Origin of the sequence: Mesorhizobium sp. B2-3-4, from assembly GCF_006442315.1 — a bacterium.
In the GTDB taxonomy this organism is placed as follows: domain Bacteria; phylum Pseudomonadota; class Alphaproteobacteria; order Rhizobiales; family Rhizobiaceae; genus Mesorhizobium.
The window spans coordinates 55378-112450 of record NZ_VFVY01000010.1; the positions used below are offsets into that span (position 1 = coordinate 55378).

Annotated in this window: 53 protein-coding genes (2 of these 53 running past the window's edge); 28 read left to right on the forward strand and 25 right to left on the reverse strand. The window is 63.5% G+C overall.

What is annotated here, in order from left to right; translation table 11 throughout:
* Positions 1–2211: the 5' portion of a DNA gyrase subunit A gene (gyrA, locus tag FJ967_RS16700; RefSeq protein WP_140732922.1), read on the reverse strand. The gene continues 591 nt to the left of window position 1, outside the view; the window shows 2211 of its 2802 coding nt (coding positions 1–2211); it begins with the start codon at positions 2209–2211; its stop codon lies beyond the left edge, outside the window.
* Positions 2212–2385: 174 nt separating this feature from the next.
* Here gyrA and FJ967_RS16705 point away from each other — a divergent pair, with 174 nt between their 5' ends.
* Together FJ967_RS16705 and FJ967_RS16710 are read left to right on the forward strand one after the other, a co-directional pair.
* On the forward strand, positions 2386–4116 hold the full coding sequence (locus FJ967_RS16705; RefSeq protein WP_246675291.1) for a SulP family inorganic anion transporter: 1731 nt from the start codon (positions 2386–2388) through the stop codon (positions 4114–4116).
* Positions 4113–4733, forward strand: coding sequence for a ParB-like protein (locus FJ967_RS16710; RefSeq protein ID WP_140732924.1), 621 nt, complete (start codon positions 4113–4115; stop codon positions 4731–4733). The genes FJ967_RS16705 and FJ967_RS16710 overlap by 4 nt, the downstream gene beginning before the upstream one ends.
* A gap of 28 nt (positions 4734–4761) precedes the next feature.
* On the opposite strand, the gene FJ967_RS16715 is transcribed toward FJ967_RS16710, so the two are convergent.
* Positions 4762–5592 carry an AraC family transcriptional regulator gene (locus tag FJ967_RS16715; protein WP_140732925.1) on the reverse strand — a complete coding sequence of 277 codons (831 nt, stop codon included), beginning with the start codon at positions 5590–5592 and terminating at the stop codon, positions 4762–4764.
* An 86-nt stretch (positions 5593–5678) separates the two neighbouring features.
* Here FJ967_RS16715 and FJ967_RS16720 point away from each other — a divergent pair, with 86 nt between their 5' ends.
* From FJ967_RS16720 to FJ967_RS16735, 4 genes are all read left to right on the forward strand, one after another.
* Complete coding sequence (locus FJ967_RS16720; protein WP_140732926.1) at positions 5679–6206, forward strand: hypothetical protein; 528 nt, start codon at positions 5679–5681, stop codon at positions 6204–6206.
* A 33-nt stretch (positions 6207–6239) separates the two neighbouring features.
* Positions 6240–6617 carry a VOC family protein gene (locus tag FJ967_RS16725; RefSeq protein ID WP_140732927.1) on the forward strand — a complete coding sequence of 126 codons (378 nt, stop codon included), beginning with the start codon at positions 6240–6242 and terminating at the stop codon, positions 6615–6617.
* Positions 6618–6718: 101 nt separating this feature from the next.
* Complete coding sequence (locus FJ967_RS16730) at positions 6719–7348, forward strand: MarC family protein (RefSeq protein WP_140732928.1); 630 nt, start codon at positions 6719–6721, stop codon at positions 7346–7348.
* A gap of 8 nt (positions 7349–7356) precedes the next feature.
* Positions 7357–7734: a DUF4440 domain-containing protein gene (locus tag FJ967_RS16735; protein ID WP_140732929.1), complete on the forward strand. Its 378-nt coding sequence runs from the start codon at positions 7357–7359 to the stop codon at positions 7732–7734.
* Positions 7735–7760: 26 nt separating this feature from the next.
* On the opposite strand, the gene FJ967_RS16740 is transcribed toward FJ967_RS16735, so the two are convergent.
* Both FJ967_RS16740 and FJ967_RS16745 read right to left on the reverse strand, forming a co-directional pair.
* Positions 7761–8186 carry an OsmC family protein gene (locus FJ967_RS16740; RefSeq protein ID WP_140732930.1) on the reverse strand — a complete coding sequence of 142 codons (426 nt, stop codon included), beginning with the start codon at positions 8184–8186 and terminating at the stop codon, positions 7761–7763.
* 133 nt (positions 8187–8319) lie between these two features.
* Positions 8320–8847, reverse strand: a complete 528-nt coding sequence (locus tag FJ967_RS16745; RefSeq protein ID WP_140732931.1) for a single-stranded DNA-binding protein — start codon at positions 8845–8847, stop codon at positions 8320–8322.
* Positions 8848–9074: 227 nt separating this feature from the next.
* Here FJ967_RS16745 and FJ967_RS16750 point away from each other — a divergent pair, with 227 nt between their 5' ends.
* The 9 genes from FJ967_RS16750 to FJ967_RS16790 all read left to right on the forward strand — a co-directional run bounded on the left by FJ967_RS16750 (position 9075) and on the right by FJ967_RS16790 (position 17664).
* The gene (locus FJ967_RS16750; protein WP_140732932.1) at positions 9075–9389 is read left to right on the forward strand and encodes a metalloregulator ArsR/SmtB family transcription factor; all 315 of its coding nucleotides are present in this window, start codon (positions 9075–9077) and stop codon (positions 9387–9389) included.
* The gene (locus FJ967_RS16755; RefSeq protein ID WP_140732933.1) at positions 9386–9871 is read left to right on the forward strand and encodes an SRPBCC domain-containing protein; all 486 of its coding nucleotides are present in this window, start codon (positions 9386–9388) and stop codon (positions 9869–9871) included. Before FJ967_RS16750 ends, FJ967_RS16755 begins: the two co-directional genes overlap by 4 nt.
* Before the next feature lie 24 nt (positions 9872–9895).
* Entirely contained in the window at positions 9896–10501 is a 606-nt protein-coding gene (locus FJ967_RS16760; RefSeq protein ID WP_140732934.1) for an ATP-dependent Clp protease proteolytic subunit, read from the forward strand.
* Positions 10502–10578: 77 nt separating this feature from the next.
* Entirely contained in the window at positions 10579–10881 is a 303-nt protein-coding gene (locus FJ967_RS16765; protein ID WP_140732935.1) for a hypothetical protein, read from the forward strand.
* 834 nt (positions 10882–11715) lie between these two features.
* A complete protein-coding gene (gene uvrA / locus FJ967_RS16770) occupies positions 11716–14637 on the forward strand; it encodes an excinuclease ABC subunit UvrA (protein ID WP_140732936.1) in 2922 nt (973 codons plus the stop codon).
* Complete coding sequence (locus FJ967_RS16775) at positions 14634–15047, forward strand: DUF302 domain-containing protein (RefSeq protein WP_140732937.1); 414 nt, start codon at positions 14634–14636, stop codon at positions 15045–15047. Before uvrA ends, FJ967_RS16775 begins: the two co-directional genes overlap by 4 nt.
* On the forward strand, positions 15044–15508 hold the full coding sequence (locus FJ967_RS16780; protein WP_140732938.1) for a GNAT family N-acetyltransferase: 465 nt from the start codon (positions 15044–15046) through the stop codon (positions 15506–15508). The genes FJ967_RS16775 and FJ967_RS16780 overlap by 4 nt, the downstream gene beginning before the upstream one ends.
* A gap of 23 nt (positions 15509–15531) precedes the next feature.
* On the forward strand, positions 15532–16338 hold the full coding sequence (locus FJ967_RS16785) for a DUF72 domain-containing protein (protein ID WP_140732939.1): 807 nt from the start codon (positions 15532–15534) through the stop codon (positions 16336–16338).
* A gap of 177 nt (positions 16339–16515) precedes the next feature.
* Positions 16516–17664: a GGDEF domain-containing protein gene (locus tag FJ967_RS16790; protein ID WP_140732940.1), complete on the forward strand. Its 1149-nt coding sequence runs from the start codon at positions 16516–16518 to the stop codon at positions 17662–17664.
* A gap of 44 nt (positions 17665–17708) precedes the next feature.
* Here the strand turns inward: FJ967_RS16790 and FJ967_RS16795 are convergent, their stop codons facing one another.
* The 6 genes from FJ967_RS16795 to urtA all read right to left on the reverse strand — a co-directional run bounded on the left by FJ967_RS16795 (position 17709) and on the right by urtA (position 23894).
* Complete coding sequence (locus tag FJ967_RS16795; RefSeq protein WP_081293955.1) at positions 17709–17885, reverse strand: hypothetical protein; 177 nt, start codon at positions 17883–17885, stop codon at positions 17709–17711.
* A gap of 263 nt (positions 17886–18148) precedes the next feature.
* Positions 18149–18844: an urea ABC transporter ATP-binding subunit UrtE gene (gene urtE, locus FJ967_RS16800; protein WP_140732941.1), complete on the reverse strand. Its 696-nt coding sequence runs from the start codon at positions 18842–18844 to the stop codon at positions 18149–18151.
* Between the two features lie 69 nt (positions 18845–18913).
* Positions 18914–19660 carry an urea ABC transporter ATP-binding protein UrtD gene (urtD, locus tag FJ967_RS16805; RefSeq protein ID WP_140732942.1) on the reverse strand — a complete coding sequence of 249 codons (747 nt, stop codon included), beginning with the start codon at positions 19658–19660 and terminating at the stop codon, positions 18914–18916.
* A gap of 5 nt (positions 19661–19665) precedes the next feature.
* Positions 19666–20901, reverse strand: a complete 1236-nt coding sequence (urtC, locus tag FJ967_RS16810; RefSeq protein ID WP_140732943.1) for an urea ABC transporter permease subunit UrtC — start codon at positions 20899–20901, stop codon at positions 19666–19668.
* Complete coding sequence (gene urtB / locus FJ967_RS16815) at positions 20898–22514, reverse strand: urea ABC transporter permease subunit UrtB (RefSeq protein ID WP_140732944.1); 1617 nt, start codon at positions 22512–22514, stop codon at positions 20898–20900. Before urtB ends, urtC begins: the two co-directional genes overlap by 4 nt.
* Positions 22515–22616: 102 nt before the next feature.
* Positions 22617–23894: an urea ABC transporter substrate-binding protein gene (urtA, locus tag FJ967_RS16820; RefSeq protein ID WP_246675294.1), complete on the reverse strand. Its 1278-nt coding sequence runs from the start codon at positions 23892–23894 to the stop codon at positions 22617–22619.
* A gap of 344 nt (positions 23895–24238) precedes the next feature.
* Between urtA and FJ967_RS16825 the strand changes: the two genes are divergently transcribed.
* Positions 24239–24646: a hypothetical protein gene (locus tag FJ967_RS16825; protein WP_140732946.1), complete on the forward strand. Its 408-nt coding sequence runs from the start codon at positions 24239–24241 to the stop codon at positions 24644–24646.
* Positions 24647–24770: 124 nt separating this feature from the next.
* Positions 24771–26684 carry a PhoX family phosphatase gene (locus tag FJ967_RS16830; RefSeq protein WP_140732947.1) on the forward strand — a complete coding sequence of 638 codons (1914 nt, stop codon included), beginning with the start codon at positions 24771–24773 and terminating at the stop codon, positions 26682–26684.
* A 163-nt stretch (positions 26685–26847) separates the two neighbouring features.
* Here FJ967_RS16830 and FJ967_RS16835 read toward each other — a convergent pair whose 3' ends face one another.
* The 3 genes from FJ967_RS16835 to FJ967_RS16845 form a co-directional block, all read right to left on the reverse strand.
* Positions 26848–28419 (reverse strand): GMC family oxidoreductase, encoded by a 1572-nt coding sequence (locus FJ967_RS16835; RefSeq protein ID WP_140732948.1) that lies wholly within the window; start codon positions 28417–28419, stop codon positions 26848–26850.
* A 48-nt stretch (positions 28420–28467) separates the two neighbouring features.
* The gene (locus FJ967_RS16840) at positions 28468–28998 is read right to left on the reverse strand and encodes a gluconate 2-dehydrogenase subunit 3 family protein (protein WP_140732949.1); all 531 of its coding nucleotides are present in this window, start codon (positions 28996–28998) and stop codon (positions 28468–28470) included.
* Positions 28999–29075: 77 nt separating this feature from the next.
* On the reverse strand, positions 29076–29471 hold the full coding sequence (locus FJ967_RS16845; protein ID WP_140732950.1) for a VOC family protein: 396 nt from the start codon (positions 29469–29471) through the stop codon (positions 29076–29078).
* Between the two features lie 230 nt (positions 29472–29701).
* Between FJ967_RS16845 and FJ967_RS16850 the strand changes: the two genes are divergently transcribed.
* Positions 29702–30007, forward strand: coding sequence for a ribbon-helix-helix domain-containing protein (locus FJ967_RS16850; protein ID WP_140732951.1), 306 nt, complete (start codon positions 29702–29704; stop codon positions 30005–30007).
* A gap of 104 nt (positions 30008–30111) precedes the next feature.
* On the opposite strand, the gene FJ967_RS16855 is transcribed toward FJ967_RS16850, so the two are convergent.
* A complete protein-coding gene (locus tag FJ967_RS16855; protein WP_140733065.1) occupies positions 30112–30822 on the reverse strand; it encodes a DeoD-type purine-nucleoside phosphorylase in 711 nt (236 codons plus the stop codon).
* Between the two features lie 86 nt (positions 30823–30908).
* On the reverse strand, positions 30909–33485 hold the full coding sequence (locus FJ967_RS16860) for a PAS domain-containing sensor histidine kinase (protein WP_140732952.1): 2577 nt from the start codon (positions 33483–33485) through the stop codon (positions 30909–30911).
* A gap of 326 nt (positions 33486–33811) precedes the next feature.
* Here FJ967_RS16860 and FJ967_RS16865 point away from each other — a divergent pair, with 326 nt between their 5' ends.
* Entirely contained in the window at positions 33812–34564 is a 753-nt protein-coding gene (locus FJ967_RS16865; protein ID WP_140732953.1) for a flagellar biosynthetic protein FliO, read from the forward strand.
* A gap of 138 nt (positions 34565–34702) precedes the next feature.
* On the opposite strand, the gene dksA is transcribed toward FJ967_RS16865, so the two are convergent.
* A complete protein-coding gene (gene dksA / locus FJ967_RS16870; RefSeq protein WP_006202025.1) occupies positions 34703–35119 on the reverse strand; it encodes an RNA polymerase-binding protein DksA in 417 nt (138 codons plus the stop codon).
* Between the two features lie 274 nt (positions 35120–35393).
* On the opposite strand from dksA, the gene FJ967_RS16875 reads away from it, so the two are divergent.
* The 4 genes from FJ967_RS16875 (at position 35394) to FJ967_RS16890 (ending at position 39198) form a co-directional block, all read left to right on the forward strand.
* On the forward strand, positions 35394–35897 hold the full coding sequence (locus FJ967_RS16875; RefSeq protein WP_140732954.1) for a histidine phosphatase family protein: 504 nt from the start codon (positions 35394–35396) through the stop codon (positions 35895–35897).
* Between the two features lie 76 nt (positions 35898–35973).
* Entirely contained in the window at positions 35974–37452 is a 1479-nt protein-coding gene (locus tag FJ967_RS16880; protein WP_140732955.1) for a YcjX family protein, read from the forward strand.
* Complete coding sequence (locus FJ967_RS16885; RefSeq protein ID WP_140732956.1) at positions 37449–38534, forward strand: TIGR01620 family protein; 1086 nt, start codon at positions 37449–37451, stop codon at positions 38532–38534. The genes FJ967_RS16880 and FJ967_RS16885 overlap by 4 nt, the downstream gene beginning before the upstream one ends.
* 112 nt (positions 38535–38646) lie before the next feature.
* A complete protein-coding gene (locus FJ967_RS16890) occupies positions 38647–39198 on the forward strand; it encodes a hypothetical protein (protein WP_140732957.1) in 552 nt (183 codons plus the stop codon).
* 91 nt (positions 39199–39289) lie between these two features.
* On the opposite strand, the gene FJ967_RS16895 is transcribed toward FJ967_RS16890, so the two are convergent.
* The 3 genes from FJ967_RS16895 to FJ967_RS16905 form a co-directional block, all read right to left on the reverse strand.
* Positions 39290–39556, reverse strand: a complete 267-nt coding sequence (locus FJ967_RS16895) for a hypothetical protein (RefSeq protein WP_027029131.1) — start codon at positions 39554–39556, stop codon at positions 39290–39292.
* 182 nt (positions 39557–39738) lie between these two features.
* Positions 39739–40947 (reverse strand): MFS transporter, encoded by a 1209-nt coding sequence (locus FJ967_RS16900; protein ID WP_140732958.1) that lies wholly within the window; start codon positions 40945–40947, stop codon positions 39739–39741.
* 60 nt (positions 40948–41007) lie between these two features.
* Entirely contained in the window at positions 41008–41997 is a 990-nt protein-coding gene (locus FJ967_RS16905; protein WP_181175931.1) for an AraC family transcriptional regulator, read from the reverse strand.
* Between the two features lie 160 nt (positions 41998–42157).
* On the opposite strand from FJ967_RS16905, the gene FJ967_RS16910 reads away from it, so the two are divergent.
* Both FJ967_RS16910 and FJ967_RS16915 read left to right on the forward strand, forming a co-directional pair.
* Entirely contained in the window at positions 42158–43990 is a 1833-nt protein-coding gene (locus tag FJ967_RS16910; RefSeq protein WP_140732960.1) for a monovalent cation:proton antiporter-2 (CPA2) family protein, read from the forward strand.
* A gap of 14 nt (positions 43991–44004) precedes the next feature.
* Positions 44005–44550 (forward strand): DUF924 family protein, encoded by a 546-nt coding sequence (locus FJ967_RS16915; protein ID WP_140732961.1) that lies wholly within the window; start codon positions 44005–44007, stop codon positions 44548–44550.
* A gap of 10 nt (positions 44551–44560) precedes the next feature.
* On the opposite strand, the gene folK is transcribed toward FJ967_RS16915, so the two are convergent.
* Genes folK through folP form a run of 3 tightly spaced genes read right to left on the reverse strand, consistent with a single transcriptional unit; the run spans position 44561 to position 46271 of the window.
* On the reverse strand, positions 44561–45073 hold the full coding sequence (gene folK, locus FJ967_RS16920) for a 2-amino-4-hydroxy-6-hydroxymethyldihydropteridine diphosphokinase (RefSeq protein ID WP_140732962.1): 513 nt from the start codon (positions 45071–45073) through the stop codon (positions 44561–44563).
* Entirely contained in the window at positions 45057–45416 is a 360-nt protein-coding gene (gene folB, locus FJ967_RS16925; protein WP_140732963.1) for a dihydroneopterin aldolase, read from the reverse strand. Before folB ends, folK begins: the two co-directional genes overlap by 17 nt.
* A gap of 3 nt (positions 45417–45419) precedes the next feature.
* A complete protein-coding gene (gene folP / locus FJ967_RS16930) occupies positions 45420–46271 on the reverse strand; it encodes a dihydropteroate synthase (protein ID WP_140732964.1) in 852 nt (283 codons plus the stop codon).
* A 99-nt stretch (positions 46272–46370) separates the two neighbouring features.
* On the opposite strand from folP, the gene FJ967_RS16935 reads away from it, so the two are divergent.
* The gene (locus tag FJ967_RS16935) at positions 46371–46994 is read left to right on the forward strand and encodes a DUF922 domain-containing protein (RefSeq protein ID WP_140732965.1); all 624 of its coding nucleotides are present in this window, start codon (positions 46371–46373) and stop codon (positions 46992–46994) included.
* A 228-nt stretch (positions 46995–47222) separates the two neighbouring features.
* Complete coding sequence (locus tag FJ967_RS16940) at positions 47223–48704, forward strand: MDR family MFS transporter (RefSeq protein WP_140732966.1); 1482 nt, start codon at positions 47223–47225, stop codon at positions 48702–48704.
* Positions 48705–48708: 4 nt separating this feature from the next.
* Here the strand turns inward: FJ967_RS16940 and FJ967_RS16945 are convergent, their stop codons facing one another.
* The 3 genes from FJ967_RS16945 to FJ967_RS16955 form a co-directional block, all read right to left on the reverse strand.
* Positions 48709–49740, reverse strand: coding sequence for an NAD(P)/FAD-dependent oxidoreductase (locus FJ967_RS16945; RefSeq protein ID WP_140732967.1), 1032 nt, complete (start codon positions 49738–49740; stop codon positions 48709–48711).
* Positions 49741–49827: 87 nt separating this feature from the next.
* Positions 49828–50148 carry a 2Fe-2S iron-sulfur cluster-binding protein gene (locus FJ967_RS16950; protein WP_137931040.1) on the reverse strand — a complete coding sequence of 107 codons (321 nt, stop codon included), beginning with the start codon at positions 50146–50148 and terminating at the stop codon, positions 49828–49830.
* A 143-nt stretch (positions 50149–50291) separates the two neighbouring features.
* Positions 50292–50660 carry an Hpt domain-containing protein gene (locus tag FJ967_RS16955; protein ID WP_140732968.1) on the reverse strand — a complete coding sequence of 123 codons (369 nt, stop codon included), beginning with the start codon at positions 50658–50660 and terminating at the stop codon, positions 50292–50294.
* 270 nt (positions 50661–50930) lie between these two features.
* On the opposite strand from FJ967_RS16955, the gene FJ967_RS16960 reads away from it, so the two are divergent.
* A protein-coding gene (locus tag FJ967_RS16960) for a kinesin (RefSeq protein ID WP_140732969.1) crosses the window boundary here: on the forward strand, positions 50931–57073 show its 5' portion. It continues 418 nt past the right edge of the window; the window shows 6143 of its 6561 coding nt (coding positions 1–6143); it begins with the start codon at positions 50931–50933; the stop codon falls past the right edge of the window.

Here is a 57073-nt window from a genome sequence, read left to right on the forward strand (position 1 = left end):
GATGCGATCGGTTTCGGCCATGGTTATGCCGCGCACGCCGACGGAATTGCGGCTCTGGAAGACGCGCACGTCGCCGACGGAGAAACGGATGCACTGGCCCGAACTCGCGGTCAAAAGCACGTCGTCATTGTCGGTGCAGGTCTCGACGCCGAGGATCTCGTCGCCTTCCTCCTCCAGCTTCATGGCGATCTTGCCGTTGCGGTTGACCTGGACGAAGTCGGACAGCTTGTTGCGACGCACAGTGCCGCGCGTGGTGGCGAACATCACATCGAGTTCGCCCCAGCTGGTCTCGTCCTCGGGCAGCGGCATGATCGTGGTGATGCGCTCGCCCTGCTCCAGCGGCAGCATGTTGATCAGCGCCTTGCCGCGTGACTGCGGATTGCCGATCGGCAGCCGCCAGACTTTTTCCTTGTAGACGATGCCGCGCGAGGAGAAGAACAACACCGGCGTGTGTGTGTTGGCGACGAACAGCCGGGTGACGAAATCCTCGTCCTTGGTCGACATGCCGGAGCGGCCCTTGCCGCCGCGACGCTGCGCCCGGTAGAGCGAAAGCGGCACGCGCTTGATGTAGCCCGAATGGCTCACCGTCACGACCATGTCCTCGCGCTGGATCAGGTCCTCGTCTTCCATGTCGGCGCCGCCGTCGGTCAATTCGGTGCGGCGCGGCGTACCGAACTCGTCGCGCACGGCGGCGAGCTCGTCCTTGACGATCTGCTGGACGCGCGCACGCGACGACAGGATGTCGAGATAGTCGACGATCTCGGCACCGATCGTGTTCAATTCGTCGGCGATCTCGTCGCGGCCGAGGGCCGTCAGGCGCTGCAGGCGCAGTTCGAGAATGGCCCGCGCCTGTTCCTCGGAGAGGTTGTAGGTGCCGTCCTCGTTGATGCGGTGGCGCGGATCGTCGATCAGCAGGATCAGCGATTCGACGTCGCCGGCCGGCCAGCGCCGTTCCATCAACTGCTCGCGCGCCGTCTGCGGGTCCGGCGCGGTACGGATCAGCTTGATGACTTCGTCGATGTTGGCGACGGCGATGGCGAGGCCAACCAACACATGCGCGCGGTCGCGCGCCTTGCGCAGCAGGAACTTCGTGCGCCTTGTGATCACCTCCTCGCGGAAGGTGACGAACGCCTTCAGCATGTCGGTGAGCGTCAGCAGCTCCGGCTTGCCGCCGTTCAGCGCCACCATATTGGCGCCGAAGGACGTTTGCAGCGGCGTGAAGCGGTAAAGCTGGTTGAGGATGACGTCGGCGACGGCGTCGCGCTTCAGCTCGACGACGACCCGGTAGCCCTGGCGGTCGCTCTCGTCGCGGATGTCGGAAATGCCCTCGATGCGCTTGTCGCGCACCAGCTCGGCCATCTTCTCGATCATCGAGGCCTTGTTCACCTGGTAGGGAACCTCGGTGATGATGATCGATTCACGGTCGTTGCCGCGCTGTTCGATGTTGACCTTGCCGCGCATGACGATGGAGCCGCGGCCAGTCGAGTAGGCGCTGTAGATGCCGGAACGGCCGAGCACGATACCGCCGGTCGGGAAATCCGGCCCCGGAATGATCTCCATCAGCGCCGGCAGATCGATCGCCGGATTGTCGATGACGGCGATGGCGCCGTTGCAGACTTCACCGAGATTGTGGGGCGGAATGTTGGTGGCCATGCCGACGGCGATGCCGCCGGAGCCATTGACCAGCAGATTGGGAAAACGCGCCGGCAGAACCTTTGGCTCGGTGTCAGACGCATCATAAGTGTCCTGGAAATCGACGGTGTCCTTGTCGATATCTTCCAGCAGTTCATGCGCGACCTTGGTGAGGCGCGATTCGGTGTAACGCATGGCCGCCGGTGGATCACCGTCGATCGAGCCGAAATTGCCCTGCCCGTCGATCAGCGGCACGCGCAGCGACCAGTCCTGCGCCATGCGCACCAAGGCGTCGTAGATCGAGGCATCGCCATGCGGATGGTATTTACCCATCACGTCGGCGACGGGGCGCGCCGATTTCACATATTTGCGGTTCCAGTGGTAGCCGCTCTCATGGGCGGCATAGAGGATACGCCGATGCACCGGCTTCAGGCCGTCGCGCACGTCGGGCAGCGCACGGCTGACGATCACGCTCATCGCGTAGGAAAGATAGGAGCTCTGCATCTCCTCGATAATGGAGATCGGCTCGATGCCGGTGGGGCCGCCGTCGGGCCCGCGCGGTGTCTTCTGGTCGGTCAAATCGGATCACAATCTAATCAGGAATCACTTGCTGCTTATATAGGAAGCCAGACCGAAACTCCAATGTCCGCGCCACTTTTCCAGTGTCATTTTTAGTGGTAATTTCAAAAGGATACCACTGATTGCGACGATATGGCCACAGCGCTTTCGCCGCCAGCAAGGCAAAAGCCGGCAATGGACCGTTTTCCTCAAGCGAAAGCCGTGGGCGCGATGGATTGGAGCTCGTGGCTGCCCCTGCGGGCGCTGCGTGGCTGGAGGCCACGCGATCTCAACGGCGATCTGATCGCGGGTATAACGCTGGCCGCCATCGCCATTCCCGAGCAGATGGCCACGGCCAGGCTCGGCGGCTTTGCTCCCGAGGTCGGCTTCTTCGCTTTTGTCGCCGGTTCGGTGGCATTTGCCCTGTTCGGCGCCAATCGCCACCTTTCGGCCGGCGCGGATTCGACCATCACACCGTTGTTCGCCGGCAGCCTGGCCCTGCTCGCCGCGTCGGGTTCACCGCATTATCTGGCGCTGGCTGCCACGCTGGCGCTGATGGTCGGTTTGATCGTGATGCTGAGCGGCGTCTTTCGCCTCGGCTGGATCGCCGACCTGCTCTCGGTGCCCGTCACGACAGGTTTTCTGGCCGGCATCGCCGTCCACATCATCGTTTCGCAACTGCCCGGACTGCTTGGCCTGCCGGCCGAAAGCGGCGAGACCGTGCGGCGCATCGGCGAGATCGCCGGCGGCCTCCATCTCACCAACCCCTGGAGCCTTGCGCTCGGCCTTGGGGTATTCGCGATCGTGTTCGTCTCCGAGCGCATCAGTGCCCGCATTCCCGGCGCGCTGATCGGCATGGTGCTTGCCACGGCGGCGGTCGCCGCCTTCGGCCTCAAGGAGCAAGGCGTCGAGGTGCTTGGCGCCTTGCCCAACGGCCTGCCGCGGGCAACGTCGCCGCTGGCCGGCCTCGACGACGTCCAGGCGCTCGTTCCGCTGGCCTTGCTGATCGCCATCGTCGTCATGGTGCAGACAGCCGCCACCTCCCGTTCCTTCGCCCCGCAGGGCGACGCGCCCGACGTCAACCGCGATTTCGTTGGTGTCGGCGCCGGCAGCATCGCATCCAGCCTGTTCGGTGCCTTCGCCGTCAACGCCAGCCCGCCACGCACGGCAATCGTCTCCCAGTCAGGTGGCCGCTCGCAACTCTCAAGCCTCATTGCTGCGGCGATCGTGCTGGCGCTGGGGGCTTTTGGCGGCGGTCTGCTTGCAGACGTGCCGCAGGCCGCCCTTGCCGGAGTTCTGATGTTCGTCGCCCAGCACATTCTGCGCTGGAAAGTGTTCGCCAGCGTCTACCGGCAAGCCCCAGTCGAATTCGTGTTGATCCTGATCACCATGGCGGCCATCGTGGCGCTGCCCATCGAAACCGGCGTCGCGGTCGGCATCGGCCTGTCGCTGCTGCATGGGATCTGGAGCGCGACCCGGACGCTGCCGATCGAACTGGAACAAGTGCCGGGGACCTCGGTCTGGTGGCCGCCAGCCAAGCCGGGCGCCGGCAACCAGCTCCCCGGCGTTCTGGTCACGGCCTTCCAGGCGCCACTCTCCTTCGTCAATGCCGACCGTTTCAAACGCGGCTTCTGCGACCTGGTCGACGCCGGCCAGGGCAATGTGAAGCTCGTCGTGCTGGAGGCCAGTAACATTGTCGAGATCGACTACACCGCGGCCCAGGCTTTGATCGAAACCATCAGCCATTGCCGCAATGCGGGCGCAATATTTGCCATTGCTCGGATGGAATCGGTACGTGCACAGGCCGCCCTCGAGCGGTTCGGCATCATCGACCTCGTCGGCCCGCAGCGGATCTTCCACAGTGTCGATGCCGCCATCAGGGCTCTGCACTCCGGCCCGCCGGAAAACCAGGAGAGCGCGACATGATCGTCCTGAGAGAGCCGCTGGTGACACCCGTCCCGGTCAAGGAGTTGCGGCCCACGCAGATTACCGTCGGCATGCGCGAGGTGGACCTCAAGCGCCAGATGATCCGCTCGCAGAGCGCCGCCAAGACCGGCGCCTTTCTGGGCAAGCACATGATCCCAGTCGTCCTGGGGCCCAAGGAGCGCAATTACGTCACCGACCACCATCATCTTGCCCGCGCCCTGCTCGAGGAAGGCGTCAAGGATGTGCTCGTGACGGTGATCAGCGACCTGTCGGCACTCGACAAGGATGCGTTCCTTTTCATGCTCGACAATCGCGGCTGGATGCACCCGTTCGATGAAAACGGCGAGCGCCGCGACTATGCCGCCCTGCCGAAGACCATCGGCGACCTGGTCGATGACCCTTACCGGAGCATGGCCGGCGAATTGCGCCGGCTGGGCGGCTACGCCAAGGACACCACCCCGTTCAGCGAATTCCTTTGGGCGGATTTCCTGCGCCGGCGCATAGACAAGGGTGCGGTGGCGAAAAACTTCGACAAGGCTATGAAGGACGCGCTGGCGCTCGCCAAGGGCAAGGACGCGGACTACCTGCCCGGCTGGTGCGGCCCGACCATGGACTGATGCCGCGGCTGGTGGCGCAAACCACCGTTCAGTTCCTGCCTTGCCGCACGCCACGATAGCGGCCCGGCGTCTCACCCATGACCCGCCGAAACCGGCGATTGAAGGTCGACAGATCGTTGAAGCCAGCCTCGAACGCAATTGCCGAAATGGCATCGTTGGATGTGCGCAGGCGCACCGCGGCGCGGTGCAACCGGATCCTGAGCAGATACTGATAGGGCGTCATGCCGGCGACCTGTCGGAAGGTGCGCAGGAAATGATAGGGGCTGGTCGCGCTCCCGTCCGCCAAGGCTGGAAGCGAGATCGGTCCTTCGGCATCCAGTTCGATCCGCCGCACCGCCTCGGCAACCCTTTTTTGATCGCGCCGGCTTGGGTCGCTTCGGACATGCGTGACGCCGCAGACCGTGGCAACGGCCGCACCGGCGATGCGCAGCGCGAGTTCCTCGAAGGCGTCCGCGTCGGCCATGTCGCGCGCCGCTTCAGCCTCGGCCAGCAGCGGCGCCAGGGCCGGCAATGGCGGCAGGCGCGGCGCCGCGAAGGCGAGCGTCCTGGCGCCCGGCACATCGGCCACGATCCGCTCCATATAGGCCGGCTCGAAATGGAACGACAGGCAACGGTCGCCGCTGCCATGCTCGTGCCCGCATTCGTAGCATGTGCCGGAATTGCCAAGCAGCAGGCTGCCAGGCGCCAGCATTGCCGTGCCTTGCCGCGCGCGGTAACGGAAAGTCCCGCTGGTGACCGCCGCAACGCAGAAATCCCGATGCGCTTCCTCGAACGGCCGGTCGCCGGCACCAGCCGTGCAGATCACATCCGCCACGTGCCAGCCGGGTCCCGATGCAAGCGTATTCGCGTTTGCCGTCATGGCTGGAAAGATAGCAATTTTTCCCAAGCGCGGAACCCCGACCCGACCGTATTGCTTGCCCTCCCCTGACAAACGAGGCAGCAAACATGACCGATTCCTTTGCCAAGGCCCTGCTCAGCGAGGGTCCCGATCCGACCCTGACCGAGAAGCTGGCGCTCTATGGACGTTTCGTCGGCGCCTGGACGTTCGACGCCACACGCATACTCGAGGACGGCACCAGGCTCACGGGGAGAGGCGAAGTGCATTTCGGCTGGGTGCTGGAAGGCAAGGCGATCCAGGATGTCTGGATCCTGCCCGCACGCGACGCCGGCCCCTCGCCGTCGCTCGGCAAATGGACCTTCTACGGCACGACGCTCAGGGTTTATGACCCCGGCGCCGATGCCTGGCACATCTTCTGGAGCGATCCGCGCAACCAGTATTTCAGCCGCCAGTTCGGCCGTGCCGAAGGTGACACCATCGTGCAGGTCGGCGCCGACGGCGGCGGCTCGTCCGTGCGCTGGAGCTTTTCACGCATCACCGAGAATTCCTTCCGATGGCTTGGCGAACGCTCGCAGGACGGCGCGAACTGGCACCTCGAAGTCGAGTTCCTGGCGCGCCGGGAAACAGCAAGCTGACATCGGGAAACTATGGTAACAACGGAGAAAGCCATGTTCGATCATATCTCGATCGGCGTCCGTGACGCCGCAGTCTCCAGGCGTTTCTACGATGCCGCGCTGAAGCCGCTCGGCTTCACTTGCCTCAGCCAGTCCCCGGGCTCGCTCGGCTATGGCGCGCGGGCCGTGGCGTTGTGGGTGAACGAGGCGGCGCGACCGGTGCAGGCGGACAAGCAATCCGGCCTGCATTTCTGTTTCGCGGCGCCGGCACGCGATAGCGTCGACGCCTTCCATGCCGCGGCCTTGCGCCAAGGCGGCAGCGACAATGGCGCGCCGGGCTTGCGCCCAGACTATGGCGAGAACTACTACGCGGCCTTCGTCATCGACCCGGACGGCTACCGCCTCGAAGCCTATTGCGGCGTCGCGGGCTGACCGTCGAGAGGCCGTAGTTTCACAGTCCCGGCAGTTCACACCGGCCGGCCTTTGCTCTACCAATATCTTGGTGCGGGCAAAGCCCGGCGGGAGGGTCAGCGATGCCGAGTTTCGACAGCCTGTTCAATGCCTTCGTCACCATTCTCGTGACCATCGATCCGCCCGGCCTGGCGCCGCTGTTCCTGGCCGTGACGCGCGGCATGAACCGGGAAGAGCGCCAGCAGGTCTCTGTGCGCGCCTCGGTCATCGGTTTCCTGGTGATGGCGCTGTTCGCGATCGCCGGCGCCTCGATCCTGTCGGTGTTCGGCATCACGCTGCCGGCCTTCCGCGTCGCCGGCGGCTTCCTCCTGTTCTTCATCGCCTTCGAAATGGTGTTCGAGCGCCGCCAGGACCGCAAGGAGAAGATCGGCGACGTCGCCATAACCAAGGACATGATCCACAACATCGCCGCCTTCCCGCTGGCGATCCCGCTGATCGCCGGCCCCGGCGCGATTTCGGCGACCGTGCTGCTGTCGGGACATTTCGAAGGCTTTGCCGCCCAGGCTGCCCTGGTCGGCATCATCTTCGTCTGCCTCGTCATTACCTATCTGGTGTTCGTGCTTTCGGAACGCATCGACCGCATCCTCGGCCAGACCGGCCGCTCGATCCTGACCCGCCTGCTCGGCGTTATCCTGGCGGCGCTGGCCGTGCAGTTCGTGGCGGACGGCATCAAGGCATTGATGGTGGGATAAGGCTGGAAATGGCTGTCGACCCCAGGATCGTCGAGCTGGAGCTAGCCTTGCTGGAGGCGCCAACCCGCTCGGACCCGGATTTCCTCGACGCCGTCCTCGACGACGGCATGATCGAGTTCGGCAAGTCAGGCTACGTATACGACAAGCGATCAATCCTGACGGCGCTGACTGCCTCGAAAGATCAGCCGGCGCCGGATGACAGCCTGGAGATGACGGACATTCGCACCGTTTTGCTGGCTGCCGAAGTCGTGCTTCTCACCTACCGCCTGCGCCCCAGGATGGAGAGCGCCATCGCGTCCCTGCGCAGCTCCATCTGGCAACGCAGCGACGGCGATTGGCGGCTGGTTTTCCACCAGGGAACCCCTGCAGCCCCAGCAGGGACATAACCCGGACGGCGCGGCAATCACCTGCCCTACTTCGCCGTCGTATCCACGACCTCGAAATCATGCGTAAGCGTGGCCGTCTTGGCCATCATGGCCGAGGCCGAGCAATATTTGTCGATGGAAAGGTCGATCGCGCGCTTGACCTTGTCGCGCGACAGCGCCCGGCCCTTGACGATGAAATGCATGTGGATGCGCGTGAACACCTTCGGGTCGGTCTCGGCCCGGTCGGCATCGAGTTCGACGACGCAATCCTCGACCGCCTCGCGGCCCTTTTCCAGGATATGGACGACATCATAGGCCGAGCAGCCGCCGGTGCCGATCAGCACCAGTTCCATCGGGCTCGGGCCCGGCGTCTTGCCTTCGGGGCTGGACGCCGTGCCCAGCACGAGCTTGTGACCGCTGCCGGACTCGCCCACAAAGGTGCGTTCCTCGACCCATTTTACCCGTGCTTTCATCGCCATACCCTCTCAGTCCTTCAATCCCAGATCGACCCTTTCGATCCGAAATCAACAACGCAAAACCCCGAAAGTCCATGAGGGACCCTCGGGGTATGTCAAGCGCAGGCATTGGCCGTTGTACGGCTCGCGATCAGAACGGGATTTCGTCGTCGAGTTCGCGCGACGAGCCGCCGCCACCGCCGCCCCTGGACCCACCGCCACCGCCGCCGCGGCTGAAACCTTCATTGGGGCCGGACTGGCCGAAATCGGAGCCACGGCTGTTGCCGCCACCAGCATAGTTGCCGACCTGGCCGCCACCGCCCTCGCCGCGCGCGTCGAGCATCTGCAGTTCGCCGCGGAATCTCTGCAGCACGACTTCCGTCGTGTACTTGTCGGCACCGGTCTGGTCCTGCCATTTGCGGGTCTGCAGCTGGCCCTCGACATAGACCTTCATGCCCTTCTTCAGATACTGCTCCGCCACCTTGGCGATGCCTTCATTGAAGATGACGACATTGTGCCACTCGGTCTTTTCCTTGCGCTCGCCGGAATTCTTGTCGCGCCAGCTTTCCGACGTCGCAATACGGATGTTGACGACCGGCTCGCCCGAGTTCAGGCGGCGGATTTCAGGGTCGGCGCCGAGATTGCCGACCAGAATGACCTTATTGACGCTACCCGCCATGATATTTCTCCGCGCTTATCCGAAACAAATTTTTGTCGCAGCACCTTACAGGCTGACGACGTCAACCGCCTGCCAAGGCTGGCTTTTCCCACAAGGTTTTTGTTCCCTTTTCGTTCCTATATGCACTGCCACTGATTGTCAAGGAATGGCAGCAATGCCCCTGACGACGCATATGGGGTTCAAAACGGGGCTTGCCAAATCAATAAGTATCGACTTATGTTTTTGCCATGATCGAAGCCGAGATTTTCCGCGCCCTGGCCGACCCGACACGCCGTGCCGTGTTCGAGCGTCTGGCGGCCACCGAGATGAGCGTGTCGGAACTGCGCAGCGGCCTGACGGTGTCGCAACCGGCCGTGTCCCAGCATCTGGCCGTCCTGCGGGGCGCCGGCCTCGTGGTCGAACGTCGGGCCGGCCGCAACGCCTACTATCGCGCCGATCCCCAGGGGCTTGCGCCGCTGCTCTCCTGGATCGAGCGCTATCGCACGTTCTGGCCGGAGCGCATCGAAAGGCTGAAGACCGTTTTGAAGGACATGGATCAATGAACGACCGGAACGAAGTCACACCGGATGCGCTCGAATTCGAATATGACCTTGCCGAGCCGCCGGAGAAGGTGTGGCGGGCGCTGACCGTGCCGGAACTGCTCGCCGCCTGGATGATGCCCAACGATATCAGGCCGCGGACTGGCAACCGCTTCGCCTTCGCCGGGCCTGACGCCGCGATCGAATGCGAGATCCTGGACGCCGAGCCCGAGCGCCTGCTGCGCTATTCCTGGCGTGAGCAGTCGAGGGATACCGCGCGGCAGGATCCGCTCGACAGCACCGTCACCTTCACGCTCGCCCGCACGGCTTCGGGCGGCACGCATCTGCGCATTGTCCATGACGGCTTTGCCAAGAAGGCTATGCCCGTGGTTGCGATGGCCGGTGCCGGCTGTCGGCTTTCGCTGGGGGTGCGGCCACTTGGAATGCGACCACTTGGAAAGCCCTGCGTCGCGAACACGCCATACCGTCTGGCGCGCGCGGCCTGAACACGGAAAAACCGGAGAACAAAAATGAGCGGTGTTGCCAGTCTGGTGCCAATGGTGATCGAGCAATCGAGCCGCGGCGAACGCGCCTTCGACATTTTCTCGCGGCTGCTGCGCGAGCGTATCGTCTTCATCAATGGCGAAATAAACGACGACGTGTCGGCGCTGGTCTGCGCTCAGCTCCTGTCGCTGGAGTCGGATAATCCCGACAAGGAGATCTCGCTCTACATCAACTCGCCGGGCGGCATGGTGACCAGCGGCTTCGCCATCTACGACACGATGCAATATATCAGCTGCCCGGTCTCGACCGTGTGCATGGGATTTGCGGCATCGATGGGATCGTTCCTGCTGATGGCGGGCACGCCGGGGCGCCGCATCGCGCTGCCCAACGCAACCATCCTGCTGCATCAGCCGCTGGGCGGTTTTCAGGGCCAGGCTTCCGACATCCAGCGGCATGCCGAACGCATCGGCCAAACCAAGCGCCACATGACCGAACTCTACGCCCAGCATTGCGGACGCAGCTACGAGGAAGCCGAACGCACGCTGGACCGCGACCATTTCATGACCGCGCGCGAGGCCCAGGCATGGGGTATCGTCGACCATGTCTTCGACACCCGCAAAAAGGCGGCGTAGGCCCGCGGCAAGGTCAAACTCGAAGATTTGACGATGGCGGACTGGTTCCGGTGCCGCCACGTCCCTATAACAGGAGAATGACCGACACGCTTCGATCCAGACCGTCGCACCGTGCCATGGCCGCCATGGCGCTCGCCATCGCCGGCCTTGTGTCCAGCTCGGCGCTTGCCGACGACGCCTCGTCAGCGACGCAGAAAGGCGCCCTGCCCGGCGTAAACAGCGATTATCGCATCGCCAAGCCGGCACCGCAGCCAGAACCCGACGACGCCTTCCCCAGCAGCGGTAACGGCCAGTTCAAGATTGGCGATACCGATGTCAGGATTGGCGGCAGCATAACCATCGATATGGGAACGGGCGGAACCAGGATTCCGAACCACTGATCTCTCTGCTTCGCGGTTGCCGGGATCGCAAAATACCTATGGCGCTATGTTGAAGACCCGCGGCGATCGGCCGGGACGTTCTTGAGCGTCATTCCATGGTCCGCGCCACGTCGCTGCGCCCAGGGAAGGCGGGACGCTTGGCCAATTCCTCAAAATGTAAGCCCCGCCACTGCTTGGCAGAATGACGGGGCTTTCATGGATATCAAATCCAATTTGCCGGGAGTGTACTGCCGGCGTTAGATTTCGGATGCTTCGCGGCATTCAGCCGACGATCCGACCAACAGTCTCTGATTTTGGGGGATACGGCAGGTCACGGTTTGTCGGGTGGCGCAAACGCTGAACCCTGGCACTTATGCCTGCCGCGGCTCCAACGAGACGTGGAGCCCTGGGGGACTGTCCGGTGGCGTCATGCTCCGCTCCTTTTGTCCGTTGCGACATTGTCGTCGCGAAGCGCAAATCGCAAATGCCTGCGGCGTCTCGCAGGCCGCCTTGGGGCGGCGAGGCCATCGAAAGACGGCCGGCTTCGCTGACGTGGAAAGACTGCTCCCATGAGCCGCCGGCGTCAACCTTCAATAGCCGGTTACCGAAAAATGTGATCGCCGGGAGCTTACGTCAGGGTCAGTTTCCCAACCTTGCCTGTCAGTTTCTGCACAGCTTTGTCAGGAGCGTGTTCGGCCTTTGTTCTTTCCGCTTGCCCCTTCGCGCGAAAGGCGGTTAAACGACTTGGTCGAGAAGTGTGGTGTCTCTCGACGTGGCGGCGAAAATACCTACATAGGGGATGGTCGGGGAAACCCGCCAATCTCACAAATTCCAGATCTGAGGCGGCGACCTGACATGGCCGACCATAAATACCTTTCCATTCGCGGGGCGCGCGAACACAATCTGAAGAACGTCGATCTCGATCTGCCGCGTGACAGCCTGATCGTGATGACAGGCCTGTCCGGCTCCGGCAAGTCGTCGCTCGCCTTCGACACGATCTATGCTGAAGGACAGCGTCGCTATGTCGAGAGCCTTTCGGCCTATGCCCGGCAGTTCCTCGAAATGATGCAGAAGCCGGACGTCGACCAGATCGACGGCCTGTCGCCGGCCATCTCCATCGAGCAGAAGACCACGTCGAAGAACCCGCGCTCGACGGTCGGCACCGTCACCGAGATCTACGACTACATGCGCCTGCTGTTCGCACGCGTTGGCGTCCCCTATTCTCCGGCCACCGGCCTGCCGATCGAAAGCCAGACGGTCAGTCAGATGGTCGATCGGGTTCTGGCGGTCGAGGAAGGCACCCGCCTGTTCCTGCTGGCGCCGATCGTGCGCGGCCGCAAGGGCGAGTACCGCAAGGAACTGCTGGAGTTGCAGAAAAAGGGCTTTCAGCGCGTCAAGGTCGACGGCGTCTTCTACGAGATCGCTGATGTGCCGGCGCTCGACAAGAAGTACAAGCATGACATCGACGTGGTCGTCGACCGCATCGTCGTGCGCGGCGATCTTGCAACGCGTCTCGCCGACTCCATCGAGACGGCGCTAAAGCTGGCCGAAGGGCTGGCGGTGGCCGAGTTCGCCGACAAGCCGCTCGACGCCAGCCAGACAGGCGAGGATTCGGTCAACAAATCCAAGAACGAGACGCATGAGCGCCTCCTGTTCTCGGAAAAATTCGCCTGCCCGGTTTCCGGCTTCACCATTCCGGAGATCGAGCCCCGGCTGTTCTCCTTCAACAACCCGTTCGGCGCCTGCCCGACCTGCGATGGTCTGGGCAGCCAGCGCGCCATCGATCCCAACCTCGTCGTGCCCGACGAGAACGTGTCGCTGCGCGACGGCGCCGTCAGCCCGTGGGCGAAATCGACCTCGCCCTATTACTCGCAGACGCTCGAAGCATTGGGCAAGGCGTACGACTTCAAGCTCGGCGACAAGTTCAAGGATCTTTCAGCGGCCGCCCAGGAAGCGATCCTGCGCGGCACCGGCGAGCGCGAGATCACCTTCCAGTACGATGACGGCCTGCGCTCCTACAAGACGACCAAGACCTTCGAGGGCGTCATTCCCAATCTCGAGCGCCGTTGGAAGGAAACCGAATCCGCCTGGATGCGCGAGGAAATCGAGCGCTTCATGTCGGCAACGCCCTGCCCCGTCTGCAAGGGCTATCGCCTGAAGCCGGAAGCACTGGCGGTGAAGATCGGCGGCAAGCATATCGGCGAAGTCACGGAACAGTCGATCCGCAAGGCCGACCAGTGGTTCACCGACCTGCCGGCCCAGCTCAACGAGAAGCAGAACGAGATCGCCGTCCGGGTGCTGAAGGAAATCCGCGAGCGGCTGCGCTTCCTCAACGATGTCGGGCTCGACTACCTCACCTTGTCGCGCAACTCCGGCACGCTGTCGGGCGGCGAGAGCCAGCGCATCCGTCTGGCCTCGCAGATCGGCTCGGGCCTCACCGGCGTGCTCTACGTTCTGGACGAGCCGTCGATCGGCCTGCACCAGCGCGACAACACGCGCCTGCTCGATACGCTCAAGCATCTGCGCGACATCGGCAACACCGTGATCGTCGTCGAGCATGACGAGGACGCCATCCTGCATGCCGACTATGTCGTCGACATGGGGCCGGCCGCCGGCATCCATGGCGGCGAGATCATCGCCCAGGGCACGCCGCAGCAGGTGATGGCCAATCCCAATTCGATCACCGGCAAATATCTGTCGGGTGCATTGGAGGTGGCGACGCCAGCCATTCGCCGCGAAGCCAAAAAGAACCGGCGCCTGAAGATCGTCGGCGCGCGCGGCAACAATCTGAAGAACGTCACCGCCGAAATCCCTCTCGGCACCTTCACCGCCGTCACCGGCGTGTCGGGCGGCGGCAAATCGACCTTCCTGATCGAGACGCTGTTCAAGGCGGCCTCGCGCCGTATCATGGGCTCGCGCGAGCATCCGGCCGAGCACGACCGCATCGAGGGGCTGGAATTCCTCGACAAGGTCATCGACATCGACCAGTCGCCGATCGGGCGCACGCCGCGCTCGAACCCGGCGACCTATACCGGCGCCTTCACCCCGATCCGCGACTGGTTCGCCGGCCTGCCGGAAGCGAAGGCGCGCGGCTACCAGCCGGGCCGCTTCTCGTTCAACGTCAAGGGCGGCCGCTGCGAGGCCTGCCAGGGCGATGGCGTGATCAAGATCGAGATGCACTTTTTGCCCGACGTCTACGTCACCTGCGATGTCTGCCACGGCAAGCGCTATAACAGAGAGACGCTTGACGTGCTGTTCAAGGGCAAGTCGATCGCCGACGTGCTCGATATGACGGTTGAGGAAGGCGTCGACTTCTTCGCCGCCGTGCCCGGCGTGCGCGACAAGCTCGACACGCTGAAACAGGTCGGCCTCGGCTATATCCATATCGGCCAGCAGGCGACGACCTTGTCTGGCGGTGAAGCGCAGCGCATCAAGCTCGCCAAGGAACTGTCGCGCAAGGCGACCGGCAAGACGCTCTACATCCTCGACGAGCCAACCACCGGCCTGCATTTCCACGATGTCGCCAAACTGTTGGAAGTGCTGCACGAACTGGTCGACCAGAGCAACACGGTGGTGGTCATCGAGCATAATCTCGAAGTGATCAAGACCGCCGACTGGGTGCTCGACCTCGGCCCCGAGGGTGGCGATGGCGGTGGCGAGCTCGTGGCCTCGGGCACCCCGGAAGCGATCGTGCGGGAAAAGCGCAGCTATACCGGCCAGTTCCTGAAAGAGCTTCTGGAGCGACGCCCCGGAGGCAAGCGTGAAGCGGCGGAATGATGGCGACCAACGGTATCATTTCACATCAAAGCCGCTTCGGCGTGGCCGAAACCATCGATCGGCTGGCTGAAATTGTGGCTCGCGCCGGACTGCGTGTGTTCGCCCGCATCGATCACGCGGCCGGCGCAAGTGAAATCGGCGCGGCGCTGCGGCCGACCGAACTGCTGATCTTCGGCAACCCGAAGGGCGGCACGCCGCTGATGCAGGACCAGCAGATTGCCGGCATCGATCTGCCTGTGAAAGCGCTGGCCTGGGAAGATGAACAGGGCCAAGTCTGGCTGTCCTACAATGATACGCATTGGCTGGCTGAACGCCACGGGCTCGGCGATGCCAGCCGCGATGCCGTCGCTGCGATTGCCGCCGGCATGGAGAAGGTGATAGCGGCCGCCGCCGGGATGAATCGATCATGAGGCTCGCCCGGCACGAAGATCTCGCCGCGATCGTCGCGCTGACGCAGGCGGCCTACGCACCCTACAACGCCATACTCGACGCGCCACCGATCCCGGTTACCGAGGACTACGCCCCACGCATCGCCCAGGGCGAGGTCTGGCTTCTGGAGAGCGGCGGCGACCTTGCCGGGCTGATCACGCTGGAACGCCATCCCGATCACGCGATGATCTTCTCGGTCGCCGTCGCTCCCGGCTTCCAGGGCAAGGGATTCGGCATCGCGCTGCTCAATCATGCGGATAAACAAGCGCGTCTGTGGGGGTTGCCCGAGGTGCGGCTCTACACCAACGCGAAAATGGAGCGGAACATCGCGCTCTATCTCGCTTATGGCTATCGGGAAACGGGCCGTCGGCCCAATCCATATCGGCCGGGATGGGTACTCGTCGACATGGCCAGACCGGTCGACGGGATCGGGACGGCCTGAATTCCGAACTTGGGAGGACGACAATGAGCAAATCGGGAACAATCCGCTCGGGCATGGGCGGCTGGACCTTCGAGCCCTGGGACACGTCCTTCTACCCCGACAAGCTGTCGAAAGCCAAACAGCTGCAATATGCTAGCCGGCAAGTGCCGAGCATCGAGGTCAACGGCACCTATTATTCCTCCTTCAAGGAGCCGACGTTCGTTAAATGGGCCAATGAGGCGCCGGACGGTTTCGTCTATTCGCTGAAAGGCAACCGCTTCGTCACCAACCGGCGCGTGCTGGGCGAAGCCGGCGAATCGATGATGCGTTTTCTCGGTTCCGGCGTGGCGGCACTCGGCGAAAAACTCGGCCCGATCCTGTGGCAGTTCGCGCCGACCAAGAAATTCGATCCGGATGATTTCGAAGCGTTTCTGAAACTGCTGCCGGAAAAACAGGACGGCGTCGCTTTGCGCCACGCGCTCGAAGTGCGCAACGACAGCTTCATCGTACCCGAATTCGCCGCTCTCGCGCGCAAATACAGGGCGGCGATCGTCTATGCCGACCATGCCAAATATCCCGACATCGCCGATATCACGGGCGATTTCATCTATGCGCGGCTGCAGACCGGCTCGGACGACAATCCCGATTGCTACACGCCGAAGGGCCTCGACGAATGGGCAGCGCGCGTGAAAACCTGGGCGCAGGGCAAGCAGCCGGCCGATTTGCGCCGTGCCGATCCGGCGACGGACGCACCGGTCAAGCCCAGGGACGTCTTCGTCTACTTCATCACCGAGGGCAAGGTGCGCGCGCCTTTCGGGGCGATGGCGTTGATGAAGCGGGTAGCCGACTGAGAAAGCATCAGCGGGTTTCCAGGCTCACACTGTTGGTGCATCGCCTTTGCGTTTTGCACGTGGCGGAGCCGCTATTGGCGGCATCTTCGCCATGATCGTAACCTTATTGACACTTCCTTGCTGCATGAATGCATCGACGCCAAGCCGCAGAGCTGGAACCGGCAGGGAAAGAGGGGCATGTCGCTCGACTACACTTCGCTTCTGCTGGCTGTCGGGTTCTCGGCCGCCTGCCTGAGCCTGACATTGTTTGGCATGTGGCTGACCGCCCGCTCCGAGCGGTTTCTACTGACCTGGGCGATCAGCCTGGTATTCGTGGTCGGCGATATTTTTATCTATGACGCCTATATCGACATGCCCGGGCGCCTGCTCGGCGTCGCCACCTCGGCGTTCCTGCTGATCGGCTTTTCGGCCATGCTGGGTGCCGCCTATCAGTTTCGGACCGGGGGTTCGCCGCTGCCGCGGTCGCTGTGGGGTTGCGCTTCCCTGGTGGTAGCGTTGCCTCCCATGGCTTTGGGCTATGACGGCCTCGGCTTCATGTTCGAGAACATGTTCGCCGCCTTGCTCCTGTTCGCCACGGCGTTCGAATACTGGAGAGGCCGCGATGAGGCGCCCGCCCTGACGATTGGCATCACCGCGCTCTATTCGGCCACGGCCATGTCCTTCGCGCTCTGCGCCATGGTTCTCGCCTGGGATGGCAAACTGATCCTGGGACACGCACCAAGCAACTGGGCCGAGGAGCTCAGCCTCATCGTGGTTATCGCCAGCATGACGGGTATTGGCGCGCTCTCGCTAGCCCTCAACCAGGGGCGCCTGGCGAGGCACCATCATCGCAATGCCCTCACCGATCCCCTGACCGGCCTGCTCAACCGGCGCGCTCTGTTCGACATGCACGGCCATGTCCCTGTCGGCGCCTTCACCGCGGTGGTCGTCTTCGACCTCGATAACTTCAAAGCCATCAACGACGAATTCGGCCACGCCACCGGCGACGAGGTGCTGAAGGTGTTCGCCGGGGAGCTCGCCGGCAATCTTCGCCAGACCGATGTTGCCGCACGCATGGGCGGCGAGGAATTCGCACTTGTGCTGAAACGCACTCTGCCGGAGACGGTCGAGGAAGCGGCCGAGCGCATTCGTACGGCTTTCGCAATGCGCCTGATAGAAACCGAAACCGGTTCCCTGAGCTGCACCGTCAGCGCCGGCTTTGCGTTTGGCAGCAAGGAAGGACTCAGCTTCGACAAGGTGCTCAGCGCTGCCGACAAGGCGCTCTACGACGCCAAGCGTGGCGGCCGCAACCGCGTCACCGCCTCTCCATTCCGGCGCGCGAGCTGAGTGCGCGATCCCTGTGATTGTCTGTGCAGGCGAAAGCTGCCGCCCTATGCCGCCATGACGATTTCATTGAAGGTGTCGAGGTCGACATAGAAGACCTTGGTGATCTCCTCGATCAGATCATCATATTCGCAGCCCTGCGACCTCAAAATATTGATTGCCGTGATGATGTCGACGCGCTCGGTAAGCCGCCGCTTCTGGTGGTCCTCGACATAACGTTCCATGGCTGTCCCTTAGCCTGTGTGCCCAAACGCGTTTGAACGACAATCAGATCGGGAAGCTAGGAAGCGTTGCTTGCGTGGAACTTGCAGGGCATTCGCCGCGCCTCGATCTGCGTTAACCAGACTGATACGGAAGCGGCCGACTCACAAAGCCTAGGAAAAGACTAGCATGCGATATTGCCTGTGCCAGAGACGCGGATGATGGATTGAAGAAATATTGAACTTGCCAAGCACTTCGGATCTTCAGGCGAAGTTCAGTGCCGATTCTAGACCGTGAGGAATTTACGAATATCAGCTCTATCTAAATCTTCTGCCGGACCTGTGTGGACGATCTGGCCACGGTCCATAATGTTGACCTCGTCGGCAAGCTCGCGACAAAAGTCGAGATATTGCTCGACCAGCAGCACCGCGATGCCAGCCTGGTCGCGCAGATAGCGGATGGCGCGGCCAATGTCCTTGATGACGGAGGGCTGGATGCCTTCGGTCGGCTCGTCGAGCACCAGCAGCTTAGGCCGCATCACCAGCGCCCTGCCGATGGCCAGTTGCTGTTGCTGACCGCCGGAAAGATCGCCGCCACGGCGGCCAAGCATCTGCTTCAGCACCGGAAACAGTTCGAAGACGTGCGCCGGCACGTTACGGTCCGCGCGCCTCAAGGGCGCGAAGCCCGACTCCAGGTTTTCGCGCACCGTCAGCAGTGGAAAAATCTCCCTGCCCTGCGGCACGAATGCGATGCCCGACCGGGCGCGGTCATACGCCGCGCTCCGGTCGAGCGCCTTCCCCTCGAAGGCAACGCTTCCGCTCGTCAGCCTGTTATGGCCGACGATCGATCTCATCAAACTGGTCTTGCCGACGCCGTTGCGGCCGAGCACGCAGGTGATCTTGCCGGCGCCGGCCGTCAGCGAAACGCCCCGCAACGCCTGCGCGGCGCCGTAATGCAGCGTGGCATTGGCAACTTCGAGCATCTCAGCGCCTTTTCCAGATGCGGAGAAACGACAGATCGAAGCGATGAAATTGGACCCGCCAGTGCATGCTCATCTCCCCAGATAGACTTCCACCACGCGCTCGTCGGCCGAGACGAAATCGAGCGTGCCTTCGGAAAGCACCGAGCCTTCATGCAGGCAGGTGACCTTGACGCCGAGTTCGCGCACGAAACGCATGTCGTGCTCGACGACGATGACCGAATGGTCGCGTGCGATCTCCTTGAGCAGCCGCGCGGTTTCCTCGGTCTCGGCGTCGGTCATGCCGGCGACCGGCTCATCGACTAGGAGCAGCTTCGGATCCTGTGCGAGCAGCATGCCGATCTCGAGCCATTGCTTCTGGCCGTGGCTGAGGTTGGCGGCGACTTCCCGGCGTTTGTCGCCCAGCCGGATGACGCCGATAATATCGTCGATCCGCCGTGCTTCGGCGGCCGATTTGCGATGGAAGAGCGCGGGGAAGATCGAGCGCGGCCCTTTCAACGCCAGCATCAGGTTTTCTTCGATCGAGTGGCTTTCGAAAACGGTCGGCTTCTGGAATTTGCGGCCGATGCCCATCATGGCGATCTCGGCTTCGTCATGGCTGGTCAGGTCCACCTCGCCGTCGAAGAACACTTCGCCGTCATCCGGCCTCGTCTTGCCGGTGACGATGTCCATCATCGTCGTCTTTCCCGCGCCGTTGGGGCCGATTATGGCGCGCATCTCGCCCCTGTCGAGCACCAGCGACAGATTGTTGATGGCGCGAAAGCCGTCGAAGGACACCGAGACGCCGTCGAGATAGAGGATGGTGTTGGATTTGCTCATGGTCGCTACTCCGCCGCCTGCGGTTCGGGGTCGGACCAGGACCATTCCCCTGGATTTCTCGCCGGCGAACGGGCGGGCTTCGAGGTTGCCGACGCCACGCCGACCGCCGTGCGGGCCTCTTCAGCCAGGGAAGCCGCGCGCAACGCCCTGGCATTGCCGCGCCAATCGTCCCACATGCCGATGATGCCCTTCGGCAAGAGCAACGTGACGGCGACGAACAGGCCGCCGAGCGCAAACAGCCATAGTTCCGGCAGCGCGCCGGTGAACCAGGATTTGCCCGCATTGACCAGCAGCGCGCCGATGATCGGCCCGATGATGGTGCCGCGCCCGCCAACGGCAGCCCAGATCACGACCTCGATCGAATTGGACGGCTCGAACTCGCCGGGATTGATGATGCCGACCTGCGGCACGTAGAGCGCCCCGGCAATGCCGCCCATGACGGCAGAGACGGTGAAGGCGAACAGCTTCACGTTCTCCGCCCGCCAGCCGAGGAAGCGCGTGCGGCTTTCGGCGTCGCGCACGGCCATCAGCAGCTTGCCGTATTTGGAGCCGACGATCGCCCAGGTCACGAAAACGGCGAGCGCGAGCATGACGGCACTGGCCGCGAACAGCGCCGAACGCGTTGCGTCGGCCTGGACGCTGAAGCCCAGAATGTCCTTGAAGTCGGTCAAGCCGTTGTTGCCGCCGAAACCCATATCGTTGCGGAAGAAGGCGAGCAGCAGCGCATAGGTCATCGCCTGGGTGATGATCGAGAGGTAGACGCCGGTGACGCGGCTGCGGAAGGCGAACCAGCCGAAGATGAAGGCGAGCAGGCCCGGCACCGCCAGCACCATCAGCCCGGCGAACCAGAAATGGTCGAAACCGTACCAGAACCAGGGCAATTCCTTGTAATTCAGGAACACCATGAAATCCGGCAGGATCGGATTGCCGTAGACGCCGCGCGAGCCGATCTGGCGCATCAGATACATGCCCATCGCATAGCCGCCCAGCGCGAAGAAGGCGCCATGGCCGAGCGAGAGGATGCCGCAATAGCCCCAGACCAGGTCAAGCGAGAGCGCCAGCAGCGCATAGCAGAGATATTTGCCGGTCAGCGCCACCATGTAGGAAGGGATATGGAAGGCGCTCGCCGGCGATATCGCCAAATTGAGCAGCGGCACGATGACGGCCACCGCCAGCAGGATGAAGATGGTGATGGCGATGCGGCGGTCGGCGCCTGCGGCGAAGAAGCGTCCCGTGATCATGCTTCCACTGCCCTGCCCTTGAGCGCGAACAGGCCGCGCGGGCGTTTCTGGATGAACAGGACGATCAGAACCAGCACGACGATCTTGCCAAGCACGGCGCCGGCATAGGGCTCGAGCACCTTGTTGACGACGCCAAGCGAAAAGGCGCCGACCAGCGTGCCCCAGAGATTGCCGACACCGCCGAAGACGACGACCATGAAACTGTCGATGATGTAGCCCCGGCCGAGATTGGGCGAGACATTATCGATCTGGCTGAGCGCGACACCGGCAATGCCGGCAATTCCCGATCCCAGCGCGAAGGTGAGCGCATCGACCCACGGCGTCCGGATGCCCATGGAGGCAGCCATGCGCCGGTTGGCTGTGACGGCGCGCATCTGCAGCCCCCAGGGCGTGCGTTTCATCACATAGAGCAGCACACCGAACACAGTGAGCGCGAAGACCAGGATCCACAGGCGGTTCCAGGTGATGGCGAGTTGTCCGACATCGAAGGAGCCGGACATCCATGTCGGATTGCCGACCTCTTGGTTGGTGGGTCCGAAGATCGAACGCACTGCCTGTTGCAGGATCAGCGAGACGCCCCAGGTCGCCAGCAGCGTTTCCAGCGGCCGGCCATAGAGGAAGCGGATGATGCCGCGCTCGATGACGAAACCGACAAAGCCCGCGACGAGGAAAGCCATCGGCAAGGCGATGACAAGCGACCAGTCGAACAGGCCCGGAAACGATGTGCGGATCACCTGCTGGACGACGAAGGTCGTGTAGGCGCCGAGCATGACCATCTCGCCATGCGCCATGTTGATGACGCCCATGACGCCGAAGGTTATGGCGAGACCTATGGCGGCCAGCAGCAGCACCGAGCCCAGCGAAATGCCGTACCAGATGTTCTGGCCGGCATCCCAGAATGCCAGGGTCGAATTGATGTTGGCGATCGCGGCTGCCGCGGCCTGCTTGACCGCATCCGAGGCGTTCGCGTCGACCGAGGTCAGCAATGACACCGCGTCGCGGTCACCGCGCGCGCCGATGACCTGGATTGCCGCCAGCTTGTCGGCTTCGGGCCGGTCCGAGACGAGAACCGACGCGGCGCGGGCCTGTTCCAGCAGAGCCTTGACGCTCGCCACGGTCTCATTGGCGATTGCCGTGTCGAGGGGTTCGATATTGGCGGCGTCGGGCGTCTTGAACATGGTGCCGGCGGCGGCGAGGCGAACGGCGGGATCCTTGGCGCCGAGCGTCAGCGTGCCAAGCGCATCGCGGATGGCGCGGCGCAGCGTGTTGTTGACCTTGATCTTGGTGATGTCGTCCTTGGCCGCCTCGCCCGAGGCCGCGCCGCTCAGCGGATCGGAAAGCTGGACGCCGTCACCGGCTTCCTTGCCGATCAGCACCAGGGAATCGGCCTTGCGGATATAGAGATTGCCATCGGCAAGCGCGGCCAGCGGCCGCTCGACCTTCGGATCGCCGGTGGCCGCCAGTTCATGGACGACGGCTCCCGTTTCCGAAAAGCCCTTGGCGGTCGCGAACTTGGCTATGATGGCGCGCAGATCGGCTTCCGCCGCGCCCAACGACGACAGCGTCGCCGACAGGAACAGCAGTGCCAGGCCAATCATGCGGAGCAGACTCATCGGCGTCAGGCGACCCTTGAAGGTTGAATTGGGCGTCCGGACAGCGGAGGAAACCGTCCGGACGCACGCGGTCTGGTCATGAACCTTCGGTTCAGACCGGGATCAGTTCGTGCCCTTGCCGCCGCACTTGCCGGTGGCAACATTGAAGTTGCCGCAGGACAGAGGCTTGCGCCAATCGGAGATCAAATCCTTGGAGTCGGGCAGATAGTCGGACCATTCGTCGCCCATCACCAGGCCTGGCGTGCGCGACACCGTCTCGAACTGGCCGTCGGCCTGGATCTCGCCGATCAGCACCGGCTTGGTGATGTGGTGGTTCGGCATCATCGTCGAATAGCCGCCGGTCAGGTTCGGCACGGAGACGCCGATCATGGCGTCGATGACCTTGTCCGGATCGGTGGTGCCGGCCTTTTCGACCGCCTTCACCCACATGTTGAAGCCGATGTAATGCGCTTCCATCGGGTCGTTGGTGGTGCGCTTGTCGTTCTTGATGAATTTGTGCCAATCGGCGATGAACTTCTTGTTCTCCGGCGTGTCGACGCTTTCGAAATAGTTCCAGGCGGCGAGATGGCCGACCAGCGGCGCGGTGTCGAGACCGGCCAGTTCCTCTTCACCGACCGAGAAGGCCATGACCGGTATGTCCTCGGCCTTGATGCCCTGATTGCCGAGTTCCTTGTAGAAGGGCACGTTGGCGTCGCCGTTGACGGTGGAGACGACGGCGGTCTTCTTGCCTGCCGAGCCGAACTTCTTGATCGCCGACACTTCCGTCTGCCAGTCGGAGAAGCCGAACGGCGTGTAGTTGACCATGATGTCTTCCGCCGCCACGCCCTTCGACTTCAGATAGGCTTCGAGGATTTTGTTGGTGGTGCGCGGATAGACGTAGTCGGTGCCTTCCAGCACCCACCGCTTCACCGAACCGCCATCCTCGCTCATCAGATAATCGACAGCCGGTATGGCCTGCTGGTTCGGAGCCGCGCCCGTGTAGAACACGTTGCGCTCGCTCTCCTCGCCCTCATACTGGACGGGGTAGAACAGGATGTTGTCGAGTTCCGAGAACACCGGCAGCACCGATTTGCGCGACACGGAGGTCCAGCAGCCGAACACCGCCGCGACCTTGTCCTTCGAGATCAGCTCACGCGCCTTTTCGGCGAACAGGGGCCAGTTGGAAGCCGGATCGACGACCACGGCTTCGAGCTTCTTGCCAAGCAGCCCGCCCTTGGCGTTCTGCTCGTCGATGAGCATCAGCATGGCATCCTTCAGCGTCGTCTCTGAAATCGCCATGGTGCCCGACAGCGAATGAAGAATGCCGACCTTGATCGTGTCGTCGGCGGCCTTTGCCGGAGCCGACATCAAACCGGCGGCAATAACGCCTGCCGAGACCATTCTTGTTATTGACGAGAAATTACCCCTCATGCCGAGACTCCCAAGCTGGTTGTTTGCACCGCAACAATACAATGCAACCCCCATGCCAACCGCTGTCGGAGTGCAGAAAACAGATAAATAGCGCAACATTATCAATATCTTGATACACAATGTCGAACGAGGTAAAGAGGATCTGGTTAAAAATTGATTGAGAGAAATTTGCGCAGCGCACAAGCAAATATGCCTAATTTTAGACCAATTTCATCAAATGCCTATATTTTGATCTTGGCGCTCGTGTCGCGGATGACGCAGGTTGCGGCACGGCGCAAAAATAGGGCAAGCTTGTCGTTCAGACGGGCGCCATCATGACATCAGCCATCTCACGCATCCGCATCGGCATATTGTTTCTGGCAGCGGCAACCGGCGCCGCGCGGGCCGACTTCAGCGACGGCAAGATGCCCGACGGCACCTATCACTGCGAAGTCTACCTGCTCGGCCTGTTCCTCGACCTCGGCGACATCACCATCAAGGGAAATGTCTATACCGGCCCGGTCACCTTCGGCACGGCTCGGCAGGGCTATAACTACCAGATGGATGCAAACGGCGTGATCTCCTGGCTAGGCCCGCTGGGCGGCTATACCTCCGGCGGCAATTCGCTGTCACTGACCCAGGCAACGCTGGACGGCCAGAGCCCGCCCTCCTTCGACATCATCATGAAGCAGCCCGACGGCGCTTTCACCGCCTCCACCTGCACCAGGGGCGACAGCCAATAGCACCCTGCCCGGCAGGCGCGGCTTATCTAACCCGCGCATCCCGTCAGCTCTCATGTCATCTGGATGTTGCCGAAGCTGGATAGGCAGCGGTGCGCCGTCACACCCACCTTGAGAGGCAGACACCATGGCCAGTTCCCCGTCTTCATCCTCCCCCGTCATTCGCGAAATCATCGCCGAGCGCGTTTCGCGCCGCACGCTCCTGAAGGGCAGCCTTGCATCTGGCGCCCTGATTGCCGGCGGCAGCTTTGTCGGCTCCTTGTTTGCCGGCGAAACACATGCGGCCACCGCTCTTTCCACACTCGGCTTTCCCGAACTGAAGCGCGTCTACGACAAGACCCACGCCGCTGCCGATGGCTATGAGACGACGATCGTTGCGCGCTGGGGCGATCCGCTCGCCGCCGGCCTGCCGGAGTTCGATGGCAATGCAATCGCGGCCGCCGAGCAGGAAAAGCGCTTCGGCTATAATTGCGACTACATTGCTTTCATGCCGCTGCCCAAAGGCTCGGTGAACTCCGACCACGGTCTGCTTTGCGTCAACAACGAATACATTTCGCCGAACGTGATGTTTCCCGGCATGACCGAGGACGGCGCCGGCAAAACGATGAGCAAGGAACAGGTCGATCTCGGCCTCGCCGCGATGGGCCACTCGATCGTCGAGGTCATGCTCAAGGACGGCAAATGGCAGATGGTCGAGGACAGCCCGCTCAACCGCCGCATCACCGCCAACACCGAAATGACCGTCTCCGGGCCGGTGGCCGGCCATGAGCTGATGAAGACCTCCGCCGACGCAACCGGCGCGAAAGTGCTTGGCACGAGCTATAATTGCAGCGGCGGCTTCACGCCCTGGGGCACTGTGCTCACCTGCGAGGAAGGCGTTTCCGATCTGTTTGGCGGCGACCCGAAGAAGGCGCCGACATCGGACATTCTCGACCGCTACGGCTTTGACGGGTCCGACATTTACGGCCGTGGCCGCTTCCACGACCGCTTCAATATCGACAAGGAGCCGAACGAGCCCAATCGATTCGACTGGGTGGTCGAGATCGACCCCTATGATCCCCAGTCCAGGCCGGTAAAGCGCACCGCGCTTGGCCGCATGTCGCACGAGGCCTCCACCGTCGTCGTCAACAAGGACGGCCGCATCGTCGTCTACATGGGCGACGACGACTATTTCGAATATATGTACCGCTACGTCTCGACCAAGGCTTATGACAGGGCGAACCCGGCTTCGGCCAAGGACCTGCTGGACGACGGCGTCTTGTCGGTCGCCCGTTACGACGCCGACGGTTCGATGACGTGGCTGCCGCTGGTTCATGGCCAGGGCAAACTCACCGCCGAGAACGGCTTTGCCGATCAGGCCGAGGTGCTGCTGAAGACGCGCCTTGCGGCGGATGCGCTCGGTGCGACCCCGATGGACAGACCCGAGGACATCGAGACCAATCCGGTCACCGGACGCGTCTATGCCGTCATGACCAAGAACAAGAAGCGCGACGAATCCAAGGTCAATCCGGCCAACACGCGGCCGGAAAACCTCTGGGGTCACATCGTCGAACTGATCCCGCCGGGCGGCCGCGGCGCCGATGCCGACCACACCGCCGACAAATATGCCTGGGATCTGTTTGTGCTCTGCGGCAATCCCAGGGATGCCAAGGTCGGCGCCACCTTCCATCCCGGCACCTCGGACGATGGCTGGTTCGTCTGCCCCGACAACATCACTTTCGACCCGGCCGGGCGGCTCTGGGTGGCAACGGACGGCGCCAACGACTTCGACCTGCCGGACGGCGTCTATGGCGTCGACACGGAAGGTGCCGCGCGCGGTCTGCCGAAACTGCTCTTCACCTGCCCGCACGGCGCCGAAGCAACCGGACCATGCTTCACGCCGGACGGCACGACGTTGTTCCTTTCGGTCCAGCACCCCTCCGAGGATGCCGAGACGCTCGACAAGGCACAGTCCCTGTGGCCCGATTTCAAGGACGGCCAGCCGCCGCGGCCGTCGGTCGTCGCTATCCGCCGCAAGGATGGGCAACCGGTCGGCGCATAGAACCGTAAGGCCACAAAAAAGGCGCGGAACCCTCTCGGGTCCCGCGCCAGCAGGCAGTCGGGAGGACAAACGCAATTCCAGGAAAAGTGCTCAGCGGTTTTCCATCCGGAATTGCGTCAAACAAAAAGTAGCTGAAGCGGATCGGCGGTAAGGTCGAACCGCTTCAGATGGTCTTGGCCGACATCTGCGCGGCAATGTAGTCGGCCTGGCGGATCGCCAGCGACACGATGGTGAGCGTCGGGTTCTCGGCGGCACCTGTCGTGAACTGGCTGCCGTCCGACACGAACAGGTTCTTGATGTCGTGCGCCTGGCCGTGCTTGTTGACGACGCCGTCGGCGGCCTTCTCGCTCATCCGGTTGGTGCCGAGATTGTGGGTCGAGGGATAGGGCGGCGTCGGGAAGCTGCGTGTGGCGCCGACCGCATCGTAGAGCGCCGTGGCCTGCTTGTAGGCGTGATCACGCATCGCCGTATCGTTGGGATGGTCGTCGAAATGGACGTCGGCGATCGGCATGCCGTGCTCGTCCTTCTCGTCCTTGTGCAGCGTGATGCGGTTTTCCTCGCGCGGCATGTCCTCGCCGACGATCCAAAGGCCGGCCATATGGTCATAGTGGTCGAGCGCGGTGGTGAAGGAGCGTCCCCAGCCGCCGGGGTTCAGGAATGCCGCCATGAACGGCAGGCCGAGCGACAGCGTCTCGAATTCGTAGCCGCCGACGAAGCCGCGCGACGGGTCATGCCGCGCCTCGTCGCGGATGATGCCGGCCATGGTGGTGCCGCGATACATATGCACCGGCTTGTCGAAGATGGCGTAGACCGAGCCGGTGGTGTGGCGCATGTAGTTCTTGCCCACCTGTCCTGACGAATTGGCAAGCCCGTGCGGGAATTTGGCCGATTCGGAATTGAGCAGCAGGCGCGGGCTCTCGATTGAATTGCCGGCGACGGCGACAATGCGGGCCTTCTGCTCCTGCAGCTTGCCGTCCTTGTCGGCATAGACGACACCGGTAACCTTTCCGGAGGCGTCGTGGTTGATCTTGATCACCATGGAATTGGGCCGGACTTCCAGATGTCCGGTCGCCTCACCCTTGGGGATTTCGGTATAGAGCGTCGACCATTTGGCGCCCCATTTGCAGCCCTGGAAGCAGAAGCCGGTCTGCTGGCAGGAATTGCGGTCGTCGCGCTCGACCGAGTTGATGGCCATGTTGCCGGTGTGGCATTCCTTGTAGCCGAGCTTGTCGGCGCCGGCCTTGAGCACCTTGAAATTGTTGTTGCCCGGCAGCCGGGGCCAGTCGTTGGTACCGGTGACGCCCATCTTGGCCTCGGCCTTGGCGTAGTACGGCTCCATTTCGGCCAGTGTCACCGGCCAATCCAGAAGATTGGCGCCTTCCAGCTTGCCATAGGTCGACAGCGTCTTGAACTCATGCTCCTGGAAGCGCAGCGACGCGCCCGCCCAATGCGTGGTCGAGCCGCCGACCGATTTGACGATCCACGCCGGCAGGTTGGGAAAATCCTTCGCCACACGCCAGTCGCCGGAGGTGGTGCGCTTGTCCTTCCAGGCGAGTTGGGCAAAGGAATCCCATTCGTCGTTGATGAAGTCCTCATATTCGTGACGCGCGCCGGCTTCGAGGATGACGACATCGATGCCCTTTTGCGCCAGTTCGTTTCCGAGTGTGCCTCCGCCGGCGCCGGAGCCGATGATGACGACCACGCCGTCGTTCTTGAGATCAAATTGTGCTGCCATGGTTTCCTCCCACGAGATCGGTCAAAAAGCGGTTTGGGACAGAGTGCGTCAGAGCCACTCGATGTCGTTGAAACCGCGCGCGATGTAGCCGCCCTTCGAGTAGGACTCGCCCTCGTAACCGAAGATCGGCCACACCTCTTTCTGGTTGTAGAGGCTGACGACGAGGCCGCCGCGCACCGCCTGGAAGAAAGGCGTCTTCTCCATCTCGGTGAGCAGCGCCACACGCTGCTCTTCCCAGCCGAGCCCGCGATAACCGCCCTTGCCGGCCTTCTTGTCGAGTCCGGCGATGCCCTTCTCGATCAGTTCCTTGTGTGCCGGATCCTTGGCCGCCATTTCGTCATGACCCTTGACGGCGACGGCGTAATATTTGTCCGGCACCTGGTCGTGCGGGTAGATGTCGCGCGCCACCTGGATCAGCGTCGCCATCGTCTCGGGCTTCAGCGCCGAGGTCTCCAGGCCCCAGGCATGCTCCGGACTGATGATGGCGCTGCCTGTAATGACGAGCAGCGCACCGGCGCCGCCGCGTTTGAGAAGCTCGCGCCGCGACAGGCCGGGCTTCCTCTCATAGATCGTGACCATTATTTCCTCCCTGCTTGCTGTTCGCACTCGAAGAGTGCCGTTGCTGGCGCCGCGCCGGTCCGCGCGGCCGGTTGTCCTTATTGGAAGCGCCCTCCGCGCTGCAGAACCTCGATCTTGTAGCCGTCGGGATCGTCGATGAAGAAGAAACGGGCGATCAGCGACCCGTCGCGGTTGAATTCGACGATCTTCTTCGGATTGAGACCGAGCGCGCCGAGCCGGTCGTGCTCGCCGTCGAGATCGGCGACCGAAACCGCCAGATGGCCGTAGCCGTCGCCCAGCGCATAGGGCTCGGTGCGGCCCTTGTTGACGGTGAGTTCGACCTCGAAAGGTGTATCGGCATTGCTGAGGTAAACCAGCGTGAAGGTTTCGAAATCCAGCCGTTGGGCGACCTCCAGGCCGAACGCCCTGGTGTAGAAATCGACGGACCGGGCTTCGTCGAGAACCCGGATCATGGTGTGGATTGCCTTCGCCAAATCAGTCTCCGCGGCTTCATGCTTCGAAGGTGATTATGCGCGCTGGTCAAGAAAGGTGGTGGCAGCCGATTACCACGCATGAGACAGGAAAAACGGCTATGTCCGGCTCCTAAGGACGAAAGTCTGATTGCCGTTCTCGACCGTCCGGTCGAAGATGAAATGGCAGGCAGTGTTCAAAAGGCGCCGGCCGCCCCGTCGGCGCCCAAGACCAACAAAAACGGGAGGTAACGATGTGCAGAGTGTTTGCCGCACAGGATCCGGAAGGCTATCGCCAGATCAACCGGTCGATACGCATCGACGGTCATTCCACCAGCATCCAGCTCGAGGCGACGTTCTGGGCCTTGCTTGACGAAATCGCGGAAAGCCAGAACCTGACGACGCCGAAATTCATCTCGAAACTCTACGACGAAGCGATCGAGATCAACGGCGAGATCCCGAACTTCGCGTCGATGCTGCGCACCACCTGCGCCCTTTATCTGCGCGGCCACCGGCCCTCCGTGGAGGAGCAGATGGTGCTGAAGCGCGAGGCCGCTTAGGGCAGTCCAAGAACGGCACGAAGCGGTATTTTCGGTCCTGAACTGCTTGAGAACTCCGAGGCGGAGCCGTTCGACGGGTCCATGAATCGCTGAATGACTCTGGTTCAGCTATTCGCGGCAACCTCGAGCGCCACTCTGGTCATGTCGGTGAAGAGCGTCTGACGCTCGCGATAATCGGTCTGCTCGCCGGTCTTGATATTATCGACCACCGTGCAGAGGGAGAGTGCGCGCGCCCCGAAATGGCCGGCAATGCGATAAAGCGCGCTTGTTTCCATATCCACGGCCAGGGCTCCGGCCGCCTGTGCCTCGGCAAACCGAATGCGGCCCTGCGGGTGGTAGAAGATGTCGCTGCAGACCGTCGGCCCGACATGGTGCTCGACGCCGAGTTCGCCGGCCTTGGTTAAAGCCAGGGCGAGCAGCGAGCGATCCGGGCCGGCGGCGGCCTCGTAAAGACCGAACACCTGGCCGCTTTGGGCGCTTTCCGGCCTGGCGGTTTGCGAGATGACAAGACTGCGCAGCTTGGCCTCGTCCGTCAGGCTGCCGCAGGTGCCGGTTCGGATCAGTGTGCGAATGCCGTGAAAGTCCAGGAGCTCATGCGCATAGATCAGGAATGACGCCACGCCGATGCCCGTCGTCTGGATGCTGACGGGCCTGCCGCGAAACCAGCCGGTAAAGCCAAGCGCGCCGCGGCGGCGGTTGACGCAACGCGGCCGTTCCAGAAACGTAGTGGCCATCCATTCCGCGCGCTGCGGGTCGCCCGGCAACAAAACCGTGTCGGCGTAGTCGCCCTTGCCTGCTTCGATGTGTGGCGTCAACAGCTGCTCCCCCAAGCCCGCCTGCCGTATTATCGATAATCATGGCGCTGTTACAGCGTCCTGCAAGTGCGCAGCCTTGGAAATAGCTAGGATTCGAGCACATCCTTGACGATTGTGGCCAGTTGCTTGAGCGAGAACGGCTTTGGCAAAAAGCCGAAATGCGCTTCCGCCGGCAGGTTCCTCGCAAATGCGTCCTCGGCATAGCCGGACACGAAGACGAACTTGATGTCCGGCTGACGTTTGCGCAACTCACCGAGCAGTGTTGGCCCATCCATTTCCGGCATCACCACGTCGGAAACGACGATATCGACCTTGCCGCCGAGCGCTTCAAACACCTCCAGCGCCTCGACGCCCGAGGACGCCTCGTGGACGGTATAGCCGCGCGAGGTCAGCGCCCGCACGCCGCCCATGCGCACGGCATCCTCATCTTCGACCAGCAGCACCGTGGCCGATCCGGACAGGTCCTTGGTATTGTCGGCCGGCTTGACCGGCGCCGCGACCGGCGCTTCGCCGGGTTCGGCGGCCTTTTTCGCTTCCGCGAGGTGACGCGGCAGAAAGATGCGGAAGGTTGTTCCCTTGCCGAGTTCGGAATCACAGAAAATGAAGCCGCCGGTCTGCTTGATGATGCCGTAGACCATGGACAGGCCAAGGCCGGTTCCCTTGCCGACCTCCTTGGTGGTGAAGAACGGCTCGAAGATCTTCTTCAGCACTTCGGGCGCGATGCCCGAGCCGGTATCCTCGACTTCGACAACCACGTAATCGGCCGCGGTCAGTTCGCGGTAAGGAAAGGTCTTGCATTCCTCGGCCGTTACGTTGCGGGTGCGCACGGTGAGATCGCCGCCAGCCGGCATCGCGTCGCGCGCGTTCACCGCCAGGTTGACCACCACTTGCTCGAACTGGCCGATATCGACCTTGACCGGCCACAGGTCGCGGCCGTGGTCGATCTTGAGCTTGATGTCGTTGCCGACCAGCCGGGCAAGCAGCATCCTGAGATCGGCGAGCACGTCGGTGAGGTTGAGCACTTCCGGCCGCAGCGTCTGCTTGCGCGAGAAGGCCAGCAGCTGCCTGACCAGCGAGGCCGCGCGATTGGCGTTCTGCTTGATGTTCATGATGTCCGGGAAGGACGGATCCGACGGCCTGTGATTGGTCAAAAGCAGGTCGGAGGCCATGATGATGGCGGTCAGCACATTGTTGAAGTCGTGCGCGATGCCACCAGCGAGCTGGCCGACGGCCTGCATCTTCTGGCTTTGCGCCATCTGCCCTTCGAGTGCCTTCTGCTCGGTCGTTTCGACGGCGTAGACAATGGCCGATTCCTCAGCCCCCTCGCCGCCTGTGCCGTCGGCGACGGCGTTGACGTAGAAACGGATATGCCGCTCTTCATTGCCGGGCAGCACGGTGTCGATCGGATCGATATCGGCCTGGCGCTGCCGGGCTTTCTCGAACGCGGCGGCAAAGGCCGGCCGGTCGCGGTCATGGATCACCGTATCGAGCCGCACGCGGCGATCGACGGCATCGCGGTCGACAACCGAGGAAAACAGCGACAGGAACGGTGCGTTGGTACGAAGGATGCGCCCGCTGGCATCGACGCCGGCGATAGCCATCGGCGTCGAATTGAAGAAGCGGGTGAAGCGCACTTCGGAGGCACGCAGATCCGCCGAGGCATCCTCGCCTTGCGTGCGGTTGAGCACGATGGTGCGCGTTGGCCCGCCGACGCCCTCGCGGCTGGCCGAAACACGATGCATGAAGCGCACCGGCAGCGCCTCGCCGGTCATCGTCGTCAGGTCGAGGTCGATGACCGCATTGCGCGTCGTGCCGGGATCCGCCTTGACCGAGCGCACCAGCGCCATGCCGTCGCCGGCGACGATATCGGGCAAGGCGACAGCGCCGGGCGTGAAGGAGGCGAGGTCGATGCCCAGCCATCCGGCGAGCGTAGCGTTGATGTAGGTGACGCGGCCATCCTGGTCGGCCGAAAAGAAGCCGGCCGGTGCGTGGTCGAGATGATCGATGGCCTTCTGCAGATCGAGGAAGAAACGCTCCTGCTCGGCCCGCTCCTGCGAAATATCGGCCAGTTGCCAGGCCAGCATCGGCAATCGCTGGCCCGGAACGCTGAAGGTGCGGGCGCGCGCCCTGTACCAGCGGGCTCCCGGCTCGGCACCAGGCCGGATCGATTGCGCCAGGCGAAACTCGCCGTCGCCCGGCTGCCCGTCACGCAGACCCGAGGCCAGCCGGTAAATGGTCACCGAGGCTTCGGGAATATCCGAGAGCAATCCTTCGACCGTCTTCAGGTCGGCGCCCGACGAGGCACCGGTCATGTCGGCATAGGCCCGGTTGGCGTAGACGACGCGGCCCTTGGTGTCCGTGACCAGCAGGCCCTGGCCCATCGAATCGACGAAAGCCTTCGAAAGTTCGTCACCCGTCGAGCGCGGCGTGATCTGCACGAAGCCGATCGCCGTCGCGAACAGGAAGCCGACGCCGATCATTGCCAACACGCCGAGCATGCCGAGCAGGAAGGGATCGCCGAGGCGCTCGCGGAAAAGGCCGAAGACGATGGCCGCGCCCGTCAGGACGACGATGAAGATGACGAGCCGGGTGACCGCGCCCGGCCGCGTATTCTGGTCGACGATCGGTACCGGATAGAAATCGCCGCGCGCTTCCTTGGCCATATGCCCCCTGCTCGTGAAGTCCGATGCTCCGACACCCGCCCCTAATGCATGTCGCCCAAAAGTGACTTCGGTTCTGGGAAACGACATGCATGAAAGCAAGGACCTAAAGCGCGTCGCATGAATCGGCTTCAGCGCGACGCGCTTTAGCCGGTTGAATCACATTCTCCTAGTCCCGAAAAGGCCCGGGCGGCAAATGTCGGATAAAAATCATGCCAGCCGCCCTTGCCTGTGTTTCAAGCTGTTCACGATGCGTGAAAGGCAACTTGCGGTGGCCAGTCGCAACGGTCTAGTGTCGCGTCTCTTTCCAAACCGATCAGGGGAAACCAATGCAGTGGCTGGATAGCGTGGCGGGCCCCGGTTATGCGGCGGCACTCCTATGGACCTTCGCGGCGCTGATCCTGCTGGTCATCGTTCTCGTCATCGTCAGGCTCGTGCGCAATCTGACCTTCGGCACGTTTGTCGCCGGTGGCCGCAACCGCAAGACCCGGCTCGCCGTCATGGATGCCACCGCCGTCGACAGCCACCGCCGCCTGGTGCTGGTGCGGCGCGACGACATCGAACATCTGCTTCTGATCGGCGGTCCGACCGACGTCGTCGTCGAGCGCGACATCCGCCTCGCCGCCCCGCGCCGTCCGGCGTTGACCGGAGATGCCGGCCTGCAGCCTGTCCCGGCCGCCGCGGCTCCGGCCGCGAAACCACGCTCGCCGCAACCGGGTCCCGTGGCTCCCAGACAGGCGCCGGCTCCGCAGCCGGCAGCGATGGCGCCGGCCGCCCGCCCGCGTCCGGCAGCGCCCCCGCCGGCCCCGGCGCCCGCACCGAAACCGCCGGTCCAAACCTATCAATCGACCAATGTCACCCCGCTGCCTGCTTATGGCTCCGCCAATGCCAATGTCGTCAAGCACACGCCCGCGCCCCCGAGGCAGGACAGCATCGACGACACGCTGATGAAGGAACTCGAGGTTTCGCTCGACCAGCCCCGGTCCGGCGGCCCGGTGGGCAAACCGGCAGCCAAGGCACCACCGTCGCTCGACGATGAAATGACCAGGCTGCTGGGCGAGCTTTCAAGCCAGAAAAGATGATTTTAGGCCCGGCCCGCCTGCCGGCGAAATGAGTCGGTCGACGTTAAAGCTGTTTTGGCTTGCTGAAGCGCGCGGCGTGCCTAGAAACAAAAATGGCCGGAGAACCGGCCATTTTGAAATCAATGCGCAGACGATCCGTCAGTCGTCGCGATAGACTTTTTCGCGGCGCTCATGCCGCTCCTGCGCTTCGATCGACAAGGTGGCGATCGGGCGCGCGTCGAGCCGCTTCAACGCGATCGGCTCGCCTGTCTCCTCGCAATAGCCGTAAGTGCCCTCATCGATACGCTGCAACGCCGAATCGATCTTCGAGATGAGCTTGCGCTGACGGTCGCGGGCCCTGAGTTCGATGGCGCGGTCGGTTTCCGAAGAGGCGCGGTCGGCGAGGTCGGGGTGGTTGGCGTTCTCTTGCTGCAGGATTTCGAGAGTTTCGCGCGCTTCGCGCAAGATGTCATTTTTCCAAGTGACGAGCTTCAGGCGGAAGTATGATTTCTGCCGTTCATTCATGAACGGCTCGTCTTCGGAGGGTACGTAATCGGCGGTAACGATGTCGTTCATTCGACTCACCCAAACTGCCCCAAATTTGGCGCCTATATATTCGTCGCCCGACGCCTGTACAAGCGCAATCGGCCACCGACTCACGCAATTGTTAAAGTGCGTCCGCAGGCTTCGCTGGAGCGCAATAGATCTGTTTCGATGGCGAAAGTACGACGCCCTCGCCGATCCCCCATGACTGATTCGCAGCACCGCAGCAGCCGAACCATTGTGCACGAAGCCTTTCTCATGGCTAATCACGGCGGAACATCAGCTTTCGGGCATGATCGGAGGTCGAGTGAGCAGGCTGTTTCTGTTACGACACGCCAAGGCCGGCTGGGCCTTGCCGGGCATGCGTGATTTCGATCGTCCACTCGACGCATCCGGCCGTGCCGATGCCGAAAAGATGGGGACCGCGATGCGATCCCGCTCCTATGTGCCTGACCTGACGCTGTGCTCGAACGCCAGGCGCGCCAGGGAAACGCTAGAGGGGGTGGCCGGCCAGAGCGACACAGGCAAGGTGCTCTTTTTCGACTCGCTCTACAGCGAAGACGCTGCTGGATATCTGCGGCTGATCAGGGATCACGGCCGATCCGGTTCGTTGCTGGTCATAGGCCACAATCCGATGACCGAGGACCTCGCCATGGCGGTTTCGGGCGACGGTGGTGAAACGGCGCGGGCCATGCTCAATCATGGCTTCCCGACCTCGGGCCTGGCGGTGGTCCGGTTCCCCGGCGATCTGGTGAAAGCCACGCAGGGCGCCGGCTATCTCGAAGCCTTCCTGACGCCGGCCGATCCCTGATGCCGATTTCCAGCACCATTTCAAAGCCGGGTTCCAGCGCCTATATCGGACGCAAGCAAGTCCGAGAGATCATATTTTGGCATCATCGCTGACCACCTTCACCGACGAGGCAAGAATTGCCTTCGACACATTGTCGGGACGCGCCACCGGGCTTTTTTCTCCATCGCTGCGTTTGGGTGTCACGGGTCTCTCCCGCGCCGGCAAGACAGTCTTCATCTCTGCCTTCGTCCACAATCTGATCCACGGCGGACGCCTGCCGCTGTTCGAAGCGCAGAAATCGGGGCGCATCGCGCGCGCCTTCCTTGAACAGCAGCCCGACGACGCCGTGCCGCGCTTTCAGTACGAGGACCACATCGCCGCCTTGGTCAACGATCGCGTCTGGCCGGACTCGACGCGCGCCATTTCGGAACTGCGGCTGACCATCGAATATGAATCGGCCTCCGGCTGGAACCGCATGTTCTCGTCGGGAAAACTGTCGGTCGACATCGTCGACTATCCCGGTGAATGGCTGCTCGACCTGCCTCTGCTCGGCAAGTCCTTTACCGATTTTTCGCGTGAAGCCCTCGAAATGGCTGTTTTGCCGGTGCGCGAGGACCTGTCGCGGGCCTGGCGAGCGATCTCGGCCGAGATCGATCCGAATGCCGAGGCCGACGAGATGACGGCGCGCCGGCTGGCTGAAAGCTTCGCCGCCTATCTCAAGGCATGCAAGCTCGACGAGCGGGCGCTTTCGACCTTGCCGCCCGGCCGTTTCCTGATGCCCGGCGATCTCGAAGGTTCGCCCGCGCTGACCTTTGCGCCGCTGGCCGGCCTCGGTGACAGGCGCGCGCGCGGCGGTTCGTTGCATGCCATGATGGAGCGGCGTTACGAGGCCTACAAGACGCATGTCGTCAAACCGTTCTTCCGCGAACATATCACGCGCCTCGACCGCCAGATCGTGCTCATCGATGCCATGCAGGCACTGAACGCCGGACCCGGCGCCATGGCAGACCTGGAACGCGCCGTCACCGAAATCCTCGGCTGTTTCCGCCCCGGCCGGAGCAGTTTCCTCACCGACCTTTTCTCCCGGCGCATCGACCGCATCCTGGTCGCCGCGACCAAGGCCGATCATCTGCACCACGAAAGCCATGACCGGCTGCAGGCGATCGTGCGGCGCCTGGCCGACCGCGCCGTGGCGCGGGCGAATTTCACCGGTGCCGATGTCGATGTGGTCGCCATGGCGGCGGTGCGCGCGACGCGCGAAGGCACCGTCAAACAGGGCCGTGAAACATTGCCCGTTATCATCGGCACACCGATCGCCGGCGAGAAGATCAATGGCGAGACCTTCGACGGAGCGACGGAAACAGCTATATTTCCCGGCGACTTACCGGAAAGAATTGATGCAGTGTTCGACCTTTCGGGGACCGATCACAGGCAGGATGCCGTGGACCCGGCGATCCGATTCGTCCGCTTCCGTCCGCCCAAACTCGAACGCACGGCCGAAGGTGTCACGCTGTCGCTGCCCCATATCAGGCTCGACCGCGCCTTGCAGTTCCTGATCGGAGACCATCTGGCATGACCGCGCCCCGCAAACCGGCGGCATTCCGTATCGAGCCGGAAGCCTTGCCGAAACAAGAGGCGCCGCAAGCGCGCCAGGCCGAACCACCGCGCAGACCGCGTTCGATGAAGGCCGATGTGGCGCTGGTGATCCCGGCCGAGGTCGACGTCTTCGACAAACCCGATATCATTGCCGCCGAGCCGCCGCCGTCGATCGCTCCCAGAAAGCGCTCGGCTCTCTCCAGCATCTTCTTCGGCGCGTTTGGCGTGCTTGTTTCGCTGGCTGTCGGCCTGTGGACCGACCAGCTGATACGCGATCTGTTTGCCCGGGCCGAATGGCTGGGCTGGCTCGCCGCCGGCATGGCCGCGGTCGCGCTGCTGGCGCTTCTGGTGATCCTCGTTCGCGAATTCCTGGCAATCGCCCGGCTCGCCGAGGTCGAAAAGCTGCAGAAACGCGCTCTCGATGCCATCGCGCGCGACGATCCGAAGGCTGCACGCTCCGTGGTCGATGAACTATCGGCCTTTGTCGCGGCCAAACCCGAGACGGCTGCCGGCCGGCGCGCGCTGGCCGATCTGCGCGGCGAGATCATCGACGGCGCCAATCTGGTGCGCCTGGCGGAAGCGGAAATTCTCGGGCCACTCGATGCCAGGGCCAAGGTGATGATTCTCGAGGCAGCCAAGCGCGTCTCGTTGGTGACGGCGGTGAGTCCACGCGCGCTTGTCGATGTCGCCTATGTGGTCTTCGAGGCCGGGCGTCTCATCCGCCGCCTGTCGGAACTCTATGGTGGACGGCCCGGAACGCTGGGCTTCTTTCGCCTGGCGCGCAGCGTGCTGGCCCATCTGGCGGTCACCGGCTCGATCGCCGTCGGCGACAGCTTTGTGCAGCAGATCGTCGGCCACGGCCTGGCAGCGCGCCTTTCGGCCAAACTCGGCGAGGGCGTCGTCAACGGCATGATGACGGCCCGTATCGGCATCGCGGCGATGGAGACCGCGCGCCCCCTGCCCTTCAGCGCCGCCAGGCGCCCGGGACTGGGTGATTTCCTCGCCGCGCTGACATCGTTCGCAACCAGGAAAGACACCGAAACAGACCAGCCCGCCAAATGACGCGAGACACTGCCGGATTGCGCTTTGAAGGCCTCGAGGTGACGAAGCATTAACCAATCTTCTTCATGGTCGAACCGGTTTCAAACAGCCTCGTTGTTGCCGGGTGTCGTCGATGAAAAGCGTAATTCTGTCCAGCATCCTGCCCCTGGCGGCGGCGATCACAGCGGTCACCGGCCTTGCCTCCGGAGCCAGCGCCGGAGAACCGGACAAGCAGTTTTTCCAATCGGCCGAAGGCAAATGGGTCGGACCCGGCGAAATCGTCGCCGGCAAGTACAAGGGCACGAAATTCAACTGCAGTTTCACCGGCTCGACGCCCGACGGCAAGACGGGCATGACGCTTGACGGCGGTTGCCGGGTCGGCATGTTCACCCAGCAGATGTCGGCCAGGATCGAGCGCAAGGGCCGCGACTACAAGGGCTCCTTCATGGGTGGCGCAGCCGGGGCCGGCCTCGACATCATCGGCGGCAACGTCGTCGACGCCCGCAAGGTGGTTTTCACCATCAACCGCAACCAGCTGCGCGGCGTCATGCAAGCCCGCATTCCCGACGACAATTCGATGACCGTGACGGTTGCCGTGCGCGTTCAGGACCAGTTGGTGCCTGTCATCGGCATGAGCCTCAAGCGGGTCGACGCCGTCGAAGTCGGTTCCATCGCGCCGAACTGAGCGCGCATCGCGCGCCAAGCCTGAAATACCCTCAAAACAAAAAAGGCGGCAGCCCATCGCCACCGCCTTCCTTGAAACAGACTATTCGGCGTCAGCCCTTGATAGCCGCGGTCACCTCGTCATACGCCTTGCAGGCGTCGGCCAAGGTCGTGGAACCCTGATACTTGGTCGTCACCGCCTGGACCTTGGCGGTCAGGTCGGCGGCCTTTGACGGATCCTTGGTGATTGCTTCCTGCAGCGCGGCGGCCATGTCCTGCGCCTTCTTGGTCGCGATCTCGGTCGTGCATTCCGGTGCCTTCGAACAGGCCGAACCGGCAAGCACCGCCAGGCCGACGGCAACAAGCAAAAACTTCTTCATGTCAGTCATCTCCTCAAAAAGGGGGCGACTTGATCGTCGCTCACCCCTCCAATGGCCGAAGCCGAGCGTGCTCTAACCTTCGATTGTGGCAAGATGCAACGCGCTACCGCCGTCAACTTGTGTAACGCGCCTGCAACAAGCCGACGGCCGGATCGAGCCCGCCGTACCGGTGGCTGCAAAGTTCAGCTACGCGGTTGCAGCAGCGCCAGGACGGCCGTCGATGCCGCGAGGATGGCAGTCACGGTCAAAGGCGCCGTAGGGCCATAGGTGTCCACGACATAGCCGCCGACAACAGCGCCGATGGTGATGGCGACCTGGAAAGAGGCGACCATCAGGCTGCCGGCCGCCTCCAGCGCGTCAGGCGCCGCACGAGACAGATTTGTCGGCAGCACCACCGGCGCCATGCCGAAGGCGAAGCCCCACAGCGTGGCAAAGCCAAAGGCAACGCCGACATGCACGCCCCAAAGCACCAATGCGAGCGCCGCGAAAGCCATCAATGCAGCCGTAACCACGAGAGCCACGTGGATATTGGCGTCGGCCATGCGGCCACCGGCGATATTGCCGATCACGGCTGCGATGCCGAATCCAAGCAGCGCCAGGGCAATTGGGCCGGTTGCAAGAAGCGTCACGTGTTCGAGGAACGGACGCACATAGACCGAGCCGGCGAAATGCCCCGTCATCAGCAAAAGAATAGCAAGCATGCCGAGTTGAATGCCACGCCGCCTTGTCAGCCGAAGGACGTCCGCAAGACTATTGCTTGCCGTTGCCGGCAAGGACGGCAGGCTGAGCAACTGCAACAGCATGGCAAGCAAGGCCAACCCCGCCGTCATGGCCATGGCGCTGCGCCAACCCAGCCAGTCGCTGATCAATGCGCCCATCGACGGCGCGGCAATGGTTGCGAGGGAGACGCCGAGGGTGACGATAGCCATGCCCCGCCCCGTCGCGTTTGCACCGACCAGCCTCGCCACGACAGCGACCGAAAGCGCCCAGAAGGCGCTGAGAGCGATACCCAGCCCGGCTCGGCCCAGCAACAGCAACCAGAAATTGGATGCCAACGCCGCCAGAATATTGGAACCGACCGCCAAGGCCATGAGGCCAACCAGCACCGTCTTGCGATTCAACCGGCCGATGAGAACGTTGCTCAGCATGGCCGTCACGGCGCCGACGGAAGCGGTGGCGGTGACGACCTGCCCGGCGGTTCCTTCACTGATGCCGAGATCGCGCGCCATTGGCGTCAACAGGCCTGCCGGCAGGAATTCGGCTGACACCAGGGCAAAGCTGGTAGCCGCCAGTGAAATGACCGCGAACCAGGTGGCTGCGCTCCACGCGGCTGGGGCGTCGGCGTCAAGGCCGGTCGCGGCGTCTTCAAGTTGTAATGTTGTGTCTGTCACGGAAGGATCTCCAAAGTTTGGAGATGTTAGATAGGCGAGTTCGACCGGATCATATGTACCTTAAAATCCGAAATTCATGTCTGTTCGTCCGGAAATTGTGCGACGCACAACGCCAGGCGACACGTTGGTGATGCGCTTGAAGGCGCGCGCGAATGATGCCTCGGAATCATAGCCCAGGCGGGTGGCGACCTCAGCCACCGACAAGCCGTTTTGCCCCAACAGCTCGCGGGCAAGCTGCATGCGCAGACGGGCGAGATAGCGTGCCGCGCCTTCTCCCAACACGGCGCTGAAGCGCTCCGCGAAAATCGAGCGCGACTGGCCTGCCAGGCCGGCGAGGCTTTCGAGCGTCCAGTTATGGCCGGGGTCTCTGTGCATGGCTGCCAGGGCGCGGCCAATATGGGGGTCGCGGATGGCCGCGAGCCAACCGGTGGTCGAGGCTCCCGTGCAATTGACCCAGCAGCGAATGAGCCGGGCAGTCAGCAAGTCCGCCATGCGCGACAGGATCGTGGCGCTGCCCATCTGCGGTTGCGCGGCCTCGGCGGTCATAGCCGCCAGCAAAGGACCGACGACCGGGTCATTGCCGGCCACGTCGCAACCCTTGATGACGGGGGGCATCAACGTGATCAACGGGTTCAGCGCACAGACGCCCAAAGCCATCGAGCCGCAGAAAAGGGTGCTTGCCGCGCCGGTGCCTTCCCGCACCACTTCGCAGACGTTGCTCCCAAGCTTGGTCACCTGGCAATCCTCGAGCGAGCCACCTGCAACGTCCGGCGCGCTGGCCAACCGGTGGGCGATGCCTTGCGGCAGCAGCACCAGATCGCCATCGCGCAACTCCTGCCAGCCCTGCGCTTCGGTATGGATCCAGCATGGACCCTGGCCAACAAAGTGAAAACGCAGCAGCGACTGTTGCGGAAATTCTATGCTCCAGGGATGCCGGAGCTCGCAGCGGCCGTAATTGACACCACTCAAGCGAAAGTCCTGCAGAACTTCGCTAAGCGCATCCATGGGGATATGTGGCGGCGGAGACGGTCGGGACGAATGGTCAGCCATTTCGCCGATATAGACACCAAAAGTCCGGCACACAAGCGGAGACCATGCTCCACCCAGGGAATTCGTCTCAACGGCCCCCTACCCGTCCTGGCAGGCTCCCCGCCCTTGCTCCCACTCCAACCGCATGCGAGGAAGTCTGTCGGACACAGGGACAAGAGGCATGGCGGTAGAGACATCGGGCAGCGATCTGATTCAGGTAGTGGCGCTGCTCGCCGCGGGCGTCATTGCCGTTCCCATCTTCAAGCGCATGGGCCTTGGCTCCATTCTCGGTTATCTCGCCGCCGGCGTGGTGATCGGCCCGTTCGGCATCGGCGTCTTTTCCGAATCGGGGGCCATCCTGCATGTCGCCGAGCTCGGCGTGGTCATGTTCCTGTTCATCATCGGCCTGGAAATGCAGCCGTCGCGGCTCTGGGGCCTGCGTCGCGAGATCTTCGGGCTTGGCGCGCTTCAGGTCGGGGTCTGCGCGGTGCTCCTGACCGGTGTCGGCATGGCCGGAGGGTTTCCGATCGCGCAATCCTTCGTTGCCGGCGCCGGTTTCGTGCTGACCTCGACGGCCATCGTCATGCAGCTTCTGGAGGAACGCGGCGAAATCGCCTCGCCCAAGGGCCAGCGCATTGTCTCGGTCCTGCTGCTGGAGGATCTCGCAATCGTGCCGCTGCTGGCGCTGATCGCGTTCCTGGCGCCGGGCAGCGCCGACACCAGCCTGTCGGAGCGGCTGACCGAGGTTGGCATCGGCCTCGCCGCGATCGTCGGATTGGTGGTGGCCGGACGCTATCTGCTCAACCCCTTCTTCCGCATCCTCGCGGATGCCCGTGCGCGTGAGGTGATGACGGCCGCCGCACTGCTGGTCGTGCTCGGATCGGCGCTCGCCATGCAGCTTAGCGGCCTGTCGATGGCGATGGGCGCGTTCCTGGCCGGCGTACTGCTCTCGGAATCGACCTTCCGCCATCAGCTCGAAGCCGACATCGAACCGTTCCGCGGCATCCTGCTCGGGCTCTTCTTCCTTGCGGTCGGTATGTCTCTCGACCTGCATGTGGTGGCCGCGAACTGGAGGCTGATCGCCGTCTATGTCGTCGCCTACATGGTGATGAAGGGTCTCGGCATCTACATTGTCGCCCGCGTCCTGAAATCGGGCCACCGCGAGGCGCTGGAACGAGCCGTCTTCATGGCGCAAGGCGGTGAGTTCGCCTTCGTGCTCTATTCGGCGGCCGCCGCCGTCGGCATCATCGACGGCCAGGCAAACGCGACGCTGACGGCGATCGTCATCATCTCCATGGTGCTGACACCCCTGGCGATCATTGCCTTGCGCTATGTTACGCCGCGCGACGAGCAGTCGCTGGACGGCGTCGAAGTCGCCGACGGCCTGACCGGCAGCGTGCTGATCATCGGTTTCGGCCGCTTCGGCCAGATCGCCAGCCAACCCTTGCTCCTGCGCGGCATCGATGTCTCGATCATCGACAACGATGTCGAGATGATCCAGGCCGCCGCCGATTTCGGTTTCAAGGTCTATTATGGCGACGGCACTAGACTGGATATCCTGCACGCGGCCGGGGCCGGCCGGGCGCGCGCCGTGCTCATCTGTGTCGACAAGGCCGATGCGGCTGTTCGGATCGCCGAGCTGATCAAGGCCGAGTTTCCACTGCTCACGGTGCTCGCCCGGGCGTTCGACCGCGGCACGGCACTACAGCTCATTCGTGCCGGCGTGGACTATCAGCTGCGCGAGACCTTCGAATCGGCACTCGTTTTCGGCGGCTCGGCGCTGGAATCGCTTGGTGTCGACCCTGAAGACGTGGCTGAAACGATCGATGACGTCAGGCGCCGCGATACCGACCGTTTCGAGACCCAGCTCGCCGAAGGCATTCGCGCCGGTCAACGTTTCCTGAGAGGCAATATCGGCACGCCGATTCCGACACCGCTCTCCACCCCGCGCCGTCCTGGTCAGGCCCTCAATGAGGAGACGGCCGGCGTTCTGCACAAATCCGAATCCGATTGAACAGGGAACCATGCATGGAATTGGACAGCAGGGCGCTATCGGTCACCAAGTTCTGGCGCGATGCCGGCGAGGATGCATGGTTCGAGAAGAACGAAGCCTTCGACGCCGATTTCCGCGATCGTTTCCTCGACCTGCATTACGCCGCCGCGCGGCGTGAGTGCGACGCCTGGTCGGAACACGCCGAGGGTTCGCTGGCCTTGATGATCCTGCTCGACCAGTTCCCGCGCAACTGCTTTCGCGGCACCGGCCACATGTGCGCGACCGATCCGCTGGCAAAGCATTTCGCTCAAAAAGCTGTCACCGCAGGTCATGACCTGGCCCTGGAACCCAACGTACGCGTGTTCCTGTACCTGCCGTTCGAACATTCGGAAAACCTTGCCGATCAGGACATATCGGTCGAACTGCACACCGCCAAAGCCGAGTTCAACCTGAAATATGCGCTGGAGCACCGTGACATCATCCGGCGCTTCGGCCGTTTCCCGCATCGCAACAGGATGCTCGGACGCGAAACGACGCCCGAGGAAAAGGCATTCCTCGACGGCGGCGGGTTTTCCGGCTGACGCGGCGGCCCTACCGCAGCCACCAGTCGCGGCCGGATGGCAGCCGCTCGATGCCGGCCGCGTCGACCGAGCCCAGCCGATCGGCCACGCTTTTGCCGGCGATGGCGAGACCCGGCGCGACCTCGGCCAGCGGCGCCAGTACGAAGGCACGCTCCAGCATGCGCGGATGCGGCACTTCCAGCCCGGTTTCATGGATGATTTGGTCGCCGAACACCAGGATGTCGATGTCGATCAGTCGCGGCCCCCACCGCTCCTCGCGCACGCGTTTGAGCTTTCGCTCGGCATCGAGGCAGAGGTCAAGCAATGCCCGCGGTGACAGCCGCGTCGACAGCCCGGCTGCGGCGTTGAGGAAATCCGGCTGGTCGAGCTTGCCCCACGGCGGCGTCCGGTAGAGCGAGGAAACGGTGGCCACGTCGGTATCGGGATCGGCGTCGAGCAGGCGCAGCGCAGCCGCCATCGACCGTGCCGGATCGCCGAGATTGCCGCCGAGGCTCAGATAGACGGTGTTACTCGGGCCAGACAACGGTCACCTCGACATAATCGAGCACGCCGGGCACCGGTGCATTCGGCTTGCGAACCGTGATCTCGGCCTTCCTGATCTGGGGAAAGCGTTGCGTAAGGGCTTTTGCCACCTCGAGCGCCAGCGCCTCGATCAGGAAACGCCGGTGCCCGGTGATGATCTCCTCGATCACGGTGAAGGCGACGCCGTAATTGACCGTTTCGCCGATGGCGTCATCGACCAGCGCGCGCCCCGGCTCGACGGAGAGCGAAGCGTCGACATAGAAACGCTGCCCGAGCCTCTCTTCCTCGTCCAGCACGCCGTGCCGGGCAAAGAAGGCGCAATTTTTCATGCGGATGACATACATGGCTCAGTGTTCCGATCTGCCGGTTTGCCGCGCCAACATAGCATCCGCCACCGCCAGCGCATCCACGTTGATTGCGACATCGTGGACGCGAAACAGGTCGGCGCCCTTCAATCTCAATATGACGCTCGTCGCCGCTGTTCCCGCTGCCCTGTCGGCGGCGTCGCGGCCCGTAACGGTGCCGATGAAGCGCTTTCGCGACGTACCGGCCATGAGCGGGAAGCCGAGCGCGCAGAGTTCGGAAAACCGCGCCATCAGGTCGAGGTTTTCTTCCGCCGTCTCCTTGGCGAAGCCAAAGCCGGGATCGAGGACGATATGGTCGTCTGCGACACCCTGCCCGCGCCCGATCTCGAGCGATTTTTCCAGGAACGCCAGCTGATCGGCGATCACGTCGGGCAGCTTGTCGCGGCCCCGGCCGGTATGCATGACGACCAGCCCGGCGCCCGTCTCGGCAGCCACCCGTGCAATGTCGGGCTCGCGTTGCAGGCCACAGACGTCGTTGACGATATGCGCGCCGGCCTCGACGGCGAGCCGCGCGGTCTCCGCGCGATAGGTGTCGACCGAGATCAGCACGCCGCCAGCATGTGCCAGCGCCTCGATCACGGGCAGGATACGGGCCTGCTCCTCACTGGCCGAGATCGTGGCTGCGCCTGGCCGGGTCGATTCTCCGCCGACATCGATGACCGCGGCTCCTTCTCCGATCATGCGGCGCGCCTGGATGAGCGCGGCCTCGGGAGCGTCGAACAGGCCGCCGTCGGAAAAGCTGTCGGGCGTGACATTGAGGATACCGACGACCACGGCCTTGCCGCCAAGCTCGAGATAACGCCCATGCGCCAGCTGCCATCGCCTCGCCGTCATTGCTCATCTACCATGGGGTCATCAACGATGTGTGATGCGCATCGGATCAGTTCCGTTGCGCCGGCAAAGGCCGTAAAGCAAGCTGACCGAAGAGGCAACATGATGAAACGATCCCTGTTCTGCGCGCTGCTGATCACCCTTGCCGCCGTTCCGGCGAACGCGGCCAATCTGGTGAAGACATACAGCTACTTCGCCATTGGCGGCAGAACCCTCGAGGATATCGAGCAGCAACTCGCCAAACATGGACCGCAGGTCAAAAGCACAGGATCGCGCCATCCGGGCGCCACCCAGATGGCCTTCACCACACGCATCAGCTACGCCAGCCAGGCCGGCTCGTGCCGGATCGCCGACGCGGTCGTCACCGTCAAGGTCAAGGTGATCCTTCCCGAATGGCGCCGCCCGCGCAAAGCCGACGCCGACGTGCGGCTGTTCTGGGATACATTGTCGGCCGACATCAAGCGCCATGAAGACCGTCACGTCGAGATCGCCAAGAACCACGCCCGCGCGCTGGAAGACGCCCTGAAGGCAAGCTATCCCCAGAAGGACTGCAACGCGGCCAAGGCCAAAGCGGCCGAAATCACCGCGGCCGAGCTTGCCAGGCACGACCAGGATCAGGTGCGGTTCGACCGTGTCGAGGGCGCCAATTTCGAAAGCCGTATCCTGCGGCTGCTGCACTACCGCATGGAACGCATCGAGAGCGGCCGGCTGCCACCGCCGGCGTGACTCTCTGCGCGTGCAGTGGCACCGCCGCGAGCCAAACGCACCCAAGCATAGGACCAGATTCGAAACTTTTGTCGGATGGCGGTCGAAATCGGCCTATATCGGACGACATTATCACGGGTTGGCAGGGCACAATCTTCGACACGAGCACCAGGACCGATCGCGCGGCGGTGACACCAGACAAGCCCAACCGGTAACCCGCACGGCGCGCAAGCACACGGACAAACGACCATGGACCAGGCTGTCGACAAGCAGACAATGGCGGCTGCAGCCACGCCGCTGACCGAAAGCGAGAAGAACGCCATCATCGGTGGTGTCCTGCTGTCGATGCTGCTGGCAGCGCTCGACCAGACCATCGTCGCGCCCGCCATGCCGACCATCGGACGCGCGCTTGGCCATGCCGATTACCTGCCATGGGTCGTCACCGGCTATCTTCTGACGGCGACCGCCGTGGCGCCGCTCTACGGCAAGATCTCAGACGTCTACGGTCGCCGGCCGACGGTCTATGCCGCAATCCTGATCTTCCTTGCCGGGTCGCTGGTCAGCGCGCTGGCGCCGAACATGTTCGTCCTCGTCCTGGGACGCGCGATCCAGGGGGCCGGCGGCGGCGGCCTGTTCGCGCTGACGCAGACCGTTGTCGGCGACCTCGTTCCGCCGCGCGAGCGGGCGCGCTACGCGGCGTGGTTCTCCGGCACATGGGCCGTTGCCAGTGTCGCCGGGCCGTTGCTGGGCGGCACCTTCGCCGAACATCTGCACTGGTCGCTGATCTTCTGGATCAATATCCCGCTCGGCTTTCTCGCCATGGCGATCATCAACAAACCGCTCAAGAAGCTGCCGATCGCCGCCAAGAACCACAGCATCGACGGCCTTGGCGCTTTGCTTCTCATCGTGGCCACGGCTCTGCTGCTGCTGGCGCTGAACTGGGGCGGCAGCGCCTACCCCTGGACATCGCCGGAAGTGATGGGCGTTCTCGCCTGCTCTTCCGTTTTCTGGGCCGCCTTTGCCTTGCGGCTTATGCGGGCTGCCGAACCGCTCATCTCGCTCGAGGTGCTGGGCAACCCGATCGTGCTGGCCGGCACGCTGTCTATGTTCCTGCTGCAGGCCTCCAGCATCGGCCTTGCGGTCTATCTGCCCGTATATCTGCAATCGATCATCGGCCTGACCGCCAGCGAGTCGGGCATTGCAATGCTTGGTCTACTGCTTGGAACCGTGGCCGGAGCCGCCTCCAGCGGCCGCCTGATACCGCGCTTCACGCACTACAAGCGAATCGCGATGTTCGGCGTCACCTTCTCCATACTGTGCCTTGGCCTGCTTGCGCTTGTCGCCGGCCATGCGTCGCTGCTGGTCGTCGAGGTGCTGACCGTCTGTATCGGGCTGGGAACCGGGACCACATTTCCGGTAACCACCGTCTCGGTGCAGAATGCCGTCGACCGCATGCATCTTGGCGTGGCTACCGGCGTGCTGACCTTCCTGCGCTCGCTGGGCAGCGCATTGGGCGTGGCGATGCTCGGTGCCGTCGCCCTGGGCTTCGGCTTGCCGCTGGCCGGCGAAGGCGTCGAGGTCGCTGGACATGTCGCGTCGGCTCAACCGTTCGTCATGATCTTTCTCGTCGCCGCCGGCACGCTTTTGCTCGGGCTCGTGACGCTGACGCTGATGCCCGAGAAAGAGCTTCGGGGCCATGTCGACAATCCGGCGCCGATCCTGTCGGAGTAGAGCCCTATTCTGAAACGCCGAGCTTCTTCTGCAGGCTGGTCGACGAGGTCGTGTACTGGAACACGATGCGTTCGCCGGGGCTGATGATGCGCTTGGCGGCCTGCGCCATCAGCGCCACCTCGTGGAAGCCCGACAGGATCAGCTTCAGCTTGCCCGGATACCAGTTTATGTCGCCGACCGCGAAGATACCTCGCACCGAGGTCTCGAATTTCTCGGTGTCGACCGGGATCAGGTTCTCGTGGAGATTGAGGCCCCATTCCGCGATCGGGCCGAGCTTCATGGTCAGGCCGAAGAACGGCAACATGCGGGTACAGGGTACCTCGATGTCGCCATCCGGGCCGCCCTTGATGGTGGCCGATGCCAGCTGGCCATCGGCTCCGGTGAGCCCGGTCACCTGACCGACCCTAAATTCCAGTTCCTTCATCTCCTGCATGGCGTACATTTTGTTGACGCTGTCGGGTGCGGCGCGAAACTCGGGGCGCCGGTGAACCAGCGTCACGCTCCTTGCCACCGGTTGCAGGTTCAGCGTCCAGTCCAGGGCCGAGTCGCCACCGCCGACGATGACCAGGTCATGGCCGCGAAACTCCTCCATCCGGCGAACCGAATAAAAAACGCTCGTGCCTTCATAGGCCTCGATGCCCGGGATCGGCGGACGTTTGGGCTGGAATGAGCCGCCGCCGGCGGCGATCACCACCACCTTGGCCTCGAAAACCTCGTTCTCGTCCGTGGTCACGCGAAAACCGCCTTCGTCCAGCTTTTCGAGGCTGGAGACCATCCGGTTGTAGGTGAAATCAGGCTTGAAGGGCGCGACCTGCTCGAGCAGCTTGTCGACAAGCCCCTGCGCCGAGATCGAGGGCCATCCGGGAATGTCGTAGATCGGCTTCTCCGGATAGAGTTCGGCGCATTGGCCGCCGGGCTTGTCGAGAATGTCGATCAGATGGCACTTCAGGTCCAGCAGGCCGAGTTCGAACACGGCGAACAGGCCGACCGGCCCTGCCCCGACAATAAGGACGTCTGTGCTGATGATGCCGCTCATGATGCGCCTCGCTGCGAAAGACCGGGCGAGACTGCATGAGCATTGGCCCGCTGCCAAGCGCCAGCGGGAAAAATTGCCGATGCTGGCTTAGCCCTGGCGTTCGGGCACCCGCACGACCAGGCCGTCGAGCGCATCGCGCACCTTGATCTGGCACGACAGGCGCGAGTTCGGCTGGACGTCGTAGGCGAAGTCCAGCATGTCCTCTTCCATCGCCTCCGGTTCGCCGACCTCGGCCGTCCATGCCTCGTCGACATAGACATGGCAGGTCGCGCAGGCGCAGGCGCCGCCGCATTCGGCCTCGATGCCCGGCACCGCGTTGCGGATGGCGTTCTCCATGACCGTCGAGCCGTTTTCGGCATCCACGTCGAAATGTGTGCCGTCATGGGCGATGAAGGTCAGTTTGGTCATGTGTCACCTGAAGGGAATTCGCCCGGGACGAAGAAGCGTTTCGCCCTGGACGAAAAGGAGTTTCGCCCGAGATAATCACTCCGGCAAACAAGTCAACTGCCGCGCGAAAGCGGCGCTCCGTGACGTTTTTGTCGTAAACCGGATCAGCGATTGATGGCGGCGATAAAGTCGCGCACTTCGTCGATCAGCCTGCCAAGCCGCTTGAGCGTCTGGACGTCCTCCGGCTGGCGCTCGATCTCGGTGGCGCAATCGGCGATGGCGAAGGCGCCCACGCCGCGGGCCGATCCCTTCAAGCCGTGAGCCAGCAGGAGCCGATCCTTGATACCGGCGTCGACTATTTTGTCGCGCACCGACAACGCCTGCTGTACAAACAGTGCCAGCACCTCTTGCTCCAGGGCGCGGTCGCCCATCGTTTGCCGGGCAAGGTGTGCCAAATCGACCGGCCGGGACTGCCTCGTTCCCGATACGTCGCCCCCGGGCATTGAGAAGGCAATGCCGCTTTCGCCACGCATGAACTCGAACTCCGTTTCTTCGGTCGCCTGAAAACTAGGCGAATCCAATGGACAACGGGTTAATGAATGGCCCGGAAAAATGTTGCGAAAGCGGCGCCCAAATCACGGTTCCGTTAACCTTATATTTAAAGTTTTACGTATCCCGCGGAATGCATGTTTTCTTTACCCCCCTGTGTCATTACGATACGAGGGTCCATTTTCAGCCTCCTGCGCGGGGGTGCCAGAACCAGAATTATAAGCCCGCGGCAGCTAGTACAGGGTAGCGAAGGCATGGCGAAGAAACCAACGACGAACACCAGAACTCTCGACAGCGACGTGGCCAGGGAGCTCGAAAAAGCTCTCGACCTCGATCTGAGCGGCGATACCGGCAGCGGTGACCTCGACATCGCGGCTTCGATGGAAGATCTGGAAGCGCAGATATCCCAGGCCGCCGACGAACTGGCGCGCGAGGGACGCAATCAGCAGCCGGCGCCCGTCGCGGCGGCGCCCGTCGTCAATCAGGCCCAGGCCGCGAAATCGGCGCCAAAGGCCAAGCCGGCTGAACTGCGCCCGGCCGAACTTCGCCCGGTGGAAACACGCAATGGTGGTCAGCCGGCAGGCTTCGCACCCGCCAACGACGATCGCCAGAAAGACTACAAGACCCTTCTGCACAGCCTGAACAGGCGCGCCTCCAACACAATCTACTGGGTCATCGCCTTTGTCTCGCTCGCCTGGATCGCGGGCGCCGGCGGGCTGGCGAACCTGCTTTTCGGGCCGAGCATCTGGCGCATCAGCACGCTGGACCAGTTCTTTGCGCGTCCCGAACTGATCGGCCTTGCCGTCGCGGCAATCGTGCCGGTCATCCTGTTCTGGGCCTTCGCGGCGATGATCCGCCGCGCCCAGGACATGCGCATCGCCGCGCAATCGATGACGGAAGTGGCCTTCCGCCTCACCGAGCCGGAAAACATGGCCCAGGATCGCGTCATGATGATCGGCCAGGCCGTTCGCCGTGAGGTGGCCGCCATGGGCGAAGGCATCGAACGCACGCTTGCGCGCGCCGTGGAACTGGAGACGCTGGTCCACAGCGAGGTCAACCAGATCGAGCGTTCCTATTCTGAAAACGAGACCCGGATCCGTTCGCTGGTCGACGGATTGGGCAGCGAGCGCGAAGCGGTGGTCAGCCATGCCGAACGCGTGCGCGCCTCGATTGCCGGGGCGCACGAGACGTTGCGTGATGAAATCGGCGCGGCAAGCGACATCATTCGCGACTCGATCCTCAACGCTTCGACCAAGCTGTCGATGACCATCACCAATTCCGGCGACACGCTGATCGACCGCATCAACGAAAGCTCGATGTCGATCTTCGATTCGGTGGAAGGCCGCCTCGACAACATCACCGACCGGCTTTCGACCTCCGGCGAGGCTTTCGCCAGCCTGCTCGACACCCGTATCGCCAAGCTGACGGACACGACGGACGGCTTGACCCGGTCGTTGACCGACCTGCTCGACGACCGCACCACCGGCATGGTGTCGCTGCTCGGCGGTGCCGCACGCACCCTCAGTTCCGAATTCGAGGCCAGCCTCAACGGCATCGAGCGCACCTTGGCCGAACGCGGCCAGGCGCTGATCAGCGAGTTCCAGACCCGCGCCGAAGCGCTGGACACCGGCACGCAGAAGCTCAATGCGGCCCTTGAGGCCCGCGCTCGCCAGATCAACGAGACGCTCGTCGAGCGTGCCCGTGAGATCGCCCACACCTTCGCCGAGAGCAAGGACACGCTGTCGGCCATGATCGATCAGGGCAAGACGCAGATCGGCGCCGACATGGCCGACATCGTCACCTCGACCTCTTCCATGCTCGAAGCGCGCGCCAGCGATTTCGCCGGCCGCATGGAAGCAGCCCGCCATGTCGTGTCGCGTTCCTTCGACAGCGACATCCAGCGGCTCGCCGATGCCCGTGTCGGCATCGAGGAAGCCGTCGAGAACCACAGCCGCAAGCTCTCCGAGAGCCGCGAGCGCATGGCGGCCGCCATGCAGGCGGACCTGGCGAAATTCGCCGAGGGGCGCGCCGGCATCGATGCGGCTGTCACCAACCAGGTGCAGAAGCTGGCCGAAGGTCGCGGCCTGATAGCGCGTGCGCTCGAGGAAGACCTGCGTAAGGTCAACGAATCGCGCGCGGCGATCGACGCGTCGCTCGGCAGCCACCTCGAAAGGCTGGAAGAAGGCCGCAACCGGCTCTCGCTGGCTCTCAACGAAGACTCTGGAAAACTGGTTCAAGCTCGTACGATCATTGATGAAATGGTCGCCGGACATGTCGGTAAGCTTGCCGAAGGTCGCAACATTCTTTCGCGCGCATTGGAGGCCGATCTCGGCAAATTGTCCGACAGCCGCGCCGGCATTGACGGGCTCGTTGCCGGCCAGGTCGAGAAGATCGCCGAGGGTCGCGCCGTGCTCGCCAAGGCGCTCGAGAACGACATCGCCGGCATCAAGAGCCTCATCGAGGCGCATTCTGCGAAACTGGCGGAAGACCGCACGCAACTTGGCCGTTCGCTCGAAAGCGACCTGTCGGGCATACGCGGCCTCATCGACAGCCATTCGGGACGGCTGGCCGAGGACCGCGGCCTGCTCTCGCAGACGCTTGAAGCCGACCTCGCCAAGCTGGCCGAGAGCCGCTCCAGCATCGACGGGCTGGTCGCCGGCCAGGTCGAGAAGCTGGCCGAGGGCCGCGACATTCTCAAGCGTGCGCTGGAATCCGACCTCAACACGATCAAGAACGTCATATCGAGCCAGTCGGACAGACTTGCCGAGGATCGCGGGCAGCTCTCGCGCGTGCTCGAAGCCGATCTGCAGAATGTGAACAGCGTCATATCAGACCACATGAACAAGCTGGTTCAGGATCGCTCGACCCTGTCGAAGGCACTCGAGGACGATCTTGCCAAGCTCGCCGAAAGCCGCTCCGGCATCGACGGGCTGGTCGCCGGCCAGGTCGAGAAGTTGGCCGAAGGTCGCGACATCCTGCGCCGCGCCCTGGAAGCCGACCTCAACACGGTCAGAAACACCGTTGCCGACCAGTCCCAGAAACTGGTCGACGACCGGGCCCAGTTCGCCCGCGCGCTGGAGGCTGATCTCGAAACCGTCAACAGCCTTGTCAACAGCCACTCGGATCGGCTGGCGCAGGAGCGTTCGACACTGTCCAAGGCGCTGGAAGCCGACCTCGACACTGTCGGCGGCCACGTCAACAGCCACACCGAGCGGCTTGCCCAGGATCGTTCGACCTTGTCGAGAGCGCTCGAGGCCGACCTTCTGACTGTCAGCGGCCACGTCAACAACCACGCGGAACGGCTCGTCCAGGAGCGTTCGACCCTGTCGAAGGCCCTCGAGGACGATCTTGCCAAGCTCGCCGAAAGCCGGTCCAGCATCGACGGTCTGGTCGCCGGCCAGGTCGAGAAGCTGGCGGAAGGCCGCGATGTCCTCAAGCGCGCACTGGAAGCCGACCTTGCCAAGCTGGCCGAAAGCCGCTCGAGCATCGATGGCCTGGTCGCCGGCCAAGTCGAGAAGCTGGCGGAAGGCCGCGATGTCCTCAAGCGCGCACTGGAAGCCGACCTTGCCAAGCTCGCCGAAAGCCGCTCGAGCATCGATGGCCTGGTCGCCGGCCAAGTCGAGAAGCTTGCCGAGGGCCGCGACATTCTCAAGCGCGCGCTCGAAGCCGACTTGCAGAAGCTGACCGAAAGCCGCGGCGATATCGACGACATCATCGCCGGGCATGTCGGCAAGCTGGCCGAAGGCCGCAATATGCTGAGCCGCGCGCTTGAAGACGATCTCGGCAAACTCACCGAGACCCGCAAGGACGTCGATCGCTCGCTGTCGGGCCATATCGACCAGATCGCCGCCAGGAGCACCGACATCTCTGCCGCGATCGCCGCCGACGTCGACAAGATCGAGCAGGCGTTCAGCCGCCAGACCGGCATCATCGAGGAGCGCGCCGGCACCATGGAGCGTGCGCTGTCGACCGGTGTCGACAACGTCCGCTCCGTGCTCGAGAAGAGCGCGGTCTTCGTCGCCGGTGCCTTGCGCGAAAAGGTGCTGGAAGTCACCAGCACCTTGCACGAACAGGCCGGTGCCGCCTTCAGCGACGCCGACCGCAAGATCGCCGAGCGTGCCGAACAGACGTCCGCCGCCCTGCTCGCCCGGGCCGAGGATATCGCCCGCACCTTCGAGGAGGCCGATCGCCGCTTGCATGCCCGCGCGGAAGATACGTCCAACGCCCTGCTCGCCCGCGCCGACGACACCTCCAGCTCGCTGCTGGCCCGTGCCCATGAAACGGCCGATCAGCTGGCTGCCCGCGCTGGCGAGATCGCCGGCACCTTCGATATGGCGGACCAGAAAATGGCCGCTCGCGCCCAGGCAACCACCGATCAACTGGCAGCGCGCGCCCAGGCGACGACCGACCAGTTGGCTGCCAGGGCCCAGGACACCGCCGATCACCTGGCCGCCCGTGCAAGCGAGATTGCCGGCACCTTCGACGCGGCCGACCAGAAGCTGGTCGCCCGCGCGGTGGAAACCGCACAGTCGCTGGCCGCTCGCGCCGGCGACATTCTGCGCAACTTCGAAAGCGCCGACCAGCGGCTCGGCATGCGCATCGGCGAATCCGCCGAGGCACTTGCCGCCCGCGCCTCGGACCTCGGCCGCATCTTCGATGCCGCCGACCAGCAGCTGGTCTCGCGCATCGCCGAAGGGTCGGACGCGCTGTCGAGCCGTGCGTCCGAGATCGGCCGTATCTTCGACGACGCCGACCAGCGCCTGGTTTCGCGCATCGCCGACAGCACCTCGACGATCGGCGAGCATGCACAGACCATCGTCGGTGCCTTCGCCAGCACCGAGCAGAGGGTCGCCGATCGCGCCCGCCAGACTGGCCAGGAACTGGCCGTGCATGCCCGCGAGATCGAGCAGGCACTTGCTGGCGCCGACGAGCGTCTGGCATCGAGCGCGGCGGCCGCGGCCGCCCGTGTGGAAGAGCAGATCGCCGGCGTCGAGAATAGGCTTGCCTACACTGCCGAGACGATGGGTCAGAGGCTCAACGAGCAGGTGTCGACCGCCGAGGCGCAACTCGTATCGCGCGCCAATGTGATCGCGGAGACCTTCACCGCCGTCGGCCAGCATATCGGCCAGAGCACCAACGACGCCGCCAAGACGATCGGAGCCAACACCCGCGAGCTCAACACCATGCTCGCGGCGCGGTCCGCCGAAATGTCGAAGATCCTCGACGAAACCGCGCGGCCTTTGGTCGAGCGCTTCGCCCAGGGCGGCTCGGAACTGCAAAAGAGCATGGAAGAGGTCACCGAACGCGCCACCGAGAAGCTGCGCAGCGAGAACGCGGCTTTGGTCAACGCGCTCGCCAGCCGCACCGCCGAAACCTTGTCGGCGGTCGAGGGCGCCCGTTCGTCCCTCTCCGACAGCGTCGCCGATCTCATCGGCCGCATGACCAAGTCCAGCTCGCAGCTCGGTCAGCTCATCGAGCAGGCCGCGGTCAATCTCGGCCAGGTCGATGAACGCCTGACCGGCAGCACCCAAAGCTTCGCGGCGACGACCGAAAAGGCGGCGCAGACCTTCGCCAGCTCGGCGCGTCTGGTCGATTCGAACACGACGAGGCTGACGGAACTATCCTCGTCGACCTTGCGCGAAGTCGCTTCGATCGCCACCAAGTTCGATGAACACAGCCGCCTGCTCGCCGGCGCTTCGGACCTCCTGAGCTCGGCCCAGAGTAACCTCGAGCACACGCTGGAAAGGCAGTCGTCGCTCGAGGATCTCGCCGTCGGCCTGGTCAAGAAGTCGGAAGATCTCGAAAGGGTCATGCGCTCTTTCGAGAACCTCGTCGGCCAGACGCTGCAGAACGCCGAAGGCAAGACGCTGGAGTCGGCCGACAAGATCCGCAACGCCATCACGGAAGTCGTCGAGTCGGCAACCAGGCGCTTCGCCGATGCGACCGAGGAAATGCGGCGCACCGCCGGCTCGATCAAGAGCGAACTCGACCTCACCCGGGCCGAGCTCAAGAAAGGCGTCATCGAGATGCCGGAAGAGGCCAAGGAATCGACCTCGGCCATCCGCCGCGCCGTTTCCGAACAGATCAACGCCTTGAAGGAGCTTTCGGATATCGTCGCGAAGTCCGGTCGCGGTGGCGACTCTTCGGAGCCGCGCCCCTTGCGCCCGGCGCCGCAGGCTCCGGCGGCACGCGCCGCCGAGCCGCCACGCCGCGCCCCGGCGCCGCAGGCTGACCTGCGCCCACCGCAGGCCCCTCTGGGCGGCGCGGGACTGCGCGGCACGCTCGATCTGGAGCGCCCGGCGGAGGCGGCACCGCGCCAGCGGGCAGCCGACGCCAACACCCGCGCGCCGCAAGGTGGCTGGGTGCGGGATCTGCTGACCGCGGCGTCCAACGAGGC

Coding starts and splice junctions, on each gene's coding strand:
- folB (WP_140732963.1), bottom strand. CDS start 45,416: ATGTATGTCATCCGCATGAAAAATTGCGCCTTCTTTGCCCGGCACGGC.
- FJ967_RS16750 (WP_140732932.1), top strand. CDS start 9,075: ATGATCGAAGCCGAGATTTTCCGCGCCCTGGCCGACCCGACACGCCGT.
- urtA (WP_246675294.1), bottom strand. CDS start 23,894: ATGGTCTCGGCAGGCGTTATTGCCGCCGGTTTGATGTCGGCTCCGGCA.
- FJ967_RS16745 (WP_140732931.1), bottom strand. CDS start 8,847: ATGGCGGGTAGCGTCAATAAGGTCATTCTGGTCGGCAATCTCGGCGCC.
- FJ967_RS16715 (WP_140732925.1), bottom strand. CDS start 5,592: ATGACGGCAAACGCGAATACGCTTGCATCGGGACCCGGCTGGCACGTG.
- FJ967_RS16735 (WP_140732929.1), top strand. CDS start 7,357: ATGGCTGTCGACCCCAGGATCGTCGAGCTGGAGCTAGCCTTGCTGGAG.
- FJ967_RS16785 (WP_140732939.1), top strand. CDS start 15,532: ATGAGCAAATCGGGAACAATCCGCTCGGGCATGGGCGGCTGGACCTTC.
- FJ967_RS16910 (WP_140732960.1), top strand. CDS start 42,158: ATGGCGGTAGAGACATCGGGCAGCGATCTGATTCAGGTAGTGGCGCTG.
- FJ967_RS16905 (WP_181175931.1), bottom strand. CDS start 41,997: ATGGCTGACCATTCGTCCCGACCGTCTCCGCCGCCACATATCCCCATG.
- FJ967_RS16720 (WP_140732926.1), top strand. CDS start 5,679: ATGACCGATTCCTTTGCCAAGGCCCTGCTCAGCGAGGGTCCCGATCCG.
- FJ967_RS16950 (WP_137931040.1), bottom strand. CDS start 50,148: ATGACCAAACTGACCTTCATCGCCCATGACGGCACACATTTCGACGTG.
- FJ967_RS16890 (WP_140732957.1), top strand. CDS start 38,647: ATGAAAAGCGTAATTCTGTCCAGCATCCTGCCCCTGGCGGCGGCGATC.
- FJ967_RS16730 (WP_140732928.1), top strand. CDS start 6,719: ATGCCGAGTTTCGACAGCCTGTTCAATGCCTTCGTCACCATTCTCGTG.
- FJ967_RS16945 (WP_140732967.1), bottom strand. CDS start 49,740: ATGAGCGGCATCATCAGCACAGACGTCCTTATTGTCGGGGCAGGGCCG.
- FJ967_RS16895 (WP_027029131.1), bottom strand. CDS start 39,556: ATGAAGAAGTTTTTGCTTGTTGCCGTCGGCCTGGCGGTGCTTGCCGGT.
- FJ967_RS16955 (WP_140732968.1), bottom strand. CDS start 50,660: ATGCGTGGCGAAAGCGGCATTGCCTTCTCAATGCCCGGGGGCGACGTA.
- FJ967_RS16790 (WP_140732940.1), top strand. CDS start 16,516: ATGTCGCTCGACTACACTTCGCTTCTGCTGGCTGTCGGGTTCTCGGCC.
- FJ967_RS16865 (WP_140732953.1), top strand. CDS start 33,812: ATGCAGTGGCTGGATAGCGTGGCGGGCCCCGGTTATGCGGCGGCACTC.
- FJ967_RS16765 (WP_140732935.1), top strand. CDS start 10,579: ATGACCGACACGCTTCGATCCAGACCGTCGCACCGTGCCATGGCCGCC.
- FJ967_RS16825 (WP_140732946.1), top strand. CDS start 24,239: ATGACATCAGCCATCTCACGCATCCGCATCGGCATATTGTTTCTGGCA.
- FJ967_RS16915 (WP_140732961.1), top strand. CDS start 44,005: ATGGAATTGGACAGCAGGGCGCTATCGGTCACCAAGTTCTGGCGCGAT.
- FJ967_RS16935 (WP_140732965.1), top strand. CDS start 46,371: ATGATGAAACGATCCCTGTTCTGCGCGCTGCTGATCACCCTTGCCGCC.
- FJ967_RS16710 (WP_140732924.1), top strand. CDS start 4,113: ATGATCGTCCTGAGAGAGCCGCTGGTGACACCCGTCCCGGTCAAGGAG.
- FJ967_RS16830 (WP_140732947.1), top strand. CDS start 24,771: ATGGCCAGTTCCCCGTCTTCATCCTCCCCCGTCATTCGCGAAATCATC.
- FJ967_RS16860 (WP_140732952.1), bottom strand. CDS start 33,485: ATGGCCAAGGAAGCGCGCGGCGATTTCTATCCGGTACCGATCGTCGAC.
- FJ967_RS16835 (WP_140732948.1), bottom strand. CDS start 28,419: ATGGCAGCACAATTTGATCTCAAGAACGACGGCGTGGTCGTCATCATC.
- FJ967_RS16780 (WP_140732938.1), top strand. CDS start 15,044: ATGAGGCTCGCCCGGCACGAAGATCTCGCCGCGATCGTCGCGCTGACG.
- urtE (WP_140732941.1), bottom strand. CDS start 18,844: ATGCTCGAAGTTGCCAATGCCACGCTGCATTACGGCGCCGCGCAGGCG.
- FJ967_RS16740 (WP_140732930.1), bottom strand. CDS start 8,186: ATGAAAGCACGGGTAAAATGGGTCGAGGAACGCACCTTTGTGGGCGAG.
- urtC (WP_140732943.1), bottom strand. CDS start 20,901: ATGATCACGGGACGCTTCTTCGCCGCAGGCGCCGACCGCCGCATCGCC.
- FJ967_RS16795 (WP_081293955.1), bottom strand. CDS start 17,885: ATGGAACGTTATGTCGAGGACCACCAGAAGCGGCGGCTTACCGAGCGC.
- FJ967_RS16725 (WP_140732927.1), top strand. CDS start 6,240: ATGTTCGATCATATCTCGATCGGCGTCCGTGACGCCGCAGTCTCCAGG.
- uvrA (WP_140732936.1), top strand. CDS start 11,716: ATGGCCGACCATAAATACCTTTCCATTCGCGGGGCGCGCGAACACAAT.
- FJ967_RS16840 (WP_140732949.1), bottom strand. CDS start 28,998: ATGGTCACGATCTATGAGAGGAAGCCCGGCCTGTCGCGGCGCGAGCTT.
- urtD (WP_140732942.1), bottom strand. CDS start 19,660: ATGAGCAAATCCAACACCATCCTCTATCTCGACGGCGTCTCGGTGTCC.
- FJ967_RS16760 (WP_140732934.1), top strand. CDS start 9,896: ATGAGCGGTGTTGCCAGTCTGGTGCCAATGGTGATCGAGCAATCGAGC.
- folP (WP_140732964.1), bottom strand. CDS start 46,271: ATGACGGCGAGGCGATGGCAGCTGGCGCATGGGCGTTATCTCGAGCTT.
- urtB (WP_140732944.1), bottom strand. CDS start 22,514: ATGAGTCTGCTCCGCATGATTGGCCTGGCACTGCTGTTCCTGTCGGCG.
- FJ967_RS16885 (WP_140732956.1), top strand. CDS start 37,449: ATGACCGCGCCCCGCAAACCGGCGGCATTCCGTATCGAGCCGGAAGCC.
- dksA (WP_006202025.1), bottom strand. CDS start 35,119: ATGAACGACATCGTTACCGCCGATTACGTACCCTCCGAAGACGAGCCG.
- FJ967_RS16705 (WP_246675291.1), top strand. CDS start 2,386: ATGGACCGTTTTCCTCAAGCGAAAGCCGTGGGCGCGATGGATTGGAGC.
- FJ967_RS16940 (WP_140732966.1), top strand. CDS start 47,223: ATGGACCAGGCTGTCGACAAGCAGACAATGGCGGCTGCAGCCACGCCG.
- FJ967_RS16755 (WP_140732933.1), top strand. CDS start 9,386: ATGAACGACCGGAACGAAGTCACACCGGATGCGCTCGAATTCGAATAT.
- FJ967_RS16850 (WP_140732951.1), top strand. CDS start 29,702: ATGTGCAGAGTGTTTGCCGCACAGGATCCGGAAGGCTATCGCCAGATC.
- FJ967_RS16775 (WP_140732937.1), top strand. CDS start 14,634: ATGATGGCGACCAACGGTATCATTTCACATCAAAGCCGCTTCGGCGTG.